The 57005-nt window shown below is 71.6% G+C and carries 55 protein-coding genes and 1 tRNA gene; 27 read left to right on the top strand and 29 right to left on the bottom strand.

Translation table 11 applies throughout. The features are described from left to right. Positions 1-78: 78 nt before the first annotated feature. Entirely contained in the window at positions 79-360 is a 282-nt protein-coding gene (locus PSU4_RS03030; protein WP_147102405.1) for an MGMT family protein, read from the bottom strand. A 31-nt stretch (positions 361-391) separates the two neighbouring features. Then, positions 392-1177, bottom strand: a complete 786-nt coding sequence (locus tag PSU4_RS03035) for an alpha/beta fold hydrolase (RefSeq protein WP_147102406.1) — start codon at positions 1175-1177, stop codon at positions 392-394. Positions 1178-1266: 89 nt separating this feature from the next. Here PSU4_RS03035 and PSU4_RS03040 point away from each other — a divergent pair, with 89 nt between their 5' ends. The 5 genes from PSU4_RS03040 (at position 1267) to PSU4_RS03060 (ending at position 10867) form a co-directional block, all read left to right on the top strand. Then, positions 1267-4563, top strand: a complete 3297-nt coding sequence (locus tag PSU4_RS03040; RefSeq protein WP_373866029.1) for an ATP-dependent helicase — start codon at positions 1267-1269, stop codon at positions 4561-4563. Next, positions 4560-7904: an ATP-dependent helicase gene (locus PSU4_RS03045; RefSeq protein WP_147102407.1), complete on the top strand. Its 3345-nt coding sequence runs from the start codon at positions 4560-4562 to the stop codon at positions 7902-7904. Before PSU4_RS03040 ends, PSU4_RS03045 begins: the two co-directional genes overlap by 4 nt. A gap of 172 nt (positions 7905-8076) precedes the next feature. After that, positions 8077-8619 carry a MarR family winged helix-turn-helix transcriptional regulator gene (locus PSU4_RS03050; RefSeq protein ID WP_307724765.1) on the top strand — a complete coding sequence of 181 codons (543 nt, stop codon included), beginning with the start codon at positions 8077-8079 and terminating at the stop codon, positions 8617-8619. Positions 8620-8638: 19 nt separating this feature from the next. Further along, positions 8639-9754, top strand: coding sequence for a saccharopine dehydrogenase family protein (locus PSU4_RS03055; protein ID WP_147102408.1), 1116 nt, complete (start codon positions 8639-8641; stop codon positions 9752-9754). Between the two features lie 51 nt (positions 9755-9805). Beyond that, positions 9806-10867, top strand: a complete 1062-nt coding sequence (locus PSU4_RS03060) for a potassium channel family protein (RefSeq protein ID WP_147102409.1) — start codon at positions 9806-9808, stop codon at positions 10865-10867. A gap of 186 nt (positions 10868-11053) precedes the next feature. On the opposite strand, the gene PSU4_RS03065 is transcribed toward PSU4_RS03060, so the two are convergent. The 3 genes from PSU4_RS03065 to xylA are packed head-to-tail and all read right to left on the bottom strand — an operon-like array spanning position 11054 to position 14878. Beyond that, a complete protein-coding gene (locus tag PSU4_RS03065; RefSeq protein WP_147102410.1) occupies positions 11054-12211 on the bottom strand; it encodes an ROK family protein in 1158 nt (385 codons plus the stop codon). 23 nt (positions 12212-12234) lie between these two features. Further along, positions 12235-13632: a xylulokinase gene (gene xylB, locus PSU4_RS03070; protein WP_147102411.1), complete on the bottom strand. Its 1398-nt coding sequence runs from the start codon at positions 13630-13632 to the stop codon at positions 12235-12237. 58 nt (positions 13633-13690) lie between these two features. After that, positions 13691-14878 (bottom strand): xylose isomerase, encoded by a 1188-nt coding sequence (xylA, locus tag PSU4_RS03075; protein WP_147102412.1) that lies wholly within the window; start codon positions 14876-14878, stop codon positions 13691-13693. 55 nt (positions 14879-14933) lie between these two features. Here xylA and PSU4_RS03080 point away from each other — a divergent pair, with 55 nt between their 5' ends. The 9 genes from PSU4_RS03080 to nudC all read left to right on the top strand — a co-directional run bounded on the left by PSU4_RS03080 (position 14934) and on the right by nudC (position 25024). Further along, positions 14934-15794, top strand: coding sequence for an exodeoxyribonuclease III (locus PSU4_RS03080; protein WP_186816714.1), 861 nt, complete (start codon positions 14934-14936; stop codon positions 15792-15794). 169 nt (positions 15795-15963) lie between these two features. Continuing rightward, entirely contained in the window at positions 15964-17313 is a 1350-nt protein-coding gene (locus PSU4_RS03085) for a calcium-binding protein (protein ID WP_147102414.1), read from the top strand. 130 nt (positions 17314-17443) lie between these two features. After that, on the top strand, positions 17444-18175 hold the full coding sequence (locus tag PSU4_RS03090) for a DUF4142 domain-containing protein (RefSeq protein WP_147102415.1): 732 nt from the start codon (positions 17444-17446) through the stop codon (positions 18173-18175). Next, positions 18175-18780 carry a class F sortase gene (locus tag PSU4_RS03095; RefSeq protein ID WP_147102416.1) on the top strand — a complete coding sequence of 202 codons (606 nt, stop codon included), beginning with the start codon at positions 18175-18177 and terminating at the stop codon, positions 18778-18780. Before PSU4_RS03090 ends, PSU4_RS03095 begins: the two co-directional genes overlap by 1 nt. A 69-nt stretch (positions 18781-18849) precedes the next feature. After that, positions 18850-20106 (top strand): aldehyde dehydrogenase family protein, encoded by a 1257-nt coding sequence (locus tag PSU4_RS03100; RefSeq protein ID WP_373866030.1) that lies wholly within the window; start codon positions 18850-18852, stop codon positions 20104-20106. 144 nt (positions 20107-20250) lie between these two features. Further along, complete coding sequence (locus tag PSU4_RS03105; RefSeq protein ID WP_222596151.1) at positions 20251-21333, top strand: S1C family serine protease; 1083 nt, start codon at positions 20251-20253, stop codon at positions 21331-21333. A gap of 36 nt (positions 21334-21369) precedes the next feature. Then, the gene (locus PSU4_RS03110; RefSeq protein WP_186816715.1) at positions 21370-22659 is read left to right on the top strand and encodes a M16 family metallopeptidase; all 1290 of its coding nucleotides are present in this window, start codon (positions 21370-21372) and stop codon (positions 22657-22659) included. Further along, positions 22656-24029, top strand: a complete 1374-nt coding sequence (locus PSU4_RS03115) for a M16 family metallopeptidase (protein WP_147102419.1) — start codon at positions 22656-22658, stop codon at positions 24027-24029. The genes PSU4_RS03110 and PSU4_RS03115 overlap by 4 nt, the downstream gene beginning before the upstream one ends. After that, positions 24026-25024: an NAD(+) diphosphatase gene (gene nudC / locus PSU4_RS03120; protein WP_147102420.1), complete on the top strand. Its 999-nt coding sequence runs from the start codon at positions 24026-24028 to the stop codon at positions 25022-25024. The genes PSU4_RS03115 and nudC overlap by 4 nt, the downstream gene beginning before the upstream one ends. 29 nt (positions 25025-25053) lie before the next feature. On the opposite strand, the gene PSU4_RS03125 is transcribed toward nudC, so the two are convergent. Further along, complete coding sequence (locus PSU4_RS03125; protein ID WP_147102421.1) at positions 25054-25302, bottom strand: mycoredoxin; 249 nt, start codon at positions 25300-25302, stop codon at positions 25054-25056. A gap of 94 nt (positions 25303-25396) precedes the next feature. Between PSU4_RS03125 and PSU4_RS03130 the strand changes: the two genes are divergently transcribed. The 3 genes from PSU4_RS03130 (at position 25397) to PSU4_RS03140 (ending at position 28284) form a co-directional block, all read left to right on the top strand. Next, positions 25397-27451 carry an ATP-dependent DNA helicase UvrD2 gene (locus PSU4_RS03130; protein ID WP_147102422.1) on the top strand — a complete coding sequence of 685 codons (2055 nt, stop codon included), beginning with the start codon at positions 25397-25399 and terminating at the stop codon, positions 27449-27451. A 118-nt stretch (positions 27452-27569) separates the two neighbouring features. Further along, on the top strand, positions 27570-27779 hold the full coding sequence (locus PSU4_RS03135) for a hypothetical protein (protein ID WP_147102423.1): 210 nt from the start codon (positions 27570-27572) through the stop codon (positions 27777-27779). A gap of 208 nt (positions 27780-27987) precedes the next feature. Further along, on the top strand, positions 27988-28284 hold the full coding sequence (locus tag PSU4_RS03140) for a WhiB family transcriptional regulator (protein ID WP_147102566.1): 297 nt from the start codon (positions 27988-27990) through the stop codon (positions 28282-28284). Positions 28285-28695: 411 nt separating this feature from the next. Here the strand turns inward: PSU4_RS03140 and PSU4_RS03145 are convergent, their stop codons facing one another. Both PSU4_RS03145 and PSU4_RS03150 read right to left on the bottom strand, forming a co-directional pair. Further along, positions 28696-30069, bottom strand: a complete 1374-nt coding sequence (locus PSU4_RS03145; RefSeq protein WP_147102424.1) for an ABC1 kinase family protein — start codon at positions 30067-30069, stop codon at positions 28696-28698. Continuing rightward, the gene (locus PSU4_RS03150; protein WP_186816716.1) at positions 30030-31073 is read right to left on the bottom strand and encodes a TOMM precursor leader peptide-binding protein; all 1044 of its coding nucleotides are present in this window, start codon (positions 31071-31073) and stop codon (positions 30030-30032) included. The genes PSU4_RS03145 and PSU4_RS03150 overlap by 40 nt, the downstream gene beginning before the upstream one ends. 229 nt (positions 31074-31302) lie before the next feature. Between PSU4_RS03150 and PSU4_RS03155 the strand changes: the two genes are divergently transcribed. Next, entirely contained in the window at positions 31303-31836 is a 534-nt protein-coding gene (locus PSU4_RS03155; RefSeq protein WP_307724766.1) for a M48 metallopeptidase family protein, read from the top strand. Between the two features lie 21 nt (positions 31837-31857). Here the strand turns inward: PSU4_RS03155 and PSU4_RS03160 are convergent, their stop codons facing one another. Beyond that, a complete protein-coding gene (locus PSU4_RS03160; RefSeq protein WP_147102427.1) occupies positions 31858-33363 on the bottom strand; it encodes a zinc-dependent metalloprotease in 1506 nt (501 codons plus the stop codon). A 329-nt stretch (positions 33364-33692) separates the two neighbouring features. On the opposite strand from PSU4_RS03160, the gene PSU4_RS03165 reads away from it, so the two are divergent. The 3 genes from PSU4_RS03165 (at position 33693) to PSU4_RS03175 (ending at position 38179) form a co-directional block, all read left to right on the top strand. Next, positions 33693-36590 carry a UPF0182 family protein gene (locus PSU4_RS03165; RefSeq protein ID WP_147102428.1) on the top strand — a complete coding sequence of 966 codons (2898 nt, stop codon included), beginning with the start codon at positions 33693-33695 and terminating at the stop codon, positions 36588-36590. 250 nt (positions 36591-36840) lie between these two features. Next, a tRNA-Met gene (locus tag PSU4_RS03170) sits at positions 36841-36914 on the top strand. A 359-nt stretch (positions 36915-37273) separates the two neighbouring features. Beyond that, positions 37274-38179 (top strand): hypothetical protein, encoded by a 906-nt coding sequence (locus tag PSU4_RS03175; RefSeq protein ID WP_147102429.1) that lies wholly within the window; start codon positions 37274-37276, stop codon positions 38177-38179. Here the strand turns inward: PSU4_RS03175 and PSU4_RS03180 are convergent. The 13 genes from PSU4_RS03180 to PSU4_RS03240 all read right to left on the bottom strand — a co-directional run bounded on the left by PSU4_RS03180 (position 38176) and on the right by PSU4_RS03240 (position 47694). Further along, complete coding sequence (locus tag PSU4_RS03180) at positions 38176-39843, bottom strand: HsdM family class I SAM-dependent methyltransferase (protein ID WP_147102430.1); 1668 nt, start codon at positions 39841-39843, stop codon at positions 38176-38178. The genes PSU4_RS03175 and PSU4_RS03180 overlap by 4 nt on opposite strands. Before the next feature lie 170 nt (positions 39844-40013). After that, positions 40014-41393, bottom strand: a complete 1380-nt coding sequence (locus PSU4_RS03185; protein WP_147102431.1) for a tyrosine-type recombinase/integrase — start codon at positions 41391-41393, stop codon at positions 40014-40016. Next, on the bottom strand, positions 41390-41590 hold the full coding sequence (locus PSU4_RS03190) for a helix-turn-helix domain-containing protein (protein WP_147102432.1): 201 nt from the start codon (positions 41588-41590) through the stop codon (positions 41390-41392). Before PSU4_RS03190 ends, PSU4_RS03185 begins: the two co-directional genes overlap by 4 nt. Next, positions 41587-42951, bottom strand: coding sequence for a replication initiator (locus tag PSU4_RS03195; RefSeq protein WP_147102433.1), 1365 nt, complete (start codon positions 42949-42951; stop codon positions 41587-41589). The genes PSU4_RS03190 and PSU4_RS03195 overlap by 4 nt, the downstream gene beginning before the upstream one ends. Beyond that, on the bottom strand, positions 42948-43523 hold the full coding sequence (locus tag PSU4_RS03200; protein ID WP_147102434.1) for a hypothetical protein: 576 nt from the start codon (positions 43521-43523) through the stop codon (positions 42948-42950). The genes PSU4_RS03195 and PSU4_RS03200 overlap by 4 nt, the downstream gene beginning before the upstream one ends. Further along, entirely contained in the window at positions 43520-43735 is a 216-nt protein-coding gene (locus PSU4_RS03205; RefSeq protein WP_147102435.1) for a hypothetical protein, read from the bottom strand. Before PSU4_RS03205 ends, PSU4_RS03200 begins: the two co-directional genes overlap by 4 nt. Next, positions 43735-45174 (bottom strand): FtsK/SpoIIIE domain-containing protein, encoded by a 1440-nt coding sequence (locus PSU4_RS03210; RefSeq protein ID WP_147102436.1) that lies wholly within the window; start codon positions 45172-45174, stop codon positions 43735-43737. The genes PSU4_RS03205 and PSU4_RS03210 overlap by 1 nt, the downstream gene beginning before the upstream one ends. Positions 45175-45188: 14 nt before the next feature. Then, the gene (locus tag PSU4_RS03215; protein WP_147102437.1) at positions 45189-45374 is read right to left on the bottom strand and encodes a hypothetical protein; all 186 of its coding nucleotides are present in this window, start codon (positions 45372-45374) and stop codon (positions 45189-45191) included. A 5-nt stretch (positions 45375-45379) separates the two neighbouring features. Continuing rightward, complete coding sequence (locus PSU4_RS03220; protein WP_147102438.1) at positions 45380-45667, bottom strand: hypothetical protein; 288 nt, start codon at positions 45665-45667, stop codon at positions 45380-45382. A gap of 3 nt (positions 45668-45670) precedes the next feature. Next, the gene (locus tag PSU4_RS03225; RefSeq protein WP_246114917.1) at positions 45671-45874 is read right to left on the bottom strand and encodes a hypothetical protein; all 204 of its coding nucleotides are present in this window, start codon (positions 45872-45874) and stop codon (positions 45671-45673) included. Positions 45875-46196: 322 nt separating this feature from the next. Next, on the bottom strand, positions 46197-46433 hold the full coding sequence (locus tag PSU4_RS03230; RefSeq protein ID WP_147102439.1) for a hypothetical protein: 237 nt from the start codon (positions 46431-46433) through the stop codon (positions 46197-46199). Next, positions 46430-46807 carry a hypothetical protein gene (locus PSU4_RS03235; protein ID WP_147102440.1) on the bottom strand — a complete coding sequence of 126 codons (378 nt, stop codon included), beginning with the start codon at positions 46805-46807 and terminating at the stop codon, positions 46430-46432. The genes PSU4_RS03230 and PSU4_RS03235 overlap by 4 nt, the downstream gene beginning before the upstream one ends. Before the next feature lie 110 nt (positions 46808-46917). Then, on the bottom strand, positions 46918-47694 hold the full coding sequence (locus PSU4_RS03240) for a GntR family transcriptional regulator (RefSeq protein WP_222596152.1): 777 nt from the start codon (positions 47692-47694) through the stop codon (positions 46918-46920). A 71-nt stretch (positions 47695-47765) separates the two neighbouring features. Between PSU4_RS03240 and PSU4_RS03245 the strand changes: the two genes are divergently transcribed. Beyond that, a complete protein-coding gene (locus PSU4_RS03245; protein ID WP_147102442.1) occupies positions 47766-48197 on the top strand; it encodes an NUDIX hydrolase in 432 nt (143 codons plus the stop codon). A 138-nt stretch (positions 48198-48335) separates the two neighbouring features. On the opposite strand, the gene PSU4_RS32945 is transcribed toward PSU4_RS03245, so the two are convergent. From PSU4_RS32945 to PSU4_RS03270, 5 genes are all read right to left on the bottom strand, one after another. Further along, positions 48336-48773, bottom strand: coding sequence for an HIT family protein (locus PSU4_RS32945; RefSeq protein WP_147102443.1), 438 nt, complete (start codon positions 48771-48773; stop codon positions 48336-48338). A gap of 1 nt (position 48774) precedes the next feature. Beyond that, positions 48775-49548 (bottom strand): macro domain-containing protein, encoded by a 774-nt coding sequence (locus PSU4_RS03255; protein WP_147102444.1) that lies wholly within the window; start codon positions 49546-49548, stop codon positions 48775-48777. An 84-nt stretch (positions 49549-49632) separates the two neighbouring features. Next, positions 49633-50145, bottom strand: a complete 513-nt coding sequence (locus tag PSU4_RS03260; RefSeq protein ID WP_147102445.1) for a TIR domain-containing protein — start codon at positions 50143-50145, stop codon at positions 49633-49635. Between the two features lie 21 nt (positions 50146-50166). Further along, positions 50167-51285 (bottom strand): DUF4062 domain-containing protein, encoded by a 1119-nt coding sequence (locus tag PSU4_RS03265; protein ID WP_186816717.1) that lies wholly within the window; start codon positions 51283-51285, stop codon positions 50167-50169. Positions 51286-51998: 713 nt separating this feature from the next. Continuing rightward, positions 51999-52661 (bottom strand): DUF6962 family protein, encoded by a 663-nt coding sequence (locus PSU4_RS03270; RefSeq protein ID WP_147102447.1) that lies wholly within the window; start codon positions 52659-52661, stop codon positions 51999-52001. Between the two features lie 181 nt (positions 52662-52842). Between PSU4_RS03270 and PSU4_RS03275 the strand changes: the two genes are divergently transcribed. Together PSU4_RS03275 and PSU4_RS03280 are read left to right on the top strand one after the other, a co-directional pair. Continuing rightward, positions 52843-53133, top strand: coding sequence for an ArsR/SmtB family transcription factor (locus PSU4_RS03275; RefSeq protein ID WP_147102448.1), 291 nt, complete (start codon positions 52843-52845; stop codon positions 53131-53133). Beyond that, complete coding sequence (locus PSU4_RS03280) at positions 53130-53519, top strand: VOC family protein (RefSeq protein WP_147102449.1); 390 nt, start codon at positions 53130-53132, stop codon at positions 53517-53519. The genes PSU4_RS03275 and PSU4_RS03280 overlap by 4 nt, the downstream gene beginning before the upstream one ends. Before the next feature lie 67 nt (positions 53520-53586). Here the strand turns inward: PSU4_RS03280 and PSU4_RS03285 are convergent, their stop codons facing one another. Further along, positions 53587-54432 (bottom strand): LysR family transcriptional regulator, encoded by an 846-nt coding sequence (locus PSU4_RS03285; RefSeq protein ID WP_147102450.1) that lies wholly within the window; start codon positions 54430-54432, stop codon positions 53587-53589. 95 nt (positions 54433-54527) lie between these two features. On the opposite strand from PSU4_RS03285, the gene PSU4_RS03290 reads away from it, so the two are divergent. From PSU4_RS03290 to PSU4_RS03300, 3 genes are all read left to right on the top strand, one after another. Beyond that, positions 54528-55250 (top strand): SDR family oxidoreductase, encoded by a 723-nt coding sequence (locus PSU4_RS03290; protein WP_147102451.1) that lies wholly within the window; start codon positions 54528-54530, stop codon positions 55248-55250. A gap of 79 nt (positions 55251-55329) precedes the next feature. Continuing rightward, positions 55330-55536 (top strand): hypothetical protein, encoded by a 207-nt coding sequence (locus tag PSU4_RS03295; protein ID WP_147102452.1) that lies wholly within the window; start codon positions 55330-55332, stop codon positions 55534-55536. Positions 55537-55669: 133 nt separating this feature from the next. Next, positions 55670-56035, top strand: a complete 366-nt coding sequence (locus PSU4_RS03300) for a cupin domain-containing protein (protein WP_147102453.1) — start codon at positions 55670-55672, stop codon at positions 56033-56035. A gap of 53 nt (positions 56036-56088) precedes the next feature. Here the strand turns inward: PSU4_RS03300 and PSU4_RS03305 are convergent, their stop codons facing one another. After that, positions 56089-56886, bottom strand: coding sequence for a hypothetical protein (locus PSU4_RS03305; RefSeq protein ID WP_147102454.1), 798 nt, complete (start codon positions 56884-56886; stop codon positions 56089-56091). Positions 56887-57005 lie beyond the last annotated feature (119 nt).

Here is a 57005-nt window from a genome sequence, read left to right on the forward strand (position 1 = left end):
GACCCCGCCCCGACCCCGACCCCGGCCCGGCCCCGGGCCCGGCTCGCCTCGGCCCCGGCCGCCCGGCCCGGGGAGGGCTCAGCGGCGGCGGAGCTCGCGGGGGAGGCGGCCGTCCACCAGCAGAACGCCTTCCGCGCGCAGCCGCGCCGCCTGCTCGACGGCGATGTGCGGGGCGGCGGAGCCGTCGGCGCGCAGGACGCGGTGCCAGGGGATGTCGTGCCCGTCGTCGGACAGGATCTTGCCGACGATCCGCGGCGAGCTCAGCCCGAGCTGTCGGGCGATCTCGCCGTAGGTCGACGTCTCACCCGGCGGGATGGCGCGGACGGCGTCGCGCACGGCCTCGACCGTCTCCTCGTCCATCCGTCGCCTCCGGCACGCTCAGTCGGTCACATCAGTCGACGCCGAGCACGAACTCGCGGATGTGCGCGGCCACCTCGTCGGTACGTTCGAGGAACAGCATGTGCCCCGCCTCGACGGGCCGGACGGTCAGGTCGGCGCCCAGGGTGGCGGCGCAGCGGTCGAGCCAGGACTGTTCGACGAAGTCGCCGCGCGTGGCGGGCAGGACGAGCGTCGGCATCCCGGCTGGTGGGACGACGGCGGGGCGGGCCATCTCGTTCCAGGCGACGAGTGCGGCCGACCGCAGGTAGCGCCATTCCCAGTGGTCCTCGAAGTGGGCGAGGTGGGCGGCGACCTCGGCGTCGACCACCGCGCTGTCGACGCCCTTCCACCGGTCGGCCCGGTCGGCGCGGGCGCTGTCGAGGTCGGGGTAGGTCTCGTCGGGGCGGGTGTCCTCGGCGGTTTCGAGCATGTCGTCGGGGTCGAGGCCCAGGGCGGGGTCGAGCAGGACGAGCCGTTCGATGCGGTCGGGGACGGCACGGGCGAGGTGCACGGCGATCGCGCCCCCGAACGAGTGGCCGACGACGGCGACGTCCTCCACCTCGAGCCGGTCGAGGACGGCGATCGCGTCGGCGACGTGCTGCTCGATGTTCCACGGCGGGGACCAGGGGGAACGGCCGTGCCCGCGCAGGTCGACGCCGATCCAGCGCAGCTCGGGGACCGCTTCGGCGAGCGGGGCCCAGCGCGCGCCGTGGCCCGTCACCCCGTGGAGTGCGAGCAGCGGCACACCGACGGGGTTGCCGAAGGTGTGCACGTGCAGGCGCCGGGCGTTCTCGGACACTCCCGTCATGCTGCCATCACGGTCGGTGGCGAACGGAGGGTGGGGGCGGCCCCGCGGAGATCGTCGGTGGGGCGTGGTCGAATCCTCGGGTGCCACGCTCCTCGTCCCCCCGCACGGCCGCCGCGCCCCGCCGCGGCCGGGTGCCGCTGCTCGTGCGCGGTGGCCTCGCGCCCGTGGGGGCGCCGACGTGGGACGACGCGGCCCGGCGGGTCCTGGCGCACCGTGAGGGCCCGCTGCGGGTGGTCGGCGGGCCGGGCACGGGCAAGACGACGGTGCTGCTCGCTGCGTTGGCCGAGCGCATCCGGGAGGGCGTTGCGCCCGAGAACATGCTGGTGCTCGTCGGGAGCCGGCGCGCGGCCGTCGACATGCGGGAGAGGTTGACGCCGCTGCTGCATCCCGACGGCGGGAACCCCGAGTCGACGACGCGTGAGCTGCTGGTGCGCACGGTGCACTCGTACGCGTTCGGGGTGTTGCGGCTGCACGCGGCCCGCCACGGTGATCCGCCGCCGCGGCTGTTGGCGGGCGCGGAGCAGGACGTCGTGGTCCGTGAGCTGCTGGCCGGGGAGGTCGAGGGCGACGCGCCCGGTTCGGGGTGGCCGGAGCGGCTTCGCCCTGCGCTGGGGCTGCCGGGGTTCGCGGCGGAGCTGCGGGAGCTGCTGCTGCGGGCGGCGGAGCGCGGGCTCGGGCCGGAGGAGCTGCACCGGATCGGGGAGCGGTTCGACGTCGACGAGTGGCGTGCCGCGGGCCGGTTCTTCCGGGTGTACGAGCAGGTCGTGCTGTTGCGCGGCGCCGCCGGGCGGGGCGCGCCGCAGGCCACGGCCCCGGCGCTCGACTCGGCGGAGCTGGTCGCCGCCGCGCTCGACACGCTGGCCGCCGATCCCGATCTGCGCGCGGCGGAGCAGCAGCGGGTGCGGCACCTGTTCGTCGACGACGCGCAGGACCTGGATCCGCAGCAGATGGAGCTGGTCGGTGCCCTGGGGTCGACGGCGACGACGACGTTGCTGGCCGGTGACGCCGACCAGGCGGTGCTGATGTTCCGCGGCGCCGATCCGCAGGGGCTACGGGCCGTCGAGGCGGAGACGGTGGTGCTCGACGTCGACCATCGCAGCGCACCTGTGGTCCGCGCGGCGGGGGAGCGGCTGGCGGCCAGGTTGCCGGGCAGCGGGGAGGGCCGGTCCCGGCGCGGCCCCGACGGTGAGGACCCGGACGGCGGGGAGGTCCTGGTCCGGGTGTTCGCGTCGGTCGCCGCGGAGGCGTCGTGGATCGCCGACCGGCTGCGCCGCGCCCATCTGGTCGACGGTGTGCCGTGGTCGGAGATGGCGGTGCTGTCGCGGTCGACGCGGCGGTCGTTGCCCGCGCTGCGCCGCGCGCTGGTGGCGTCGGGTGTGCCGATCGCGGCGCCGCCCGACGAGCTGCCGCTGGGGCGCCAGCCCGCGGTCGTGCCGTTGCTGATGGTGCTGCGTGCGGCGACGCGGCCGGAGTCGCTCGACGCCGACGCCGCCGCGGCCCTGCTGACGTCGCCGCTCGGTTCGGGCGATCCGATGCGGATGCGCCGGTTGCGGCGGGGGTTGCTGCGGCTGCACGCGGCGGCGGGGGATGAGATCATCAGTAGCGATCCGCTGCTGGTCGCAGCGTTGCGGGCGGCGGTGGAGGGCGACGTCGACCCGTTGGCGACGTTGCCGCCGTCGGAGACCGCGCCGCTGCGCCGCGTAGGCGCCCTGCTCGCCACGGCAGCGGCGGCGGCGCGGGAGGGGCACAGCGTCGAGGAGGTGCTCTGGCGGGTCTGGCAGCAGTCCGGACTGGGCGACCGGTGGGCCGAGTCGAGCGGGCGCGGCGGGCCCGTCGGCGCCGCGGCCGACCGGGATCTCGACGCCGTGCTCGCCCTGTTCGACGCGGCCGCCCGCTACAGCGACCGGCTCCCGGGCGCCGACGTCGCCGGGTTCGCCGACTACCTCGCCGACCAGCAGCTCCCGGGCGACTCGATGGCCGCCCGGGCCCCGACGGGCGACGCGGTCTCGCTGCTCACCGCGCACGGCGCCCGCGGCCGGCAGTGGCAGGTCGTCGCCGTGCCGGGGGTGCAGGAGGGGGCCTGGCCGGATCTGCGGTTGCGCGGCAGCCTGCTCGGCACCGAACGCCTCGTCGACCTGCTCGCCGGGATCGCCGAGCCCGACGCCCGCATCTCGCGGGTCGCGCCGCTGCTGGCCGAGGAGCGCAGGCTGTTCTATGTCGCGTGCACCCGTGCGGCGCACACGTTGCTGGTCAGCGCGGTGCAGGGGGAGGACGAGCAGCCGTCCCGGTTCCTCGACGAGCTCGATCCGCTGCCCGCCGGTGCCGCCGAGGCCCGCACGGTGCAGCGGCCGAGCCGCTCGTTGGTGCTCGCCGAGCTGGTGGGCGAGCTGCGCCGCGCGGTGTCGACGCCAGGGGATCCCGAGCGTCGCGAACGGGCCGCGGTCCAGCTGGCCCGGCTCGCCGCCGAGAACGTCCCCGGCGTGCATCCCGACGACTGGTACGGTCTCGCGCCCGTCTCCACCGACGCGCCGCTGCGGGTGCCCGGCGAGGTCGTGCCGGTGTCGCCGTCCGACGTCGAACGGATCATGGCCTGCCCGCTGCGGTGGGTGCTCGAACGCCACGGCGGGGGCGACGTCGGCGCGCTCGCCGCGGTCACCGGCTCGCTGGTGCACGCGCTGGTGCAGTCGGCGTCGGCCGGTGCGGAACCGGCCGAGCTGGAGCACGCGCTGCGGTCGGCCTGGGCCCGTCTCGACGTCGGCGCCCCCTGGTACGGGCGCCGCGAGCTCGACCGTGTCCGGGCGATGCTCGCGGCGTTCGACGAATGGGTCCGCACCAGCCGCGCCGACGGGCTGCGGCTCGTGGCCGTCGAGGAGGCGGTGCGGCTCGACCTGCCGGTCGAGGGGGACGTCCCCGGTCAGCAGCCGGAGGTCGGCCGTGCGCAGGGGCCGTGGTTGCAGCTGCGCGGCCGGGTCGACCGCCTGGAGGTCGACGCCGAGGGCCGCCCGGTGGTCGTCGACGTCAAGACGGGCAAGACCGCGGTCAGCGCGCGCGTCGCGGCCGAGCACCCCCAGCTCGCCGTCTACCAGCTCGCGGCCGCGCTCGGCGCGTTCGGCCGGCTGCTGGAGAAGGGCGTCACCCCGGGCGGGGCGCGGCTGGTCTACCTGGCCGACCGCAAGGCGAGTGGCCAGGCCAAGGAGCCCTCGCAGCCACCGCTCGACGCCGCCGAACTGGCCCGGTGGCGTGGCGTCGTCGCCACCTGCGCGCAGGACACGTCCGGCTCGGCGTTCGTGGCCCGGGTCAGCGCCGACTGCGACCGCTGCCCCGTCCGCACCAGCTGCCCCGCACGAGAGGCCGGACGGCCGGTGACCGCGCCGTGACCCTCACCCCCGCGTCGCTGGCGGTGGCGCTCGGCCTGCACCCGCCCACCGACGAGCAGGCCGCCGTCATCGCAGCGCCGGCCCGGCCCGCGCTCGTCGTCGCCGGGGCCGGGGCGGGCAAGACCGAGACGATGGCCGCGCGCGTCGTGTGGCTGGTCGCGACCGGGCAGGTGCTGCCCGAACAGGTCCTCGGTCTCACCTTCACCCGCAAGGCCGCGCAGCAGTTGGGCCAGCGTGTCCGGGCCCGGTTGCGGCGGCTCGCCGGGTCGCCGCTGCTCGACGAGCTCGACCCCTCCGGTGTCCGCCGCACCGCGGTCCTCGCCGGGGAGCCGACGGTCTCGACCTACCACGCCTACGCGGGCCGGCTCGTCGCCGAACACGCGCTGCGGCTGCCCGCCGAGCCCGCCGCGCGGCTGCTCACCGAGACGGCGTCGTGGCAGCTCGCGCACCGCGTCGTCTCCACCTGGGCGGACGACCTGGAGATCGACCGCGTCCCCGCCACCGTCACCGGCTACCTGCTCGCGCTGGCCGGGGAGATCGGTGAGCACCTGGCCGATCCCGCCGACGTGCGCCGCCTCGCCGGGGAGATGGCCGACGCGTTGGAGAACGCGCCGCGGGCCAAGGGGCAGCGTGCCGAGCCGTCGCAGACCTACAAGCGCTGGATCGCGGCCCAACGGATGCGCGTGGAGCTGTTGCCGCTGGTCGAGGCGTTCGCCGCCCGCAAACGGGCCGAGCGCACCATCGACTTTGCCGACCAGATGGCCATCGCCGCTCGCGTCGCGGATGAGCACCCCGAGGTCGGTGCCACCGAACGCGCCACCTACAAGGCCGTGCTGCTCGACGAGTACCAGGACACCGGTCACGCCCAGCGCGTCCTGCTCCGCGCCCTGTTCGGGCGCATCCCCGGCGCCCCCGCGCGCGACGACGACCTGTCGGTCACCGCCGTCGGCGACCCCTGCCAGTCGATCTACGGCTGGCGCGGCGCCAGCGCCGGAAACCTCGCCCGGTTCCGCACCGACTTCCCCGCGGGCGAGGAGCCCGCCGACGAGTACGGCCTGCTCACCAGCTTCCGCAACCCACCCGAGGTCCTTGCGCTGGCCAACGCCGTCTCCGAACCGCTGCGCACCGGGCCCGGCGCCGTCGAGGTCGGGGAGCTGCGGGCCGGCCCGACCGCCGCCGCGGGCGACGTCCGCGCCGCGCTGCTGCCCGACGTCGACACCGAGGTCGCGTGGATGGCCGACGCCGTCGCCGCCCAGTGGCGGGCCGCTCTCGATGCGGATCGGCCCGCGCCGACGTCGGCCGTTCTCGTCCGCCGGCGCGCCGACATGGATCCGATCGCCGCCGCGTTGCGCGCCCGGGGGCTGCCGGTCGAGGTCGTCGGCCTCGGTGGGCTCCTCGACACCCCCGAGGTGCGCGACCTCGTCAGCGCCCTGCGGCTCGTCGCCGACCCGCTGGCCGGGCCGGCCGCGATGCGGCTGCTCACCGGCGCCCGGTTCCGCCTCGGCGTCGCCGACCTCGCCGCGCTGTGGGCCCGCGCCCGCGAGCTGGCCCCACCCACGTCGGGCAACGGTCCCGGCCCGCTCAGCCCCGCCGAGCTCGCCCTCGGCGCGCTGCCGGGGGAGCAGGCCGAACAGGCCGGCATCGTCGACGCCCTCGACGACCCCGGCCCGCCCGAGCAGTACTCGCCGGCCGGGTTCGACCGCATCCGCCGGCTCGGGCGCGACCTGCTGTGGCTGCGCTCCCGGCTGTCCGCGCCGCTCACCGACCTCGTCGCCGACGCCGAACGCCTCCTCCTGCTCGACACCGAGGCGGCGTCGCGGCCCGGTCCCGTCGGGCGCGCCCACCTCGACGCGTTCGCCGACGTCGTCGCCGAGTTCTCCGCCGGTGCCGAGGTCTCCTCCCTCACCGCCCTGCTCGACTACCTGGAGACCGCCGAACAGGCCGAGGACGGGCTCACCCCCGGCGAGATCGAGGTCGTCCCCGACCGCGTCCAGGTCCTGACCGTGCACGCCGCCAAGGGACTCGAATGGGAGGTCGTCGCCGTCCCGCACCTGGTCGCGCAGGTCTTCCCCGGCCGCAAGATCGGCGGCGACTGGCTCACCTCACCCGCCGACCTCCCGGTCCCGCTCCGCGGCGACGCGGCCGACCTCCCGCCGTTCGCGCTCCCCGCGAACGTCGACCGCAAGGAGGCGGAGCTGGCGGTCAAGTCCCACCAGGACGCGCTCGACGCACGCCGGCTCGTCGAGGAACGCCGCCTGTTCTACGTCGCGCTCACCCGCGCCGAACGCGTCCTGCTGCTGTCCGGGCACCGCTGGGGCACCCTCGGCGACCGGCCCCGCGAACCGTCGGAGTTCCTGCTGCAGGTCGCGGGGGAGATACCCGCCGCCGGTGGGCGCATCGAGGCCTGGGCCGAGGAACCCGCCGAGGGCGAGACCAACCCCGCCAACGACCGCGTCGTCACCGCCGAATGGCCCGCCGACCCGCTCGGCGCCCGCTCATCCGACGTCCACAGCGGGGCCGACATGGTCCGCTCAGCGCTCCGCGGTCTCGCCGAGGCCCGGGAGCACCATGCCGAGACCCTCGCCGCCGCCGCGGATCCCGGCGCACAGCTCGACCTGATGGCCCCCAGCCCCCCCGAGGACCCCGACGACGACCTGGACGACCCCGAGGGCTGGGCCGCCGACGTCGACGTCCTGCTCGCCGAACGCGCCGCCGCCCGCGCCCGGCCCACCGTCGAGCTGCCCGCACACTTCTCGGTCAGCCAGCTCGTCGAGTTGGCCGCCGACCCCGACGCCCTCGCCGCCCGGCTGCGCCGCCCGCTCCCGTTGCCGCCCAACCCGCACGCCCGCCGCGGCACCGCCTTCCACGCCTGGCTGGAACAGCGCTTCGGCGCCGCCGGCCTCCTCGATCTCGACGACCTCCCCGGCGCCGCCGACGACGGCGCCGCCTCCGACGACGCCCTCGAGGACCTGCAGGCTGCGTTCCTGCGCTCGGAGTGGGCCGACCGGCGACCGGTCGAGGTCGAGGTGCCGTTCGAGACCGTGATCGCCGGTATCGCGGTGCGGGGCCGGATGGACGCGGTGTTCCCCGACCCCGACGGTGGGTTCACCGTCGTCGACTGGAAGACGGGCCCGCCCCCCGACGAGTCCCGCCTCGGCCCGCTGGCCGTGCAGCTGGCTGCCTACCGGCTGGCCTGGGCCGCGTTGGCCGGGGTGGAGCCGGAGCAGGTGCGGGCGGTGTTCCACTACGTCCGTGCGGGCCGCACCCTGCGCCCGGCCGACCTCCTCGACGCCGACGGCCTGCGCGCCCTCCTCGACAGTGTCCCGGCCCCCACCCCTTGAGCCGGGCCCGGCGGAACAACCGCGCGCAACCTCACGGTCGCGATCCGGCCCGTCGACAGCCGTGAGGTTGCGCGCGAACAGCTGGCCGCAAACCCACGTTGTCGGGGGCGCCCGGCATGTCGACCCGGTATTGAACCTTCAAGTTGAAGTGCACCTCGGTTACGGTGATCGGGTGGGCACGACCCCTGACCTCGATCCGGCCGACGAGGCCGACACCCGCTGGCTCGACGACGGCGAGCTGCGGAGCTGGCTCGCGTTCAGCGGGATGCTGCTGACCCTGCCGGGCTTCCTCGACGCCCAGCTCCAACGCGACGAGGACCTGTCGCTGTTCGGCTACCTCGTGATGGCCGGCCTGTCCGACGCACCGGAGCGCACCCTGCGGATGAGCGAGCTGGCCGTCCTCACCCAGGGGTCATTGTCGCGGCTGTCGCACGCCGTCGCGAAGCTGGAGCGCAACGGCTGGGTCGAGCGCCGACCCTGCCCGGGCAACGGCCGGGTCACGATCGCGACGCTCACCGACGACGGCGTGGCGAAACTGGTCGCGGCCGCACCGGGACACGTGGCGGCGGTGCGGCGGCTGGTCACCGACCCGTTGGGGCCGGAGCTGTTCGCGCGGCTCGGGGAGGCGTCGCGACGGATTCTCGACGCGACCGCCGGCCCCGGCTACCCGGCGATCCCGCGCCGGGCCGACGACAGGGCCGACGACGGGGCCTGAGACCCCTTAGGTTGCTGCCATGACCGGCAGGATCGTGCTCCTCGGCGCCACCGGGTACACCGGCGGGCGCACCGCGCAGGCGATGGTCGACCGCGGCCTCAGCCCCGTCCTGGCGGGCCGCGACCCCGACCGGCTGGCCGGGATCGCGCACGGTCTCGGCGGCCTGCAGACGGCCCGCGCCGACGTCACCGACCCGGCGTCGATCCGGGCACTCGTCGAGAAGGGCGACGTGCTGGTGTCGACGGTCGGGCCGTTCATGCGCCTCGGCGGCCCCGCGGTCGCGGCGGCGATCGACGCGGGCGCGGTCTACGTCGACTCGACGGGCGAGCCGCCGTTCATCCGCGAGGTCCACGAGACCCACGGCCCCGACGCCGCGCGGACCGGCGCGGCCCTGCTCCCCGCGTTCGGCAACGACTACATCCCCGGTGTCCTCGCGGGCGCGCTGGCGCTGCGGGACGCCGGGAACGCGGCGCGACGGGTCGACGTCGGCTACTTCCTCAGCGGCGGCGGCCGCGGCCGCGCGTTCTCCCGCGGCACGCTCGACTCGGTCGCGGGCGTCATGACGCGCCCCGCGTACGCGTTCCGCGACGGCGGCGTGCGCGAGGAACCGGCGGCGTCGCGGATGCGGACGTTCCACGTCGCCGGAAAGCCGCGACCGGGCGTGACGATCGGGGCGTCCGAACAGTTCGCGCTGCCCCGACTGGCACCGGGGCTACGGACCGTCGACGTCTACCTCGGCTGGTTCGGCGCTGCGAATGCAGCCCTGCACGCGTCGAGCCGCGTCACCCCGCTGCTGGGCCGGATTCCGTTGCTGGCCGGCGGCGCGACGACGCTGCTGCAGAAGGTGATCTCCCGGATCCCGGCCGCCCCCGACGCGGCGACGCTGGAGCGGACCACGTCGCACTTCGTCGCCGAGGCCTTCGACGGGACCGGCACCCTGCTGGCCCGCACACACCTGACCTCGCCCGACGGGTACGCGATCACGGCGGGGCTGCTGGCGTGGGGTGCGGGGCGCGCGGCGGAGCACGGTGTCGACGGTACGGGCGCGCTCGACGCGGTCGGCGCGTTCGGGCTCGACAGGCTCGTCGCCGGGGCCGCCGAGGCCGGCATCGTCGCTGATCGGTCGGCCGAGTGATCGTCGACGTCACACACTGACGGTGACGGCAGCGCGCTACCCTCCGCGGCGATGAACGAGCGGTTGCGGCGCAGGGTCCTCGACAGGGAGACCGCGGGCGCCCTGCGCATGCCGGACCCGACCCTCGGCCCGGTCGTGTCCCTGGTGCGCCGGCTGGCGATCGCGTTGGGCGCGCTGTTCGCCACCGCACTGATCGTCTGGTTGTCCCGCGAGGGCTACGTCGACAACAACGACGACGGCAGCGGCATCTCGTTCCTCGACGCCCTCTACTACGCGACCGTGTCGCTCTCGACCACCGGGTACGGCGACATCGTGCCGGTCACGAGCGCGACCCGGCTGGTCACGACGGTGGTCATCACGCCGTTGCGGCTGCTCTTCCTCATCGTCCTGGTCGGTACCACCGTGGAACTGCTCACGGAACGTTCGCGCCAGGCGTATCGCATCTCCCGCTGGAGGTCACGCGTGCGCGACCACACGATCGTCGTCGGCTACGGCACCAAGGGCCGGGCCGCGGTCGACACGCTGCTCGGCGACGGGGCGGACCCGTCGGAGATCGTCGTCGTCGACACCGACCGCACACAGCTCGACGCGGCGTCCGCGCTGGGACTGATCACGGTGAACGGCAACGCGACCCGGTCGAGCGTGCTGCGCGTCGCGGGCGTGCCCTACGCGTCGGCGATCGTGATCGCGACGAACCGCGACGACACCGCGGTGCTGGTCACGCTGACCGCCCGCGAGCTGGCGCCGAAGGTCACGATCGTCGTGGCGGTCCGGGAGTCGGAGAACGTGCACCTGCTGCGGCAGTCGGGTGCGAACTCGGTGATCGTGTCGGCGGAGACGGCGGGCCGGCTGCTCGGTGTGGCGACGACGACCCCGAGCGTCGTCGAGGTCATCGAGGATCTGCTGACCCCGGACGCGGGGTTCGCGATCAGCGAGCGGCCCGTCGAGGAGATCGAGGTGGGTGGCTCGCCGCGGCACCTGCCCGACATCGTGCTGGGGGTCGTCCGCAACAACGAGCTGGTCCGCGTCGACCACGCGTCGGTCGACGCCCTGGAGCGCGGCGACCGCCTCCTCTACGTGCGCCGGGCCTCCCCGCCGGACGAGGACGACTGACCCCTGTGAGCGGCGATAGTCGCTATAGCGACTATCGCCGCTCACGACGGCTCACGCCCGGACAGGCTCGCGCCCGGACAGGCTCGCGCCCGGACAGGCTCACGCCCGGACAGGCTCACGCCCGGACAGGCTCACGCCCGGACAGGCTCCAGGCCCCGACGAGCTCACGACAGGCTCACGACGAGCTCACACCCCGACGAGGTCCCTGACGACGCCCAGCGCCGCCCCGTGCAGCGCGGCGTCCCGCGTGACGGCCGCACGCAGCACCCGCACCGGCGGCCGGGCGACCACCCGTGACCGCAGGGCGTCGCGGACCCGCGTGCGCAGCGCGTCGCCGAGCCGACCGTAGATCCCGCCGAGGACGACGACGGGGACGTCGAGCAGGTTGACCGCGCCCGCGAGCGCGATGCCCAGCGCCGCCCCGGCGACGTCGAGCGCCGGACCCGGGTCGCGGACCAGGGCGTCGACATCGGGGACGTCGGCCGCGCGCAGCAGCGCCGCGGTGCTGGCGACCGTCTCCAGACAGCCCGTGCCCCCACACGTACAGGCGCGCCCGGCCGGGTCGACGACGACGTGCCCCAGCTCTCCGGCCCGGCCGCCGGCGCCGCGGAAGAGCCGGCCGTCGAGCACGATCCCGGCGCCGACGCCCACGCCGCCGGAGACGAAGAGCATGTCGCGCAGGCCCTGCCCGGTCCACAGCTCGGCGAGCGCGGCGAGGTCGGCCTCGTTCGCGGCCGTGACCGGGACGCCGACGCCGAGGGCGTCGACGAGCCCGTCGACGTTCTCCCACCGCGGCAGGTTGGGTGCGCGCTGGAGCACGCCGTCAGGGGTGACGACGCCCGGCAGCGCCACCCGGACCCCGGCGACCGGGAGCCCGGCTTCGGCGACGACCTCGCGGGCGAGCGCGGCGGCGCGCCGCAGACCGTCGGCGGGCGGGTGGTGGCGGTGTGCGGACGGCACGCGACGGGTGACGCGGACCGTCCCGGTGAGGTCGGCGACGCAGGCGGCGATGTCGTCGACATCGATCTCGACGCCGACGCCGCAGGGCCCTGACGGGTTGAGCTGCAACGGGTTCGCGGGTCGGCCGCGGCCGCCGCGGGGGGCTTCGAGCTCGACGAGCATGCCGTCGGCGAGCAGGTCGTCGACGAGTGAGGAGACGGTGCCGCGGGTGAGGCCGGTCGATGCGGCGACGGCGGCCCGTGACGCCGGCGCGGAGGCGACCGCGGCGAGTACGAGGCCCCGGTTGTGGCGTCGGACCGTCGGCGGTCCCGCCGGTTCCACCCGCGCAGCCGGCCCGACGGGGGACGGGCCGGCTGCGCCGAGGTCACCGGGGAGCGGTGTCATGGGGTCGAAACGGGCCGCTTTTTTCACAGCCGGTTCGCGGTCATCTCGCGGACCGCCGCGTACCGGTCGCGCACGGCGGGCGTCGGGTCGGCCTCGTGGACGACGGTGCCTGCGGCCTCCCAGTCCGGCAGCGCACCGGAGAGTGCCCACGCGGCCTGGCGGGCGGCGCCGTCGGCCACGTAGTCGCCGGGTGTCGGGACGACGACGGGTCTGCCGAAGACCGCCGGCGCGATCCGGGCGACGGCCTCCGACCGGGCCGCTCCGCCGACGAGCAGGATCCGTTCGACGGGCACGCCCGCCTCGACCAGCGCGTCGAGGGCGTCGGCGAGCCCGCAGAGCAGCCCCTCGACCGCGGCGCGGGCGAGATGGGAGGGGTCGGCGGTGCCGAGGGTCAGGCCGTGCAGCGAGCCCGTCGCCTCAGGACGGTTCGGCGTCCGCTCGCCCTCGAGATAGGGGACGAGAACGAGCCCGCCCGCCCCGGGCGGACAGGACAGCGCGAGCCGGGACAACGACTCGTGGTTCACACGCAGCAGGGTCGCGGCGGCGTCGAGGACACGCGCGGCGTTGAGGGTGCACACCAGCGGCAGCTGCTGGCCGGTGGCAGACGCGAACCCGGCGATGACGCCCGTCGGGTCGGCGGTCGCGACGGGGCTCACCGCACTCACGACGCCTGAGGTCCCCAGCGACACGACGACGTCGCCGGGTTGCGCGCCGAGCCCGAGCGCGGCGGAGGCGTTGTCCCCGGCGCCCGGCCCGAGCGCGATCCCGCCGGGCGTGTGGCCGACGACCTCCGAGGGCGCGGCCACCCGCGGCACCAGCACCCCGGGGCGGCCCAGGGCGCGTTCGAGCAGGTCGAAGCGGTACTGGTTCGTCGTCGACGAGAAGTAGCCGGTGCCGGAGGCGTCGCTGCGGTCGGTGGTGAGCTCGGCGATGTCGCTTGTCCCGCGTAGCCGCCACGTGAGCCAGTCGTGGGGGAGCGCGACGGCGGCGGTGGCGGCGGCGTGCTCCGGCTCGTGGGAGGCGAGCCACCGCAGCTTGGTGACGGTGAACGAGGCCACCGGCACGCTGCCGACCGCGTCGGCCCAGGCCTGCGCGCCGAGCTCGGCCACGAGCGACTCGGCCGCCGCCGCGGAACGGGTGTCGTTCCACAGCAGCGCGTCGCGGACCACCGCTCCGGCGGCGTCGAGGCACACCATGCCGTGCTGCTGGGCGCCGACGGAGATCGCGGCGACGTCGCCGATCCCACCAGCGTTCTCGAAGGCGGCCTGGAGGGCGGACCACCAGGCGTCGGGCGCGACCGAGGTCCCGGCCGGGTGGGGTGCCATCCCGCGCCGGACGAGCGCCCCGGTCGCAGCGTCCCGGATGACTACGGTGCACGACTGCGTGGACGAGTCGACCCCGGCGACGAGCACCCGCGTCACCCCGCGACCCCGAACAACGGTCGTGAGTGGCGATAGTCGCTATAGCGACTATCGCCACTCACAGGGCACCCAGGAGGTGTTCGAGGGCCAGCTGGGCCAGCTTCGCGTAGCCGTAGCCGCGCTCGGCCTCCTTGTCGGCGTCGTAGTCCTCGAACGCGGTCCGGTCCGAGAGGAGGTCGCGCACCGTTTCCCCGGGAGAGAGGGTCGGGCGGGACAGGTCCGCGACACCCGACGTCTCCAGCGCAGCCTGGACGGCCGGGTCGGCCCGGAACGCGGCGGCGCGCTCGCGCAGCAGCAGGTAGGTGCGCATGTTCGCGGCGGCCGAGTCCCAGACACCGTCGACGTCCTCGGTGCGCAGCGGCTTGTAGTCGAAGTGGCGCGGGCCGTCGTACACGGGACCCCCACCAGGGGCGCCGTTCTCCAGCAGGTCGACCAGCGAGAACGCGTTGAGCAGGTCGCCGTGGCCGAAGATCAGGTCCTGGTCGTACTTGACGCCGCGCTGGCCGTTGAGGTCGAGGTGGAAGAGCTTGCCCGCCCACAGCGCCTGCGCGATCCCGGCGGTGTAGTTGAGCCCGGCCATCTGCTCGTGCCCGACCTCGGGGTTCACGCCGACGATGTCGCCGTGCTCCAGCTCGTTGATGAACGCGAGCGCGTGGCCGAGGGTGGGCAGCAGGATGTCGCCGCGGGGCTCGTTGGGCTTGGGCTCGATGGCGAACCTGATGCCGTAGCCCTGTTCCTTGACGTATTCCGCGAGCAGGTCGATGCCCTCGCGGTAGCGGTCGAGGGCGGCGCGGATGTCCTTGGCCTGGTCGACCTCGGCGCCCTCGCGGCCGCCCCAGAACACGTAGGTCGAGGCGCCGAGCTCGGCGGCGAGGTCGAGGTGGCGTAGCACCTTGCGCAGCGCGAACCGGCGGACGCCGCGGTCGTTGCTGGTGAAGGCGCCGTCCTTGAAGACGGGGTGGGTGAACAGGTTCGTCGTCATCATCGGGACGACGAGGCCGGTCTGGTCCAGGGCGCCGCGGAAGCGGGCGATGATCCGGTCACGTTCGGCATGCCCGGTGCCGAAGGGGACGAGGTCGTCGTCGTGGAAGGTGACGCCCCATGCGCCCAGGTCGGAGAGCCGATGGACGGACTCGACGGGGTCGAGGGCGGGGCGGGTGGCGTCGCCGAAGGGGTCGCGGGCGGGCCAACCCACGGTCCACAGGCCGAAGCTGAACCGGTCGTCGCGCGTCGGCTGCGTGGCCATCATCGCCCCTTTTGTTCGATGTCCGAACTAATAGGGAAACGGTAGCGTGCCGCTCGTGCGTCTGGCCACCTGGAACGTGAACTCGGCGAAGATCCGGCTCCCACGGCTGCTGCCCTGGCTCGACCAGCGCGCGCCCGACGTCGTGTGCCTGCAGGAGACCAAGGCGTCCGACGCCGAGTGGTCCGAGACCTACGACGCCGAGCTGCGCGAGCGCGGCTACGAGGTCGCCCACTACGGGCAGGGCCGGTGGAACGGCGTCGCGCTGCTCTCCCGCGTCGGCCTCGACGACGTCGAGCGCGGACTGCCCGGCGAGCCCCGCTTCCCCGCCGACGACTCCGCCCCCGAGGCCCGCGCCCTCTCCGCGACCTGCGGCGGGCTGCGGGTGACGTCGGTCTACGTGCCCAACGGCCGCACCCCCGACGACCCGCACTACGCCTACAAGCTCCGCTGGCTCGACGCGTTGCACGCCATGGTGTCCGACGGCCCGACCAGCAGTTCCGTGGTCGCCGGGGACATGAACATCGCCCCCACGGACGCCGACGTCTGGGACCCGTCGCTGTTCGTCGACTCCACCCACGTGACCCCGGCCGAACGCAAGGCACTGGAGAGCCTCACTGGCCTCGGCCTGCACGACGTCGTCCGCGACCGCTGGCCCGGTGAGCGCGTCTTCTCCTACTGGGACTACCGCGCCGGACGGTTCCACCAGGACCAGGGCATGCGCATCGACCTCGTCCTCGTCGGCGACGACGCCGTCGGCAGGGTGCGGGCCGCGTGGATCGACCGTCAGGCGCGCAAGGGATCCGGGCCCAGCGACCACGCGCCGGTGATGGTCGACCTCGACGAGGCCCCCGACGGCGACATCGGCCCCGTCGTCCCGCCGCCCACGACCCCGGCAAAGCTCCCCCACCTCGGTTGACCGTGGGCGCGACCGGCTCGGTCGGTCGCATCGCCGGTCCGCACCCTCCGGCGGTTCGTCCGAAACGGCCGTTGTCAAGATCTGGTGGAGACTCGCGGGGTAGGAGAGGATTCGACCATGCCTCGGGGGGACACCGTGGTCCTCCTGTGCAGCACCGAGGGGGACGACGATGGTCGGAGCGCACCGCGAGTCCAGGGCGAGGCGACGCAGCGGGCGGGTCGCGTTCGCGAACATGGGGGTGGCGGCCGCCGCTGCGGTCCTCCTCGCACCTTTCGTCGGACCCGCGACGCCGGCCATCGCCGCGCCCTCCGCCGCGCCCACGAGCCAGCAGTTCCCCTGCAACACGACCGACGGACAGCCCTACGCCTTCACCGTTCCCGCGGGTGTGACCTCCCTGTCGGTGTCGGCCGTCGGCGGTGCGGGACAGGGCCGTAGCGGCGCACGCGGGGGCGGGTCCGGGGGCACGGTGACCGCCACCGTGCCGGTGACGCCCGCGGAGGGCCTGACGGTCTACGTGGGATGTCAGGGCGACGTGTACCACAGCACCGGCTTCGGTCACGGCGGCGACCACGGCAGCGCGGACTCCGCCGACGCGCAGGACGGCGGGTACGGCGGCGGCGGGAGCGCGGTCGTCCGTTCGGCCGGCGCCGAGCAGCTGGTCGTCGCCGGCGGCGGTGGTGGTGGCGGCGGCAACAGCGCCGGTGGCGGTGTCGCGGGCCAGGGTGGACTCGGCGGCAACGGCGGGATCGCCCCACAGGCCGGTGGCCGGGGCGGGGTCGGAACCTTCGGGGGCGGGACAGGGCCCGAGGGGGGCTGTGCCGCGTGCTCACACAGCTACACCTCCATCGACGGGGCTTCCGGTGAGGGTTCTTCCACCGCGGCGGGCGGTGGCGGTGGCGGTGGTGGCGGCGGCGGACACATCGGCGGCGGCGGCGGCCACGCCGGCAGCGCTTTCGCATCGCTCCAAGGTGGTGGCGGCGGAGGTGGTGGGTCGTCGTACGTGACCTCGGGTGCGACCGACGTCCGCTACGGCACGAACAGCGCGGGTGGCAACGGCAGCGTCGTGCTCAGCTGGACGTCCCCTCCCGCCTGCACGATCACCGGCACCGAGGGTGATGACGTCCTGACCGGTACGAACGGCTCCGACGTCATCTGCGGCCTGGGCGGAAACGACACGATCTCCGGCGGCAACGGCGACGACACGCTCATCGGGGGAGACGGCAACGACACGCTGTCCGGCGGCAACGGCGACGACACACTCATCGGCGGCGACGGCAAGGACACGCTCCGGGGTGGCAACGGCGACGACCAGCTTCGCGGGGGCGACGGGGACGACGTGCTCCACGGCGACAACGGGGACGACACGGTGCTCGCCGGTCCGGGGCGCGACACCGTCCACGGGGGCAACGGTGACGACCTGCTCGATGCCCAGGACGGGGCGAGCGGGGACGTCCTGGACGGCGGGAACGGACGCGACGACTGCCGCCACGGGCCCGGTGACACGGCGCGAGGCTGTTGACGACGGGCCGCGGGTCGACCCGATCGGGCTGATCAGGGCGGATTCGGACGGTTCCGGCGTGCGCGGGCGTTACGCCGGATGGAGTATTGCCGCGACGAACCATCCGCCGACCCGAACATGGAGCCCGCTCATGAGCCACCGCAGCGGCCGCATCGCCGCCGGAACCCTGATCGCAGGCCTCGCCCTCGTGAGCGCCGCGGCCTGTTCCTCGGGCACCGACGCCGACGCGCCTGCCCCCGGCGCCACGCCGCCGCCGGCCGCGTCGGCCCAGCCTGGGGCGGGCGGCCAGGCCACCGAGGCGCAGCGCGCCGCGTTCGGCCAGGCCCACCAGGGCGCGCTGGCCCTCATCGCGCTCGGCGGCCTCGGCACCAGCCAGGGCGACGGCGACCAGGTCAAGGGCCTCGCGCCCGACGTGACCTCCAACGGCCAGGCCCTCGACCAGGCGATCCGCGATCAGGCCAGCGCCCAGGGCGTTGCCCTGACCGACGGCCTCACCTCGGCGCAGCAGCAGGTCATCGACGACCTGCAGGCCCGCAACGGCCAGCCGTTCGACCAGGCCTGGCTGCGCGCCGCGCTCGACATGGAGCAGCAGGCCCGGGACGCGGCGAACGCGATCCTGAACGACCCCGACGCCTCCCCGGAGGCCAAGCAGGCCGCGCAGGACGCGCTCGCGAAGCTCGACGCGCTGAAGACCAAGCTGACCTCGGCGTCGACGTCCGCCGGCTCGGCCGTCCCCCGCTCGGTGAACGCGGGCACCGGCGGCCAGGCCGAGTCGTCCGACGACGTCCTGCCGGTCGCGCTCATCGGCGGCGGCGCGGTCCTCCTCGCGGGCGCCGGCCTGTGGCGTCGTCGCCAGGTCTGATGACGTCCCCCTCCGCCGGGCCCGTCGCGGGGCGGGTCCGGCGGTGGGTCGCGATCCTGGGGGCGGTCTGCCTCGTGGCGGGCGTACTGGTGCTCGCGCTGCGACCACCCCACGACATCGGGACGGTCCCGGTCGCCGGTCCCGCGCACGGGTCGCCGGTCGCCCCGGGCCTCGCCCCGGCGACGGTGACGATCCGCGGCGTCGACGTTCCCGTCGTCCCCGTCTCGACGGCCCTCGACGGGTCGCTCACCCTTCCCGACGAGCCGTCGACGGTCGGCTGGTGGTCACCCGGCGCGCTGCCCGGCTCGGGTTCGGGATCGGTCGTGCTGGCGGGGCACGTCGACTCCCGGCTGCTGGGCCTGGGCGCCTTCGCCGTGCTGCGCGAGCTGGGCGTCGGCGAGCGGATCACCCTGCGCGGCGACGACGGCCGGGACGTCGCCTACGACGTCGTCGCCCGCCGCGAGTACCGCAAGGCCGAGCTCCCGCCCGACCTGTTCGCCCGCGACGGCGCTGCCCGCCTCGTCCTGATCACCTGCGGTGGCCGCTTCGACTCCACGACCCGCAGCTACGACGACAACGTGGTGGTGTTCGCCGAACCCCTGTGAGTGGCAATAGTCGCTATAGCGACTATTGCCACTCACGAGCCCCGCGCAGGCAGCCGGGTACCGTTCCGGATCGTGAGCACGACTCCTACCGCCCCCGAGTTCGCCGCCGTCCGCGCCGCCGCCGAGCGTGCCGCCGCGGCCGCACCGGGAGTCCGCTCGGCCGGCGGCCCGGCCATCGACGCCGCCCTGCGCGAGGGCGCCGCCCTGCTGCGCGACCGCTCCGGGGTCCTGTTGGCCGCCAACGGCGCCGACGTCGACGCCGCACGCCGGGGCGGGATGGCCGCGGGCCTGCTCGACCGGCTCACCCTCACCCCGGAACGCCTGGCCGACATGGCCGTCCAGCTCGAGGTCCTCGCCGACACCCCCGAGCCGCCCACCGAGCGCGAGGTCCGCACCCTGCCGACCGGTGAGCGCGTGTTCGAGCGGCGCATCCCCGTCGGCGTCATCGGCGCGGTGTTCGAGGCCCGCCCCAACGTGACCGTCGACGTCGCGTCCCAGGTCCTCAAGGCGCGCAGCGCCGCCGTCCTGCGCACCGGGGCCGCGGCCCTCGGCAGCGCGACCGCGCTCGTCGAGCAGGTCATCGCCCCCGCGCTGGAGGCCAACGGCGTCCCGCCCGCCGCCGTCCAGCTCGTCCCGACGCCCGGCCACGCCGGCGCCGACGCCCTCGTCGGGCTCCCCGACCTCGTGCCCCTGGTCGTCGTGCGCGGCAGCGGCGAGGTCACCCGGCGGCTGTCCGCGCTCGGCGCGACCGCCGGCACCCGCATCCTGGCCCACGCCGACGGCGGCGGGGTGCTCTACCTCGACGCCACCGCCGACCCGGAGCAGGTCACCCGGCTCGTGGCGGCGAGCACCGACCGGCTCGGCGTCTGCAACCGGCTCAACCTCCTGCTCATCGACCGCCCGGTCTACGACGCGCTCCTCCCCGTCGCGGAGAAGGTCCTGTCGGACAAGGGGATCGAGCTGAGCCGGCCCCCGCACGAGCACCAGCTCGGCCACGAGTGGGCGCTCGACTCGGGCAACGAGTCGCACGTGACGGTCCAGCCCGTCGACGGCGCGGTCGACGCCGCGCACACCGCCGCCCGCGAGACCAGCGGCCTGGCCGCCACGGTGTGCGCGCGCGACGAGGACGCGGCGACCGCGTTCATCGACGCCTACACCGGCACCGGCGTCTTCTGGAACACGACGACCCGGCTGCTCGACGGTTACAAGCTGCTCGGCCTGCCGGAGACGGGGATCAACGTCGACCGCACCCCGGGCCCCCGCGGCCCGGTCACCTACCCGGACCTGGCGCTGCGCCAGTTCGTGGTCCTCCCGCCGCGCTCCTAGAAACGCCCGGCCGGTCGCCGTCGGAGGCGGCGAACGACGGCGAGTGCGGAGATCCTCTACCCGTATCGGCCGACGACGGATGGCCGCGGATCGGCCAGAGTCTGCAGTGGACACCCGTCGCCCGGCCGAGAGTGGAGCGCACCCATGACGAACGAGCCCGCACCCGTGCGGCGTCCGCCGCTGCAACGCCCGCTCGTCCTCACGCTGGCGCTGCTGCTCGCCGCGGTCGCGGGCGGGGTCGTCGGGGGCTTCGTCGTTCGGGCGACGTCCGGTCCCGCGACCGCCTGCGACGCGCGCCGGGTGTCCGACGTGGGGATGCCGTCGGTCGTGACGCTCGTGGTGACGATGCCTTCGGGCGCTCCGGGCGGGTCGGGCTCGGGGGAGATCGTGCGCACGGGGGGCTACGTGCTGACCAACGACCATGTCGTGTCGGCCGGGGCGGGCGGCGGCTCGGTGCAGATCCTCTACAGCAACGGGGCATCCGCGCCGGCGCGGATCGTGGGCCGTGACCCGCTCACCGACCTGGCGGTGGTGCAGGCGAACGGCGACTCCGGGCTGCCGGTGATCCAGGTCGGGCGCTCGCAGGACCTCGTCGTCGGCCAGCCGGTCGTCGCCCTCGGCGCGCCGCTGGGCCTGGCGGGGACGGTGACGGCGGGCATCGTCAGCGCGCTCGACCGGCAGATGCAGCTTCCCGCGGACGCGGGCGGCACGGCCCACCTCTTCAACGCCGTGCAGACCGACGCGGCGATCAACCCCGGCAACAGCGGCGGCGCGCTGGTGGACTGTGAGGCCCGGCTCGTCGGGATCAACACCGCGATCGCCACCGTGCCGAACGAGGCGGGCCAGGCCGGCGGCGGAAGTGTGGGTCTGGGCTTCGCGATCGGTGCCGACGTCGCGATGCCGATCGCCGACGAGCTGATCGAGACGGGCACCGTCACCCACTACACGGTCGGGCTGACCTTGCGTGCGGTGCCGCCGGGGCTCGCCGAGCGGATCGGGCTGCCGGCGGGGCTCGCCGTCGTCTCGGTCGCCGCGGGGAGCCCCGCGGCGCAGGCGGGTATTGCGGTGGGCGACATCGTCACGGGCATCGCGGGCAGCCCCGCCGTCAGCGCCGACCAGTTGACCGTCGCCGAGTTGCAGGTCCGCGCGGGGCAGCCCGACGTCAGCCTCACGTACCGGTCGGGGGGGACGGAGCGGACGGTCGCACTGACCGCCACCCGGGAGTGACGGCGCGTGTCGGGGTCGAGGGTTAGGGTCAGCCTCGTGTCGATCGAACTCCACCGCGCGACGCTGCCCAACGGGCTGCGTGTGCTGCTCGTCCCCGATCCCGCGACGCCGGTCGTCGGGGTTGCCGTGCACGTCGACGTCGGGTTCCGCTCGGAACCGGAGGGGCGCACCGGGTTCGCGCACCTGTTCGAGCACCTGATGTTCCAGGGCAGCGAGAGCCTGGAGAAGCTGGCGCACTTCCGCCACGTCCAGGGCTCCGGCGGTGTGTTCAACGGCTCGACCCACCAGGACTACACCGACTACTTCGAGGTCCTCCCGGCGGCGGCGCTCGAGCGGGCGTTGTTCCTCGAGGCCGACCGGTTGCGCGCGCCCAAGCTCACCGAGGAGAACCTGCGCAACCAGGTCGACGTCGTCAAGGAGGAGATCCGGCTCAACGTGCTCAACCGGCCCTACGGCGGGTTCCCCTGGATCCTGCTGCCGCCGGTCCTCTACGACACGTTCCCCAACGCGCACAACGGTTACGGCGACTTCTCCGAGCTGGAGCAAGCGAGCCTCGACGACGCGGCGGGCTTCTTCGACACCTTCTACGCGCCGGGCAACGCCCAGCTGACGGTGGCCGGCCCGATCGACGTCGACACCACGATGGCATTGGTGGACAAGCACTTCGGCGACATCCCGGCCCGTCCGACGCCGGTGCGGCCGAGCTTCGCCGAGCCGCTGCCGGGTGCGGAGCGCCGCCAGGCGGTGCCGGACGCGCACGCGCCGCTGCCCGCGCTGGCGATGGGCTTCCGGATGCCCGACCCGGCAACGGATCTCGACGGCTATCTCGCGCACGTCCTGCTGGCGTCGGTGCTGGGCGACGGCGAGGCGGCCCGGCTGGAGCGCCGGCTCGTGCACGCCGACGGGCTGGTCACCGACGTGTCGGCGAGCGCCGGGCTGATGGGCTCGCTCGACGCGCGTGACCCCGACACCTTCACCGTCACCGCGGTGCACCCGGCGGCGGTCGAGCCCGACCGGGTCGTCGGGGCGGTCGACGAGGAGCTGGAGAAGCTGGCGGCGACGCCGCCGAGCCCCGACGAGCTGGCACGGCAGGTGGCGCGCTGGTCGGCCGCGCTGCACCAGGAGAACGACCGCGTGATGTACCGGATGCTCGGCCTGGGCGCGCGTGAGCTGCTCTACGGCCGCGCCGAGATCACCCTGGAGCTGACCGACCGGCTCGCCGCGCTGACCCCTGCCCAGGTCGCGGGGGCCGCGGGCGCGCTGCGGGGCGCCGGCCGCGGCGTGCTGCTGGTCGAGCCCGCAACCCAGCAGGAGGACGACGCGTGACCGCCGTGACGACGCACCGCACCGCCGAGGAGATCGGCCGCACCGCCGCCGGGCCGCGGGCACTGCCCGCTCTCGGTGAGACGCGCGAGGTGCCGCTGCCCGACGTCGTCGAGCGGACGCTGCCGAACGGGCTGCGGGTGCTGGCCGCGCACCGGCCAGGTGTGCCGATGGTCGAGGTGCGCATGCGTGTGCCGTTCGCGGGGCGCACGCCGGACCACCCGGCGGTGGGGGAGCTGTTGTCGTCGACGCTGCTCACCGGCACCGCGAGCCGCGACCGCGTCGAGATCGACGACGAACTGGCCGCCGTGGGCGCCGACCTGGGCGTGAGCGTCGACCCCGAGCGGTTGTCCGTCGGCGGGTCGGGCCTGGCCGACGGGCTGCCGCGGGTGCTGGGCGTCCTCGCCGACGTCCTCACCTCGGCCACGCACCCCGACGGTGAGGTGGCGCGCGAGCGGGAGCGGCTGGCCGAGCGGATCGCGGTGGCCCGCGCGCAGCCGCGGACGATCGCGCGGGAGGCGTTGCAGCGCAAGCGGTTCGGCGACCACCCGATCACCAGGGAGATGCCGGGGGCCGAGGAGGTCGCCGCCGTCACCGCCGAGCAGGTCCGCGCGCTGCAGGCCGCGTCGCTGGTCCCGGGCGGGGCGATCCTGACCCTCGTCGGCGACATCGACCCGGAGACGGCGATCGCGCAGGTCGGCGAGGCGCTGGCCGGCTGGACGGCCGACCACGACGCCTACGAGCTCGACGCGCCGCCGCTGCCCGCCCCGGGCGACCTGCTGCTGGTGCACCGGCCGGGGTCGGTGCAGTCGCAGCTGCGCCTGTCGGGCCGGGCGCTGCGCCGCGACGACGACGGCTACGCCGCGCTGCAGCTGGCCAACCTCGTGTTCGGCGGCTACTTCTCGTCGCGCTGGATGGAGAACATCCGCGAGGACAAGGGCTACACCTACGGCGCCCACTCGGGGATGGAGTTCGTGCCGGGCGGGTCGCTGCTGGGGGTGGAGACCGACGTCGCCAGCGACGTCACGGCCGCCGCGCTGCTGGAGACCCGCTACGAGCTGGGCCGGATGGTCGCGGTGCCGCCGACGCCCGAGGAGGTCGAGGCGGCCCGCGCGTACGCGATCGGCTCGCTGCTGATCTCGCTCGACAGCCAGGGCGGACTCGCCGGGACGCTCACCTCGCTGGCCGCCGACGGTCTCGACGTCGACTGGCTGCGGGCCCATCCCGGGAGGCTCACGGCGGTGACCGCCGACGAGGTGGCCGCGGCGGCGCTGGCGTTCTTCGCGCCGTCGACGTTCACCGGGGTGGTGGTGGGCGACGCCGACGTCATCGGCGACAGCGTCCGCGCGCTCGGCGGGATCACCGGCCCGTGAGCACCGGTTTCGAGCTTCCGCACCCGCCGGTCCTGTCCCGGGCCGCCGCGCTGCGCGACGAGCCGCTGCGCACCGACACGGCGCGCCAGCTGGCGGGCTGGTCGTCGGCGCGGATCGTGGTCGTCGACGACAAGGGCCGCACCCCGGTCAGCTGGGACTCTGCACCCGAGGCCGTGTTCCGCGAGGGCGACGCGGCGGCGTGGGACGCCGCCGCGGGCTCGGGGGTGACGCTGCGGACGCGACCGTCCGCGGGTGACGCCCCGCCGGAGGGCGCGGTCCTGCTGGGCGAGGCCGAGGGCGTCGCCTACTGGGCGGTGCGCGGCCGGCCCGACCTCGTGGCGGGCGACGACCCGGCCGAGTGGGCCGACCTGCGGGCCGTGGGCGCGGAGCTCGACGCGCTCGGCGCCGGCCTGCTCACCACGGCGGTGGCGTCGCTGAGCTGGCACGACAACGCCCGCTTCTGCGCGCGCGACGGGTCGCCGACCCACACCCACAACGGCGGCTGGGTCCGGCGCTGCGAGGCCAACGGCCACGAGGAGTACCCGCGCACCGACCCGGCGGTGATCTGCCTGGTGCACGACGGCGCCGACCGCGTGCTGCTGGCACGCCAGCCGGTGTGGCCGCCCGGCCGGTTCTCGGTGTTGGCGGGTTTCGTCGAGGCGGGGGAGTCGCTGGAGGCGTGCGTCGCCCGGGAGATCGCCGAGGAGGTGGGTGTCGTCGTCACCGACATCGGCTACCTGGGCAGCCAGGCGTGGCCGTTCCCACGGTCGCTGATGGTGGGGTTCCAGGCGGTCGCCGATCCGGCGCAGCCGCTGGTGCCCGCGGACGGCGAGATCGAGGACGCGGTGTGGGTCACCCGCGAGGAGCTGCGCGAGGGCCTGTCACGGGGCGACTGGGCGGGCAGCCCCGACGTCGGGGACCGCAGGGTCGTGCTGCTGCCGGGCCGGGTGTCGATCGCGCGCTCGATGCTGGAGGCGTGGGCGGCGCGGGACTGAGCACGCGCCGCCGCGCCGCGGCGTGCCGGTCAGGCGGCCGGCACGTCCAACTTGGCCTTGACCTGCGCCAGCGACGGGTTGGTCGCGGTGGTCTCGTCCGGGAACAGGATCGTGGGGACGGTACGGTTGCCGCCGTTGACACCTTCGACGAAGCGCGCGGCGTCGGCGTTGCGCTCGATGTCGATCTCCTTGTACTCGATGCCCGACTCGTCGAGCTGCAGCTTGAGGCGGCGGCAGTAACCGCACCACTGGGTGGAGTACATCGTCAGCTGGGCCATGCCCTGGTCAACAGCGCGTCCGCGACATTGCTTCCGTCCGTCCCCTGTGCCCCGCCTCACCGCCCCGCCGGAGCTGTCGGGGCTCTTTGCGAGGATGGCCGACGTGACCGCTGATCCGTTGCACGCACTCGACGAGGAGCAGCTGGCGGCGGTCACCGCTCCGCGCGGTCCGGTCTGTGTGCTCGCGGGCGCGGGCACGGGCAAGACGCGGACGATCACGCGGCGGATCGCGCACCTCGTCGGCACCGGGCACGTGGCGCCGGGGCAGGTCCTCGCGGTCACGTTCACCGCGCGGGCGGCGGGGGAGCTGCGCACCCGGCTGCGGGCGCTGGGCGCGGGTGGGGTGCAGGCGCGCACGTTCCACGCGGCGGCGTTGCGGCAGCTGCGCTACTTCTGGCCGCGGGTCGTCGGCGACCGGCAGTGGCAGCTGATCGAGCACAAGCTGCGCGCCGTCGGGCAGGCCGCGGTGCGGGCGAAGGCGGGCACCGACCAGGACTCGGTGCGCGATTTGACGACCGAGATCGAGTGGGCCAAGTCGAGCCTGATCACCCCGGCCGAGTACCCGGCGGCGGTGGCCCGGCTGCGCCGCGACACCCCCGGTCCGGCCGAGCAGGTCGCCGCGGTCTACGCGCAGTACGAGGAGCTGAAGAACCGGGCCGAGATGCTCGACTTCGACGACCTGCTGCTGCACACGGCGGCCGCGTTGGAGGAGCACGCGGTCGTCGCCGAGGAGTTCCGCGACCGGTACCGCTGCTTCGTCGTCGACGAGTACCAGGACGTCACGGCCCTGCAGCAGCGGGTGCTCGACGCGTGGCTGGGCGACCGGGACGACCTGACCGTCGTCGGCGACGCCAACCAGACGATCTACACGTTCGCGGGGGCGACGCCGAGGCACCTGCTGGAGTTCCCGCGGCGGTTCCCCGAGGCCGTCGTGGTCCGGTTGCAGCGCGACTACCGGTCGACGCCGCAGGTCGTCGCCGCGGCGAACACGCTGATCTCGGCGACCCGCGGGCGCGTCGCCGGCTCGCGGCTGCGGCTGGAGGGGCAGCTGCCGCCCGGCCCGGACCCCGACTTCACCGAGCACGACGACGAGCCCGCCGAGGCCGCCGCCGTCGCCCGCCGCATCCGCAGGCTGATCGCCGACGGCACGCCCGCGGCCGAGGTCGCCGTCCTGTTCCGGATCAACGCCCAGTCGGAGGCCTACGAGCAGGCGCTGGCCGACGCGGGCATCCCGTTTCAGGTCCGCGGCGGCGAGCGGTTCTTCAGCCGGCCCGAGATCCGCCGCGCGGTGAGCGTGCTGCGGATGGCGGGGAACCGGGGTGGCGACGACCTGGTCGCGGCCGTCCGCACCCTGCTCGCCCCGGTCGGGCTGACCGACGAGCCGCCCGCGGGCGCGAGCGCCCGCACCCAGTGGGAGTCGCTGCTCGCGCTGGTGGGGCTGGCCGAGGAGCTCGTCGCGGTCCGCGAGGGCATCGACCTGCCGGCGTTCGTCGCCGAGCTCGAGACCCGCGCCGACGCCGCGCACCCGCCGACGGTCCAGGGCGTCACCCTCGCCTCGTTGCACGCGGCCAAGGGCCTGGAGTGGGACGTCGTGTTCCTCGTCGGGCTCGTCGACGGCACGCTGCCGATCCAGCACGCCGAGGGCGACGACGACGCGATCGAGGAGGAGCGCCGGCTGCTGTACGTCGGGATCACGCGGGCGCGGCGGGTGCTGGCGCTGTCGTGGGCGCTGACCCGGGCGCCGGGGAAGGGCCGTCAGCGCCGCCGCAGCCGGTTCCTGCACGGGCTCATCCCGGACCACCACCCGGCGTCGCGAATCGCGGCCGACCGGTCGAGCGGCCACAAGCCGCGCTGCCGCGTGTGCGGCTCCCCGCTGCTGGGCGCCGAGGCGATGAAGATGCGCCGCTGCGGCGACTGTCCGTCCGATGTGGACATGGAGCTGCTCGACAGGCTGCGCGCCTGGAGGGCTGCAGCGGCGAAGGAACAGCAGGTCCCGGCCTATGTCGTGTTCACCGACGCGACGCTCGCGGCCATCGCCGAGCACCGCCCGTCCGACGTCGCCGCGCTCGTCGGCATCCCCGGGATCGGGGCGCGCAAGCTCGACCGCTACGGCCCGGACGTCCTGGCCCTGGTCGCCGACCGGCGATGATTCTTCACGCAACCATTTAAATAGGTTGTGCGCCCCGCGGGGGCGCTTCTACAGTCGACGACACCGGCCGGGAGAACTCCCGCCGTCGGACCGCCTGGACGCGAGAAGGAGGTGCCCCGTGAACACGATCATGACGATCGGCGGCTTCGGCACCTCCGCCTGCACCGGCACCCGCATCAGTGGTGCCCGTCTGCGTGTCGCGGAGCAGGGCGTCGTCGCGCGAGCGTACCCGCAGCACCAGCTGCGCGTCGTGGATCGCGTCGTGCTGCCGGAGCTCGTCGACAACAGCACAGGTGTGTCCGCATCCGGGCGTCGCTTCCGAACGTAGGTATCGACTCCCTCAGGCCGAGTCTCGTCGACAAGGGCCGCGGAACCCACACACCTGGGCTCCGCGGCCCTTTTCGTTGTGTCACAAAGAAATTCGAACCGATCACATCTCTCACCAGGAGGTAGTGGTGCTAGTGAGATCAGCTCCGTCGGACACCGGAGCGGTCACCTCCGACCTGGCAGGCGGCGACACCGCCTCCGGCGTCGGGATGCTGTTGGACGCGGCCCCGGCCGCGGGTCTGGACCTGCCCTGCCGTTCCGGCGACGCGGACCTCTGGTTCGCCGAGTCGCCGCTGCAGCTGGAGCAGGCCAAGACGTTGTGCGGCGGGTGTCCGATCCAGGCCGAGTGCCTGGCCGGTGCGAAGAGCCGTGAGGAGCCCTGGGGGGTCTGGGGCGGGGAGATCTTCGAGCGTGGCGCGGTCATCCCGCGCAAGCGCCCGAGGGGCCGCCCCCGCAAGACCGACCTGGAGCGCGACCGCACGTTCTACGCGGCCGTCGGCGCCTGACCGAACACCTCGTACGACCCCCGCACCCCCCGATCACAGAGGAGAAGCCGAGATGAACGACCTCCAGCCGGCAGCCGCCGTGTCCCCACAGCCCGTGACCGACCCCCGGCGACCGGCCGGAACCACAGAGGGAACCACGATGCTGATCCACGAAGCCCTGGCTCGATCGCGAAGGCAGGAGGCAGAGGAGCAAGCCCGCCGTCACCGGCTGGTACGTTCCGTCGCCGCGGGCCGACGCTGGGCGAAGCTGGCTCGATACGCCGAGCAGCGCGCCCGGCGCAGCGCAGAACGCGCCCGCGCCGCCGCCTGCTGACCCGCGGGCCCACCGCGCTCCTGCTACCGGCGCGGTGATGCGACGACGCCCGCCCTCACGACCATCCGGTCGGGGGCGGGCGTCGACACGTCCTGGGGTCAGCTCCCCGCGGCCGGGGTGTCGTCGTCGGCGAACAGCTCGGGCTGCCAGTGCGACACGATCCCGCGCAGCGGCACCTCGGCGCCCAGCTGACAGAGAATCCCCAGCGTGCCGAGCGTGACCCGGTGCACCAGCAGGTACTGCGGCGGCAGGTTCAGCAGCCGGCCGGTGTCGAACTCGGGGCTGCGCAGGTCGCCGACCCGTTCGGCCTGGCTGCGCAGCCACTCCCGGCTGAACCGGAACGTCGGCGTGCCCAGCGGGTCGGTGAACGGCGACAGGTAGGCCATCGCCTCCTCGGCGGTCACGGCCGTGTCCGCCCGGACGAACCCCTCCTCGACCATCAGCTCCATGAGGTCGGCGGGCCGCCGCTGCAGCGCGTAGCGCGTCATGATCGTCAGGGGCCGGGGCAGCCCCTCGGGCAGCCGCGCGACGGCACCGAAGTCGAGGACGAGCAGCCGGCCGTCGTCGACGACCTGGAAGTTGCCCGGGTGCGGGTCGGCGTGCAGCAGCCCCAGCCGCGCGGGCGCCGAGTAGTGGAACTCCGCCAGCAGGACGCCCGCCTCGTCGCGGCGCTCCTGCGTGCCGCCGCGGATGATCGACGACATCGGGGTCCCGGTGACCCATTCGGTCACCATCGCCCGCGGTGCCGACGCGACGACCTTGGGCACCCGCACCTTGTCGTCGCCGTCGAACTCGGCGGCGAACCTGCGCTGGTTGTCGGCCTCGTCGCGGTAGTCGAGCTCCTCGACCATCCGCTCGCGCATCTCCTCGATGAGCGGCTTGATCTCCATGCCCGGCGCGAGGGGCTGCAGCAGCCGGCTCATCCGCGACAGCTGCCGCAGGTCCGACAGCACCGCCTCCTCGGCCCCCGGGTACTGGACCTTGACGGCGACGTCGCGCCCGTCGTGCCACACCGCCCGGTGCACCTGGCCGATGCTCGCCGCGGCGGCGGGGGTCTCGTCGAAGTCCTGGAAGCGGCTGGGCCAGTTGCGCCCGAACTGTTCGGACAGCATCCGCTGCACCTCGCCGAACGGCATCGGAGGTGCCGCCGACTGCAGCTTCGTCAGCGCCTCGCGGTAGGGCTCGGCGAACTCCTCGGGGACGGCCGCCTCGAACACGCTCAGTGCCTGACCGAACTTCATCGCGCCGCCCTTGAGCTCGCCGAGGACGGCGAACAACTGCTCGGCACTCTTGGCCATGAGCTGCGCGGAGATCTGGTCGGCGTCGCCGCCCACGAGCCGGCGGCCCCAGCCCGCTGCGGCCCGCCCGGCGACGCCGAGCGGGAGCCCGGCGAGCTTCGCGGTCCGGGACACGGTCCGGCGGGGGATGTCGGTCACTCCTCGATTGTCCCCCGCGAAGCGCCCGGCGTGCATTCCACGATCCGGCGCGCCAGGTGCTCGGGCCCCGAGGCGAGACGGGCACCCCCTCCGGAGCAGGGGCAGCCGGGATGCCGTGACCAGCGACGACGTGCGGTGACGGCGGCCGCGACGTCGATCTCGACGGTCGCGCCGAGGGCCGCCGGAGGGGCGACGGTGCCGTCGGTCACTGCGAGCGCCTGCGCGGTCGCCATGCCGATCGTGGCGACGACCGTCGGGGCGTCGGCGGCCGCGCGCAGCCGGGCGAGGCGCGGCGCGAGCCGTCCCCACTCCGGGTCACGGTCGGCGCGGTGGCGGTCGAGGCACTCCAGGCACGCGCTGCGCCCGGGTAGCACCAGCGGCCCGACGACGCCGTTCCCGTCCCGGGTCCGGGCCTGCAGGTGCGCGACACCCGTCGCCACCAGGCCACGGACCGTGACGGGGTCGGAGGCGGCCGCGTCGGCGAGCACCACCAGATCCGGGGTGAAACGGGCGGGCAGCCGCGTCCGCACACCGGGCGCCACCCGGCGCATCGCGTCCGCCGCGGCGGCCGCGCGGGACCGGCCCCGGTCCTCGTCGAGGTAGCCGGTGCCGACGTCCTCACGTTCGACGACGCCCGCCGCCGCGACCTCGACCGTCCCCACCCCGGCGGCCGCCAGCCCGCACCCCACGCCGACCGCGATCGCGCCGTCGCCCTGGACCCGCACGACCGCCCCCGCACGCCGGCGTGCCGTCCGTTCGGTCCCGTCGGCGTCGACGACGGCCCCGCACGCCAGCAGGTCGACGACCATCGCGACGGCCTCGCCCGGATCAGCGCCCGCCGCGACCGCGCGGGCCAGCACCCGGTCGCGGCGGGCGGGAAGCGTCAGCTCGTCGAGCAGCGCCGCCAGGGGAGGGGTCAGCTCGTCGACGACGACCGCGGTCCCCGGCGCGAGCCCGACGACGCGGGTGCCGGGCCCGCGTTCCAGCAACGGCCTGTGGGGGTCGACGACGAGAACGGCGGGCAGCTCGTGTGAGGTCACGAGCCTGATGGTGACGCCACGACCCCTCCGCGGGGGCCGGATCCGCGCTGCTCGTTGCGGGTGCGACCCGCGCGGGTACCGCCGACGTGCGGCCGACCGGTCGCGTCGGGCATAGACTTCCGGCATGGCGGGACCCTCAGCCGTCGAGGTCCGGAGGAGCGACCGGCGTCGGCGGATGGTGAGCGCTCGGCGAGAAGGCGACACAGTCATCGTCTTCATCCCGGGTTGGATGAGCGAGTCCGAGGAACGACGCTGGGTGGACGAGATGGTCCGCCGCCTCGAACGCAGCGAGGCCAGACGTCGCTCACCGGCGCGCACGGGCAACGACGCGTTGCTGCGGCGCAGTCTCGAGCTGTCCCGGCGCTACCTCGGCCCCGACGCGGTGCCGACGTCGGTGCGCTGGGTCGCGCCGATGCGCACCCGGTGGGCGTCGTGCACCCCTGTCGACGGCACGATCCGCGTCAGCGAGCGGCTGCGCGACGTGCCGGGCTGGGTCGTCGACTACGTGCTGGTCCACGAGCTGGCGCACCTGCTGGTGCCCGGGCACGACGACCAGTTCTGGGAGCTGGTGCGCCGCTACCCGCGCACCGAACGCGCCATCGGCTACCTGGAGGGGCTTTCCGCGGCGGCGGGACTCGGGTTCGTCGGCACCGACGGCGACGACGCGACCGACACCGAGCCCGACGGCGAACTCGACGGGGACGTCGGCGGGCTCGAGGGCATCGCGGCGATCGACGACGCGGGGGAGCCCGCGGCGGGCTGACGCGCCGCCGCGGGACCCGGGTCAGTCCTCGGTGGGCTTCTCGTCGTCCGTGCCGGCGTCCTTCTCGCCCGGCGCCGCGTCCTGCTCCCGCTGGGCCGCCTCGCGACGCTCCGCGGCCTCCTTGGCCGCATCCATCGCCGCGTCGTTCTCGCGGTCGCGCTGGAACTGACGCTCGATCTCCGCGATCGGGTCCGAGTCGTCGGCACCGGCGACGAAACCGGCCGGGTCGTCGAGGTCGTCGGCGGTGGGGACGAGGTCGGGGTGGGCCCACAGCGCGTCGCGACCCTCGGTCCCGCGCTGCTCACCCAGCAGCTTCCACAGCTCGGCGGCCGCCCGCAGCCGCCGGGGCCGCAGCTCCAGCCCCACGACCGTCGCGAACGCCTGCTCCGCGGGCCCACCCGACGCGCGCCGGCGCCGCAGCGTCTCCCGCAGCGCCTCCGCACCCGGCAGCCGATCACCCACGGCCTGCGCGACGACCGCGTCGACCCAGCCCTCGACGAGCGCCAGCAGCGTCTCCAGCCGCGCGAGCGCGGCCTTCTGCTCCGGCGTCGTCTGCGGCTCGAACATGCCGCCCTGCATGGCTTCCTGGATCGACTCCGGGTTGGACGGGTCGATCGACGAGGCCAGCTCCTCGATCCGCGACGTGTCGACGGAGATGCCCTGCGCGTACTGCTCCACCGCGCCGAGCAGCCGCTCCCGGAGCCACGGCACGTGCGTGAACAGCCGCTGGTGCGCGGCCTCACGGGCGGCCAGGAAGATCATGACCTCGTTGGCCGGCCGGTCGAGGCCCTCGGTGAACTTCTCGATCGCCTCGGGCAGCAGCGCCGCCGCGCCCGACGAGCCGACCGGGAAGCCGATGTCGGTGGAGGTGAGCACCTCGGCGGCGAGCTCGCCCAGGCCGTTGCCCAGCTGGCTGCCGAACGCGAGCCCGCCCATCTGCCCGACCATCGCGAGCATCGGTCCGGCCGCCTGCTTGGCCTGCTCCGGCAGACCCTCCACCCAGGCGCTCGACACCCGCCGCGCGACGGGATCGCACATGCGCTTCCACGTCGGCATGCTCGACTTCACCCAGTCGGTGGGCGTCCACGCGACGGCCTCCGACGACGCCGCCGGGAACTCGGTCGCCTCGTCGAGCCACAGCTGGGCCAGCGCCACCGCGTCGCGGACGGCGCTGCGCTGCCCGTCGGTGAGCGACGACGTCTTCTGCGCCAACGCCTGCGTCGCGATCTGGGCCGCGAGGTCGTAGTTGACCGGGCCGTCGCCGGGCGCGCCGCTCTGGGCGTGGCTGAGCATCTGCCCGAGCTGGGTGAGCATCTGGCCGAGCTGGCTCATGTCGAAGCCGCCGGGGCCACCCGCGCCGGGCATCCCCGGGAACCCGCCGGGCATGCCACCGGGCGGCATGCCCGGGAGGTTGCCGAAACCGAACGGGTCCTGGGGCCCCTTGGGCTCGGAGCCCTCGCCGTCGCCCGGCCGGTCGCGGTCCTTGTCGCGGTCTTGCGGTCCGAAGCCGAAGGGGACGTCACTCATGTCACCACGGTACGCGGGCCCGCCACCCCCGGGGATGTGGATCGTCGCTGTTCGCGCACAGCGTCGCCACGGACGTCGCCACCGACGTCGCCACCGACGGGCACCCGTGGCCCGGCCGGAGGGGGTGAACGCCGCCGTCGGGGCGCAGATCCGAATTGTCACGATTTGCCAACGTGGCCCGCGCAACGGGAACCACACGCCCCTTCCGTAGAGTTGGCACGTCAGGGCGCGCCGTCCGTGCGGCTGCCGGCGACTCTCGCGTTGTCGCGGCCTATGGTGGCCGGCGCGCGCCCGCGGCAGTTCGCCTTACGACGTCAGGAGCGTGACCCGTGGCCACACGGCCCCCAGCGGCGGTGCCATCGATACCTCGCCGCCCCCGGATCCTGCTCATCATCGCGGCGATCGTGGTCGTGCTGTTCCTGGGCGGCTCCCGACTGATCGACTTCTACGTCAACTGGCTGTGGTACGGGGAGGTCGGCTTCCGGTCGGTCTTCTCGACGGTGCTGTTCACCCGCACCGTCCAGTTCGTGCTCGGAGGCCTGCTGATCGGCGGGCTCGTCTGGCTGTCGATGTGGCTCGCGTACCGGTTCCGGCCGGTGTTCGTGCCCGTGTCCGGCCCCGAGGACCCGATCGCCCGCTACCGCACGGTGATCATCCAGCGGCTGCGGCTCTTCGCCATCGCCATCCCGGTCGTCGTCGGCCTCATCGCGGGGCTGGCCGCGCAGGGCGACTGGCAGACCGTGCAGATGTTCCTGCACGGCACGTCGTTCGGGATCACCGACCCGCAGTTCGGCAAGGACGTCAGCTTCTACACGTTCGACCTGCCGTTCTACCGGCTCCTGCTCGACTGGGTCATGGTCGGCGTCGCCCTCTCCTTCGTCGCCGCGCTGATCACCCACTACCTCTTCGGCGGCATCCGCCTCGCCGGCCGCTCCGGCCAGATCTCCTCGGCCGCGCGCGCCCACCTCGCGTCGCTCGCCGGGGTGTTCGTGCTGCTCAAGGCGCTCGCCTACTTCTTCGACCGCTACGAGCTGCTGTTCTCCGACCGCAACCCGAACTTCAACGGCGCCACCTACACCGACCTCAACGCGGTGATGCCGGCCAAGCTCATCCTGCTGTTCATCTCGCTGATCTGCGCCATCGCGTTCTTCGTGTCGATCTTCCGGCGCAACCTGCAGCTCCCCGCCATCGCGCTGGTGCTGCTCGTGCTGTCCAGCGTCCTCGTCGGCGCCGCGTGGCCCGCGATCCTGCAGCAGTTCGTCGTCGGCCCCAACGCCAACGAGCGCGAGGCACTCTCGATCTCCCGCAACATCGAGGCCACCCAACAAGCGTTCGGGCTCACCGACGACAAGGTGACCATCGAGCCCTACTCCGGAACGTCGACGGCGACCCCGGCCGCGGTGCGCGCCGACACGTCGACCATCCCGAACATCCGGCTGCTCGACCCGGCGAAGCTGACCAAGACCTTCACCCAGCTCCAGCAGCGCAGGAACTTCTACGGCTTCCCGGACAAGCTCGACATCGACCGCTACACCGTCAACAACCAGACCCAGGACTACGTCGTCGCGGCCCGCGAGCTCGACAGCAGCGGCCTCGTCGGCAACCAGACCGACTGGATCAACCGCCACCTCGTCTACACCCACGGCAACGGGTTCGTCGCCGCACCGGCCAACAAGGTCAACGCCGCGCTCGAGGACACCGGTGGCCGCGGTGGCCTGCCCGAGTTCACCGTCAGCGACACCTCGACCAAGGGCGCCATCGACGTCACCCAGCCGCGCATCTACTACGGCGAGCTGATCAAGGACTACTCGATCGTCGGCGCCGAGCCCGGTGCCGCTGCCCGCGAGTACGACTCCGACAGCCACCAGTACACCTACACCGGCAAGGGCGGCGTCTCCCTCGGGAACTTCTTCAACCGGCTCGTCTTCGCCGTCGACAACGGTGAGATCCGGATCCTGTTCAACGACTCGATCAACGACGAGTCGAAGATCATCTTCAATCGGGACCCGCTGGAGCGCGTCAAGAACGTCGCACCCTGGCTGACCGTCGACGGTGACCCGTACCCCGCCGTCGTCGACGGCAAGATCCAATGGATCGTCGACGGCTACACGACGCTCAAGCAGTACCCCTACGCCCAGCAGGTCCCCCTCGGCGACGCCACGCGCGACAGCCTGCAGGGCGGCGTCCAGCGCCTGCCCGACACCGACGTCAGCTACCTGCGCAACTCGGTGAAGGCCACCGTCGACGCCTACGACGGCACCGTCACGCTCTACGAGTTCGACGACAAGGACCCCGTCCTCAAGACGTGGGAGAAGGTCTTCCCCGGCACCGTGCAGCCCAGCTCGGCGATCAGCCCGGAGCTGCGCGAGCACTTCCGGTACCCCGAGGACCAGTTCAAGGTCCAGCGCCAGCTGCTGACCCGCTACCACGTCACCGACCCGGGCGAGTTCTTCTCGACCGTGTCGTTCTGGGACGTCCCCTCCGACCCGACGGTGCAGGGCAACACCGGCTCCGGCCAGGAGCCGCAGCCGCCGTACTACCTGCTCGCGGGCCTGCCCAACCAGGAGGGCGCGTCGTTCCAGCTCACCAGCGCACTGGTGAGCCTGCAGAGACAGTTCCTCGCCGCCTACATGACGGCCGACTCCGATCCGGAGAACTACGGCAAGATCACGATCCTGCAGCTACCCGCCGACACGCAGACGCTCGGCCCGCAACAGGTGCAGGCGCAGTTCCTCGGCTCACCGACCGTGTCGCAGGAGCTCAACCTGCTGAGACAGAACCAGACCACGATCGACTACGGCAACCTGCTGACGTTGCCCGTCGCCGGCGGCCTGCTCTACGTCGAACCGGTCTACATCGAGAGAGCCGGGCAGGACTCCTCCTACCCGCAGCTGGCCAGAGTCCTCGTGAGCTACGGCGGCAGGGTCGGCTACGACGCCAACCTCGCCACCGCGCTCGACCAGGTCTTCGGTGCCGGCGCCGGTGGCGGCGTGACCCAGGGCGGCGGAGGCAACCCGCCGCCGACCGACACGGGCACCAACCCGCCGCCCAACCCGGGCGCGGGTGGCGGCTCCAACCCGGCGGCCACGGCCGCGGCCGCCGAGATCTCCCAGGCGCTGAACCAGCTCAAGTCGGCTCAGCAGTCCGGGGACTTCCAGGGGCAGGGTCAGGCGCTCGCCGCGCTCGACGCCGCCGTCAAGAAGTTCCAGGCCGCCCAGGGCGGCTGACGCAGCACCGACCGACGCCCCGTCCGGCATCCCGCCGGACGGGGCGTCCGTCGTTCCGGCGGAAGATCAACAGGTGTGACCGGAGACACCGGAAGTCGTCGACGGGGCGTTCGGCCCGGTAGGCGGGTCCCCGCGCGGTGTCGTCGCAGGTCGGAGCGGGTTGCACCCCGGGTGCGGGACTGCTTTCGGCGGGTGTACTGTTCTACCTACAACAGCAACACAGCACTGCACGAGAACGACGCAGTGACGGCGCGGGGTGGAGCAGCTCGGTAGCTCGCTGGGCTCATAACCCAGAGGTCGTAGGTTCGAATCCTACCCCCGCTACAAAGGTCAGAAGGCCCCCGGACATTGTCCGGGGGCCTTCTGCGTTGGGGCTTGTGACCAGATCTGTGACCATGAGGCGGCACGTGGCGGCCCGCGCGCCTGTGAGGTTGCTGGCCGAGTGACGTGGCGCCTCATGCCGCGTGGACCGACAAGACGTTCGGCCGGTGCGTAGTCGTGCGCGTGGGCGCCCTGTCTCAGGCTGTGTGGCTTCGATCTTGGCCTCGACGAGTCCGTTGAACGCACCACCGGACGCTGAGGCGTGCTGAGAGCGTGCGCAGGCGGACCGTGAATCGCCCCTGTGCGAAGCTACGAGAGCTCGCGAACGTTGATCGTCGGGGTTGCTCGGAAGGCAGGCGGCATTGGCTAAGAAGATCGGGCAGTCCTTGCGGGACGGCGTCGCAAGTGAGTCCCTGCGTGAGCACCTTGAGGCGGTCCGTGCCGCTCAGCCCAAACCTTCCTCATGGGCAGCGGTAGAAGACGGCTTCCTGCGGGCAATGGAGGTGTTCGACTCTCACGTCATCGCAGGCGAAGCGGGGGAAGGGGAGCGGCAGAACGGCAAGGGCGACTATTTCAACGATCTCATTGCCGCGCTGCTTGAGCACTCCTCGGGTGCCGACCTGACGAAGCGTACCGGTGTGCCGGGGTTGATTTTCGATCGTCACAGCCTCGACGTGACTTACCCACCTCAGGGCTCGATCGTCGAAGTCCTCATCGAGGCGAAGATGCTCGGCACGCCGAAGCACCCCGGGAGTGTGAAAGCTAAAGCGTTCGGGCGGCCTGGCGCAGCAGACCTTCTGAAGCGGTTCAAAGAGGCAGGCTTCAAGACGATTGACCTGAAGGGCGGCTATGGATACAAGCAAAGCCAAGCCAACCTTGCAGTGCAAGCTGGACCGTCAGGCGACCTGACGTCGTGGCTCAGGCAAGCCAAGCCGAAGAGCTTCATTTTGGCCGCCGTCCGGGTCGTCAGTGAAAGCGACTTTGCTGCCGTAGTTCGAGTTGCTGATTCGATGCAGCAGGCGATGGACGCCGTCGGACTTGCCTGTTATCGGCCAAAGGGGTTCGACGTAGATAGCTTGAATCCGCCTGCTTACGAGATGGTGCGGGTTCCGCGGAGTGTTGATATTAACCATGTCCTCCATCGCATATCTCAGGACCTGAGGGATGCTGTCAGGAATGTCGCCGAGCGATCTGCGGACGAAGATCGGGTCGCTGGAATCGAAACTCCGGCAGAAGCGGCTCGAAAGCTGACTCAGGGCGAAGACTAGGCTAGCCCAAAGTCGCCGGTCTTCAAGCCGTACGCCGCCATTGACGCCCGAGTTGCGGCGATGGTATCGCGGGAGCGAAACGCATTGCGAAGTTCTTCGCGTACCTGGTCGTTGATTTGGGTGAAGTTTGGTACACGGACATTTCGTAGGTACTGAGCTTGAAACCGTAGCGTGTCTCCTCGCATTCGGACGGAGTACGCTTCGATAAAGCTCTGTGCGATTTGAGAGATGAGGATGCCACCCAGTACTTCCAGGTCCCACGTTCCTGAAATTATGTAGTACAGGTTGTGGTGAGGGTAGAGCTTCCCTGGGTCGAGTACCGGGTTGATGGAGCTTCGCATGTCCTGAATTAGCAACTTTGACTGGCTGCTTAGGCCGTGGTTCACCTTGTCGATCGTTTGATACCAGCATCGTCCGTTTCTGGCGATGAACCTGTTTCGTAGTGCCGCTTCGTTCTTCAAGAAATAGTGCTTGAGCTTCGGGTGATCATCTAATTCGACCAGGGTTCCATCGGAATCCCAAGGATTCACAAGATACCTCCCTGACCACTCGAGCTGGCCCGTCTTGAGGTCTTTGACGGTAGCAAGTGGCAGCATTCGATCAGGCTCTGCGACGCTGTGGTTTTCTGTGACGAATACCTTGTCTGCGCCAGAGGCGACTCCGATCCCTACCCGGGTACCGGTGGTGGCGTCGTTGAGCGGAGCGAAGTTGTCGCTAAGGTACTCGATCATGGCAAGTCGTTCTGGTGAACCCGTCGGCCAAAGATCGTCACCCGAAAACCAGTGCGGAAGCCTGAATGCGTGGAACCGACCTTCGTCCAACTTCGACTGATCGCCTTGAGTGGTCCACCGTGTCAATATCTCGGCATCACAGCTGTTGAAGTCTTTCATGGCTTCGGCGACCACGACTGACCCCTGGTGGCGTCGACTGATCACCGTAATAGCAGGATACGCTGAAACGGTCGATTCGAAGGCGTCAACATCGTGTAGCTCCCAGGTCGCGTCCACGCTATACGACTCGGTGATCATCTTCCTTAGGGAAGCGCCATACTGATTGCGCATCCAACGGTCAGCGCAGATAAAGGCGAGTGTCCCGTTTGGACGTAAAGCGGTCAGGCCTCTCTCGAAAAACCCGACATAAATGTCGGCGCGACCTGTCATCGTCTTCCAGCGGGAGCGGTACTGCTTTTGTACCTGAGGGGCGACGTCTTCCAGTCTAAGGTATGGCGGATTTCCAATTACTACGTCAGATGTTTCTGTGTCAGCATGTTCTGCAAGGAGGTAGTCGCCAGTGTTGAGCCACGATTCTAGAATGGATTCGATGGCTACTTCAGGGATTGGTAGCGCAGCTAAAATGGGGCGAAGAGCGGAGCGACATGATTCGATACTGCTAGCCTGAATGTCCCACGCAGAAATTGACGAATGCAGTTGCACTACAACTTCTTCTGACAACTCTTGATCGCGAAGGCTTGCGACTAGACGCTCGACTGCTGGCACAAGAAACGCTCCGGTGCCGCACGCAGGTTCAGTTAAGCGGAGCTGAACCAAGTCTCGATTGCACTTGTAGTTGGCGGCGTCCAATAGAGCGTCAACAACCCAGCGACGAGTGAAGACCTCGCCAAAATCCCGCGGTGTCAGGGGCGGAAGCTGTAGATCGCTGGCCACAGATAGATCGTAGGCGACGGGTCTGTCAAAGACGCGGCCGCTCGGGTCGTTCGGTGCAACCGTAAACGTCGCGGCGCTCGCCCCGGCATGAGTTGACCAAGCCGAGGTGCGCTGTGCGCGGCTGGACCGAGCATCCCTGGCTGCGATGGCGCGGTACTGCCTTTGATCATTCACTGCTGGGCACCCCGGTGAGCGCGCAGGGTCGATGATCCGAGCCGATCAGCCAGTATGGCTGCGATCTGATCCGCTACCTCCCGGTCATGCCCGGTAGACCGGTGCCCGTAGACCTGTTGGGTGACACTCTCGTTCGAGTGGCCGACTCGGTCGCTGATGACTTTGGTGCTGGTCCCGATGTCCATCGCCAAAGTGACATACGTGTGTCGGACGTCGTGAAGCCTGATCCGGCGGACTTCGGCTTGGTCGACGAGGCGGTTGAACCGCCGGGTGATCGTGTCCGCGTGCAGCATCCGGCCGTCCTCGTAGCGAAGGAGCTTGTTGTGCGACGAGTCGTAGCCGGAGCCGAACGCCTCGGTCTCCACATCCAGCATCGCCAGGTAGCCGCGCAGGAGTTCGATCGTGAACGCGTCCAGCGAGATGACCCGGACTCCGCTGGCCGACTTCCCGTCGGACTCGACCGTCTGGCCAGCAACGACGACGCGCGTGTCCTCGATTGTGAGCGTGCCCGCGTCGAGGTCGAGCAGGTCGCGATCCACCCCGGCCAGTTCGGATCGGCGCATGCCAGTCGTGGCGGCGAGAAGCCACACGGCGGCGAAGCGGTCGGAGAGCGCCAGCCGTAGCCACGCCGTCAGCTCGTCGACGGTCCACGGCGTCGGCCGGGTGCGCGTCGTCCGGTTCTGCCGGGGGAGGCGGGCATGTGCTGCGGGGTTCGACACCAGATAGTCCCAGGCCACAGCATCGGAGAACGCCCGGTGCAGCATCCGGTGGACGTTCTTCACGGTCTTGGGAGAAAGGCCTGCGGTCGAGTCGGCAGGGACGCGGCCACGACGGAACCGCAGGACGGCGGCGCGTGCGGCGTGGATCGTGACCCCACATGCCTCGACGAGCTGCGCGGGTGCAGGGCCGAGGCCGTCGCGTTCCTCCCGATGCTCGGCCCAGTAGACGTACATCGCAGTGTTGTTGTCGACCTTGACCCGCCCCTCGGCCAGCAGACGTCGATAGAGCAGGTTGAGCATCGGGACGGTTACGTCCTGCAGGCGACGGTCCCCGATGATCGGGTCGACGTACGCCCGGATGTAGTCCGCGTAGTTCTGCCGCGTGGTGGGCTTGATCGACTCGGTGATGGCGTCGAGCCACTCCGCCATGAAGACGCGCACGTTGCGGCGGGCCGGGGTCACAGCGCGGCCGGTCCCATGGCGCTGCTTCGAGTCGACGGCGGCCTGCCATGCCGCGTCCTCGGTCTCGAACCCACCGCGGTTCTCACGGCGCCGCTTGCCGGTTAGCGGGTCGGGTTCGAGATCGAGGCGGTAGTACCAACGCGAGCCACGCTGGCTGACCGTGATCCCGGCGACCGGTGCGGCCCGACGGTTCATGCTGCCGCTCCGTCGACCATTGCGAGCAGCCGCGCCGTGATGACGTAGACCCGGCCACCGAGGCGCCGGATCGGCAGCTCGCCGGACGCGGCGTAGCGGTAGGCGGATGCCCGGCTGATCCCGAGCAGTTCAGCGGCACGGGGGACCGACAGCAGGGCCGGAAGCGTGCTGCGGACGGACGTCGTTGTGCTGGTCATGGCGTGGTCCTCTCCTGGGCGGGCTGCGGGGTACTGCGCCGTTGGTCGCGGCGTCGTCCTGCGATGGCGAGGGCAAGCTCTCGGTCGGTTTCGTTGCGGTGACCGATTCCGACGAGGTGCCAGTTGTTGACGACGATCACTGGGTCAGCGGCGGCGTCGTGGCCGAGCTCGTCGAGCTGCTCAGCGAGACGCCACGTTCGCTGGTCGCGGTGGATAGCACGGAACGTCGTGGAGTAGCGGCGGCTCTTGGTGAGGAAGTGGCCGCGGAAGCCGAGCATGTGCGCCCATTTCCGCAGGTTGAGCGGCTCGTAGTCGTCAAGGCCGCCGAGGTACCAGGCCGTTTCGATGATGCGGCGGTGATGTGGGTGCAGCCGGAGGTGGTCGAGGTGGGCCAGGGATCGGATCGGGCGGTCGGGATGCTGATCGGTCTTGCCGGTGCCCTTGGTGGCGTACTTGGCGATGTAGCCGGCCAATCGGGCGTCAGTGATCTCCCCGCGATCGTCGGTGACCTCGGCAGCCGCGGTCGCTGAGATACGGCGGGCATCGACCTGCGCACCCCACACCAGTTCGAGCGGTTGGCCGTCGGGTCGGGCGACCTCGAGCAGCACCGACCGGGCGGCATCGCGGACCGCATCAACGAGCAGGACGTGAGTGGCCCCCGAAGGTGGCGGGTCCGTGGGTCCCTCGGGACCGTCGAGGCGGATCGCGGCGTGGAAGTGGACCAGCCCGCGACGCTGGTACTCCGCGACCTTGGCGTAGGACAGCCGGGCGCGGGTGGCGAACTCGCGGGCAGAGAGCCCGAGCCGGGCGGCCAGGGCACGGCGCAGGGCGATGGTGAAGCGGTGCCAGAGCTTGCCCGCGTGGGCCTGCCAGAGCACGGACCCGACGTAGTCGTAGGTGTCGGGGTCGAGGGGGGTTCCAACGTTGGGGTCGCCGTCGCGGTGATGGGTTCCGCACGGGCAGGGGATGACCCGCCCCCGGGCCGAGAGCCGTCTGGAGTGCACCGGCCCGAACGAGGGCGCGGTGAGGGTGAGGAACAGTCGGGGCCGGTCGGTGACGGTGGTGGGGACGCCTTTGTCGCCGCCTGCGAGCCCGGCGCGGATGAGGTGGAAGGCGTTGACGGCGTAGCGGTCCGAGCAGGCGGGGCAGACGGTTTCGCGGCGGTTCCCACATGGTGCCCAGACCTCGCCGGTGCGTTCGGCGAGGACGCGGCCGGATGCCGTGGAGATCGTGGAGAAGCCGCGCAGCCGGACGGGGTGGGCGCATCCGCCGGTGGCTTCGACGCGGCCCCGCCAGGTCAGGTAGTCGAACGAGCGCAGCCGCGCGGACAGGGCAGCGTCGGTGTCGTGGGTGGTGGTCATCCGTAGACCTCGCGTTCGTGCTCGATCTCGACCGGGCCGGGGCGGCGGCCGTGGTGGCGGGCCAGGCGGGCGGCTCCGACGCGGTAGGAGGAGGCGCGGCCGATGACGTCGCCATGTTCGGTCTCGACGAGGTAGGAGCCGTCCTGGCGGACGATGGAGCCGGAGAACGTCCCGTCGGCGGCGGTGACGAGGCCGAGGCCGGGCCGGACAACGTCGACGAGCAGCCGCACCGGGTCGTCCGGGGTGGGCGCTGTGGCCGCCGTGGCGGGGACGTCTACGACGATCGCGGACTCGGGTTCGCGACGGCTGTCGATGAGTACCGAGACGCGGGCGCCGTGGTGGAGCCGTCCGGCGGCGAGCAGGTGCGCGACGGTCACAGCCTCATCGGGTCGGGCCGGGATCGCCATCTCGGCGGCGCGGGTGCCGATCGCGCGTGTGTGGACCTTCTCGGCGATCCCGACGAGCACGTACCCGGGGTCGCGGGCCTCGCGTAGGACGCGGTGGGTCAGGTCGTCGTCGAACAGCAGGGCTTGGCCGGCGGATTCCGTGCTGCGGGAACCGTGGCGGGTCATCGGTGCCACCACCAGGAGCTACGGGCCTCAGATGCCCACTCAGCGGCCAGCGCGCGGACCGACCACAGCTCGACGACGGCGGCAGTGATGAGGATCAGCGGAAACCACCCGGAGCCGGTGGCCAGCAGCCACCACGCGGCGCCGACCGCAACGGCCAGGAGCAGGGTGAGCTTGAGCCAGACGGCGACTGCCCAGCCGGTGACGGTCCACATCAGGCAGCCCTTCCCGAGCCGTCGGCGTCATCCGGGCCGTCGGCGGGGTCGATGGCGGATAGGCGGGGGCGTGGGGTGCAGCGGTCGACGAGCTCGTCGATCTCGGTATCGGTCACGTAGGCGGCGCGGAACCGGACCGGCAGCCGTGAGCCTTGGTCGATGACGAACCCGATCCCGGCATGGCGGGGGTCGCCGGGAATCTCATCGGCCAGCGCGCCCCGCTCCCGGGCGCCTTCGCCGAGCACCATGTCGACGTGGGAGGCTGCGGTGACGCCCAGGCACACCCGGGTGGGGAACAGCTCGCGGACGTCCACTACGTCCTTGGAGGGCTCCTGCACGTAGCCCATCACCGAGATCAGGCAGGCCCGGCCCTGGGTGAGCAGCTCGGCCAGGAGCCGGAGGGCGTCGCGGACGTCGGAGCGTTCGCCGTAGGCGGTGAGCATGGCCATCTCGTCGATCACCACGACGTCGAGCGGCCAGTCGGTTGAGACGTCGAGGCGGCGGAGGTTGTTGGCGCGCATGTGTTCCTGGCGGTCCTTGAGGACGTCGCGGACGTCGTGGAGCAGGCGCAGGGCGTCGGTCATGGTGGTGGCGTGGCGGTGGAACAGCGGGCCACCCCGTGAGGTCTCGGCGCCGCCCTTGAGGTCGATGACCCACAGCCGGACGAGGCCGTCGCGGATGGCGGGTCCCATGGCGCGCATCGGGGCCCACAGCAGCGATCCCTTGCCCGACCCGGATGCCCCGGCGACGAGGACGTGGGTGCCGAGGACGCGCAGGGTGAACGGCTGGCCGTGCTCGTTGTCGCCGACGTCGAGCGCGGACAGGTCGACGTCGGTGGTGTCGGTGGGGATGTCGGGGGCGGGAATGACGTGGTCGAACGGCATCTCGCGCTCGACCACGATCGCCAGGACCCCGGGGCGGGTGCGGGTGATCGCGACCCGGTGCGCGGTCAGGGCGTCAGCGAGCGCCTCGGAACGGTCGGTCCACGTGCGCAGGTCCTGACCCCTGGCTGGACGCACGTACAGGGTGTCGATCGAGGGTGAGGAGGAGCGGACCCGCAGCAGGCGAGGGACGACGAGGCGGCCGGTGCGGCGGTTCTCTCGGGCGAGTTCGCAGTCGGCGAGGACGGCGGCCCAGCGGCGGCCGCCGTAGGCGGTCCAGCGTCGCCACAGCGGCCGCAGGATCGGGGCGGCCCACCGGTCGAACGTCGCGGGGTGGGAACGCCCCCACAGCACCATCGTGAGGACGAGGCCGCCGAGGACGCAGCCGGTGATGAGCGGACCGGTCACGACCAGTGCGCCGATCAGGGCGGCGAAGGTGACCAGGAACAGGGGATGGCGGGCCAGCCAGGCGAGCGCGCGCCACTCGGCGCCAGCGGTGCGCGAGGACGGGCGGCGGGTGTGGCCGCCGGGGTAGACCCGGGTCAGGGACGTGGTCATCGCAGAGGCTCCTGTCAGCGGTTGTGGAAGGTGGCGCGGGCGGCGTCGAGCAGGACGACGAGGTGGGCGACCTCGCGGGCGAGCTGGTCGTGGGTGGTCTTGAAGCCACCGGAGCGGAACGGGATGCCGCGCAACGAGGCCCGCAGTTCGCGCATGGCGCGGTCGAGGCCCTCGACGGAACGGTCGACGGTGCGAGACATCGCGGTCACCGCCGCCACTCGCGGGAGACCAGTTCGGCCTCCCACTTCTTCGCCGCCGACGACATGGTGTGCAGAGCGCGGCCGGCCTTCTTGGCCGCCGAGCGCAGCTCCTCCGGGGTCGGGGCGGACCAGTGCGCCGTCTGCTTCTCGCCCGCGGTGGTCTGGGCGTCGGAGGCTTTGGCGGCGAGCTGCTCGGCCTCGGCCAGCGCGTTCCCGACCAGCGCGAGGGCCCGCCAGAACTCGCCGTAGCGGCGCAGCGCGCGCCGGTTGATCGGCTTGAGGTTCGGGGCCATCGCTCAGAACCCCTTGCGGACCGCGACCGCGGCCAGCCGCAGGCCCTCGGCGATTCCGGCGCGCCATGCCTGTTCGGTGGGCAGCTCTGGGCCGTCCGGGACGATCCAGTTGCGCCGCTCGCGCTCCAACCGGCGGACGAGACGACCGACGCCGAACGTCGTGGGCCGGGTCCGACCGCCGGGGCGGCTGCTGGTGATCACATGCATGACAGGACCTCCTGTGGTGCGGCGGACGGGGTCGTGCAGGGGCGGGTGGTGCCGTGGCAGGACGGGCAAGCGCCCGTGGTGTCGCAGGCCGGGCAGTCGGTGCCGTCGTCGGCGCCGGGGTAGGTGTCGGGGGTGGTGCCGTAGCCCTGGCAGCAGTCGCAGGCACCGCTCCCGGAGCAACCGGTGCAGGTCATCGCTGATCTCCTTCCGGATTTGGGCATGGGGGTAGCCACAGTCGAATTGCTCGGCATTCACGGAATGGGTGCGCCGGAATTGCGCGAAGTGGGATTCGGGGGTGGCTACCCCGCAGGCCGGGAGACGGTCAGGCGGCTCGGTTGTGGCGGGCGGCGTCGAGCTGGGCCACGACGTCGGCCAGGACGTCGCGCAGGCGGGCGAGGCCGTCGCGCTCGGCGTAGAGGGTCGTCGTGCCGCCCGTGCCCTCCACCCGGACAGTGGCGCGCTGCTCGTCGGGGTAGAGGTACGGGCGCAGTGTCGAGATCTCGAACAGGTGCACGTTCACGTCCACCGACGAGGTCGGCAGCCAGTCCGGGCGGCTCACTTGTCGCCACCACCACGCGGGGCCGGGGCGTGCTTGATGCCCATCGCCTTGAACGACAGCCCCGACGTGACCCGGCCCGCGCCGTTGTCGATCTGGTACTGACTCACCCGGGCATCGACCAGCTCCACTCGCACGTCCTCCCCGAACCCGTCGCCGGGGTCGGTCGCGAGGGTCACCTTGATCTCCTCGCCCTTCTGCGTCCGCTCACCGGGGTTGGTCCGCAGCTTCGCGAACAGCGCGACGACGAACTGGGTGACGCCTGCCTTGTCGGTCACGGGGACCTGGGCGCCGTTGGCGTCCTCGCGCATCTTCGGGGCCGGGGGCTCGACGATCACGAGCTTGTAGCCGCCGAGGTTGACCGGGATGTCACGCATGCTGTCCTCCATCGCTTGCCCTTGACTGGACGTCTAGGGGAGTAATGACAAGCTAGCAGGACGTCTAGACAAGCCGCAACAAGCGGCGGCGGATTTCCTGTCGACGCAGGTCAGCGGGCCGGAACCTCGTACTCCAAGACGTACGCGGGTGCGGCTTTCACGGTGTCGCAGACCTCGACGGGGCGGCCGGTGGTGTCGAACGCGGTACGAACGACCACGAGGACGGGCACGCCGTCGGGCAGCTCAAGGCGGCGGCGCTCGTCGCCGGTGGGCATCCGTGCGGTGACCTCCTCAACGAAGTGGTCGAGGGTGTGCCCAGCGTCCTCCAGGCGGGCGTAGATGCCGCCAGGGCCGGGGTTGGCCTCCGCGATCGGGGTGCCCTCGGCGATCTCGGCGGGCAAGTAGGAGACGGCGACCTCGATCGGCCGGTCATCGGCGAGGTATCGGCGCGAGCGGACCAGTACCGAGTCGCCGTCGTCGAGGCGGAGGCGTTCGCGGACGTCCGGGGCAGGGGGAGCGGTCGAGACCTCGATCTGGTCGACCTGGGCGCGGACGCCGGCCTTCTCTGCCTCGGCGAGGAACGCGGCTTGCCCGGCCTCGCGGTGCTTGCGCGCGAACCGGTCCGAGGCCAGCCGACGTACCGGGGCCGGGAGTCGCACGAACACCCCGCGGCCGTGCTCGGCGACGACCAGGCCCTCGGTGCGGAGTTCCTGGATGGCCTGACGTGCGGTCATGCGGGCGACGCTGTAATGGCGGGTCAGCTCCGCCTCGGACGGGAGCCGATCACCGGCGCGCAGCTCGCCGCGGTCGATCGCGTCACGGAGCTGCGCAGCGATCTGTCGGTACGGCGGTCGGTCGTCGCCGCGGTCGATGGTCCCGAGCTGCACTTCGAACTCCTCCAGTCGTCCAGACGACTGTTACCGTAGTTGTACGAAGTCAACCGGCGAAAGCAGGGACAATGGCCGACACGCCTAAGCATTCCGTGAGCGTGGCCGGAATTGTCGTGCGCGACGACGGCCGCATTCTCGCCGTGCAGCGGCGGGACAATGCGCACTGGGAGCCGCCCGGCGGCGTGCTCGAACTCGGCGAGACGTTCGAGGAAGGTGTGCGGCGCGAGGTCGCCGAGGAGACCGGCGTCGACGTCCGGGTCGAGCGGCTCACCGGCGCCTACAAGAACATCCCGCGCGGGATCGTCGCCCTGGTGTTCCGCTGCAGCCCTACCGGCGGCGACGCGGGAGAGTCGGACGAGGCGCAACGCGTCCGATGGCTGACGCCCACCGAGGTCGAACAGCTTATGGACCCCGCATACGCGGTCCGGGTTCTCGACGCTATCGGCGACGGTACGGCCTCGCGAGCGCATGACGGCGTCCAGCTGATCCCCGGCGGGTAGGCAGCCACCCTGCGCAGCGTCAGCGCAGCGTCAGCGCGCTGTGTTCAGACTTTCTCTTCCTGTTCAAGGCGCCTTCGGCGCCGGGTGAGCGGGGCTGCGGCCTCCGGCCGGTCCCCGCTCCCCGCGCGAGCTCCTTGATCAAAACCAAGGATCGAGTCGATCTGCTATTGCCTCTGTCTCGGCAAGTGAAAGCTCAGGAACCGGGCCTCGATCGGTCCCTCGATCCGGGTAAGTCCCCGCCACATGAAAATGCGTGTGCGGGATTGTCTGGTCTGAAGGCACGCCGTTGTTCTGCCAGACGGAGATGCCTCCGGGCTGCATTGCTCGATCTATGGCCTTCGCGGACGATATGAGCAGGCGCATGACGTCGTTAGACTCTGCCGCCCCCAAATCGATGAGCGTGGGTCGATGGGCGATCGGAATGACTAGCACGTGTCCGAGTCCCCGTTGTTCACGAGTGACTAGGACGGCTGCCAATCCGGTTCGGCGAAGGATTGTATACGGCCGGTCTCCGTCGAGATACGCACAAAACGCACAGTCGCCGGCATCGGGGACATAGAGTTGGCTATCGCTCATGTCACGAAGGCTTTAACGACGTTAGGAAGGCCTGCAATTCAGGCATGTCGACTCGCTCGGCATCCTCCGGTCTGACGATAATATCGAGACTCTCGCACACCCTCGACCTACGAGAGGCGAAGATAAACGAAAGAATGATAAATCGTATTGAGTCCTGAGCGGGGAGTATATGAGACATGCGTGACTGTCCGCCACCGATGACGGGTATGGAGAGCGCATCACCGTTTGCGTGGAGCTGAACCGAGTCCCAGAGGGAAAGAAGGCTCTTCCAGAGGCGATCAGGCGTGCCTTCAGCCTGATTGTGCTCGTTCATCACGGTGTACGCGACGCAAAAATAGTGCGTGCGATGATCTCGGATAGCCGCAACGGTGCCTATTGGGTACCGGAGGGTTTTCCCAGGCTTAGAAAGCACCTCGATAGGGGCCACGTTAGCTAGCGCCTGCGCGATGTCATCGTCCAGCTTCACGTGGTCGTTCTGGTACACCTTTTCCAGGAGCTGACCCTGGACGCTATTTTTCTGAATTATGTGAGGAGTTGCTGTGTCGAATGTGTCACACGCTCCAACTACGAGATTTGTCCCGCGCGCGAACAGGTCGCCGACTACTACGCGGATAGTTGTATTTGGCGCAGTGTAATGTTCCTCGACCGGCCGGGGCCACGCTCGAATTAATCCGTAGATAAATGCAGCGATGAGGACGATGAGAGAGAGCGGGAGGTGGATCTTAGAGATTGCATTCGGTTCTATTACATCATAGAGTCCCGCGAGTACCGCCATGAAGCCGACGCCGGCGAATGACTGCGTGGCTACCCGACGCCAGAATCGCCGCGTTTGCATATCCTTGCGTACACCGGAGGTCATCTAGAGTCCGATCTTCCTGTAGACCTCTGGTTTGTAGTAGTGAGGGCCCAGATTCTGATTTTGACGGAACGTGGACACATAGCCATCCAGCGCATGTTTAATTATGGCGGCTTCGAACGACACGCTCACGGTGTAGTAGCTTGCATCAAGCAGGGGTTTAGGAATGACGTTCTCTTCGATTCTGCGAGAGCCATCCAGGTTGGCGACAACAACAGGGAGGTTCAACTCAAGGATGAGATCGACTTCGTGCGCGAGAAACGAGTAGCCATCTCCTCCCTTTCGCTTACCGGTCCTGGTGCCAAGTAGCACAACTTGCTTTGCCGTATTGACGAGTCGCTCGCGCAGTCGTCGCTTGATTGTTTCGCGTTGACTTGTGTCGAGCGCTTTGAACATCTCGTGTGCGTCAAAGAAGTTGAAATCAATCTTCTTGTTTGCCCGCCATGCCTTCATCAAGTAATAATGGGTAATGTCTTCGCTGGCGAACGCGACGTACGTCTTATTGCGATAACTCATGCCGTCAAATGACCTCGTGTTCTAGTGGAAGCGTGATAGAATTTCAAGTATCCGCTGTGCAAGTTCGTCAGCGATTTCATCAGCTGCTGAAGCAAGTAGTGCGGTTTTGAGGCAGTCGTCTGCTTTGGTCTCCAAGACTCGACCTTGCTGGAGTGACAGCTGACCGCTTGACCTTTGTCCGAGCGTGCCCGGCGAACCTTGCCTGACTCCGTCAGCAGGGGCAATGCTGACGTAGGGCGTAACAAGGTCGCTGGGGATGGCCTCAAGCTGGCCAATCAGCCTAAGTAGTTTGCTAATTGTCTCGCGAAGAAAGTCATGGTCGACCAGTGATCCTGCGAAGTCGCGAGGCAGGAGTTGCCACGCTGCGACTTGACCGCTTGGACTTGCGGAGACACCACCAAAGCCTCCGGGAGTGAATCCGGTTACCCCGCCCGTGGAGCGTGGTAGTTGCTCGCTGGAGCGGACAACTACCGACCCATCGTCGACAATCGTGCTTTCTAATCCTGAACTCTGCGGAACCGAACCAATTTCTCGGAGTACCCGTTCTGCGCGCTGTGCAATACCGCGGAGCTGCATGGTGGATAGCCTTGCGCGTGGCACCGGGGCCAAGGTCAGAACGAGTAGTGGCCGGTACTCGTTGGGAGTCCGGACGAGAACTGGTGGGAGGGGTGTGATGTCATCCCGGGGGAACCACTCCAGCTTCTGGTGGTTCTGCTCGACGTGCTCAAGGGCCGACCCGACCTTAATGCGCAGATCATTTGCATCTAGGAATTCGCCTCGAAATGATCCATGTGCGTACTTCTCGACCGTGTCGGCGAATTCCACTTGTCGCGGCTCGAGGGATACCCCCATCTTGTGAAACACGAGTATGGGCAGGCCTTTAGTGCGTGCAGCGATGAACTCTTCTTCAGTCGGCGATAGGCCGGTATCCGGCATCACGTCGCCGTACAAAGGGCCAATGAGGAGAACGTAGGCATCGGATTGGGCGACGGCTTCGAGGCAGACTTGCCTGGAAGGTATTGGCTGCGCAGTAAAATCCTCGAATACTACGGGCGTGTGGCCTACAGAGCGGATATAACCTGGAAGTGAGTCGCGCTCGACTTCAAGGCCTCGTCGAACCGATGAGACAAAGACTTTCACTGCACTCCTCAACGGGCATCGATCAAATCGCGCACTATCGAGTGAACTCTGTGTAAAGGTGGTCGTCCACGTGCGTGCGATCGCTGGGCGTCTCAATGCGGTGAGAGGTCCTTCCGGGTGGGGCTCCCGGCAGCAGAGCGGCAATCGGCCTTGATGGCACGGCAGGTGGCATTTGGCGCGCTGGGTCTTGCCCATCGGCCGTTCGGCTACGGGTTTCAACCGCGTAGCGGTCACGCCGAGCGACAGGCTGAAGCCTCAGACGCCCTCGCCGGGCGGGCAGGCCTCCGGGATGGCGGGTCGTGCCATCCCGACGACCTCCCGGAGGGCTACCACGCGGCCGATCGTGGGCGGAGCTTGTCGAGGTCGGCCGGCAGCTCCGTCGAGGGCCGCCCACGAGCGTCCGCGCGGTCGGGCTGCGCCAGGTCGACGGGATGGCACTGGCAGGGGAGCGGGCGCCGGAACTGCCCGGGGCGTGACCAGATGTGTGACCACGACGCGGCGGGACGGCCGGCATCGGGTGCGATCAGCTGAGACGTCACGGTGCTGTCCGTCGAGTTCAGGGCCGACGCGACCTCACTCGCGAGACGGTCGGAGACGATCTACGCCCGACTCATAACCCAGAGGTCGTAGGTTCGAATCCTACCCCCGCTACTAGGTCGAGCGGCCCCCGGAGACATCTCCGGGGGCCGCTCGCATTTCTGCCGATGCAGCGGTCAGCTCCGGCGGAACCTGGGCGACGTCTCCGGGCCGGACGCGGCGTCCTCGACGGCCCCGCCGTGTGCGACGGCCCGGAACAGCAGCACGATCCCGACGATCTGGCCGAGGTGATACGCGGAGTCGGGGTCCGTCCACAACAGCTCCGCCGCACCCGGCACCAGTCGGAACATCGCGGCCGCGATGCTCGCTCCGATGGCCACCAGCATCGCCCGGGCCGCTGGGTGCCGGCGTCGCCAGGCCCACACCCACAGTCCGATGATGCAGGCCATCGTGATGCTCTCGCACAGCATGATCGCGGTGATGCTGGGACTGCCCGTGGCGGCGATGACCACGTAGGCCGCGACCCCCAGCAGGCGCAGCGGCCAGAACCAGACGGCACGGGCCGGGCCGAGCACCTGCACCACGGTCGCGGCCAGCATGAACGACATGACGACGACGACCATGGTGCTCATGACCGCCCACGTGATCCCGCCGATCCGGGGGACGTCGACGAGGACCCCGTGGTAGACCGCGCCGGCGAGCGCCGTCGCGGCCGCCCAGGCGAAGGCGGCGCGCCAGTACCGCGCCCACACGATGTCCCGCGGCAACCGGGGGACGAGCAGGAGCGTGACCAGACCCAGCGCGAGGTCGGTCAGCGACGCCATCGGCTGGACGAGCACACTGCACGATAAGTCCGGTTGCGCTCGCGCGGCAGGGTCGAGAGGCCCCGGGCCGGGTTCGGCGCCTGCCGCCGAGGTGCACCTGAGCGCGGTCCGCGGCGGATATCGCGACGCTGGTGTGCATCTCGCCGGGGGCGGCCGGCGTTGACAGGCAAGTATCGGCTTGCGTATAACTCCTCGCGTGGACGCCGACCTGTTCAAGGCGCTCGGCGACGCGACGCGCAGGACGATTCTCGACGAGCTGGTCGAGCGGGACGGGCAGACGCTGTTCGAACTCTGCGGCCGGCTGACCATGAAGCACGGGCTGACGTCGTCACGTCAGGCCATCTCGCAGCACCTCGCGGTGCTGGAGGAGGCCGGGCTGGTGCACACCCGTCGCGAGGGTCGCTACAAGTTCCACCACGTCGACACGAGCCCGTTGCGGGCGATCGTCGAGCGGTGGCCGGTCGAGAGGGAGGACGCCGACCAATGATCCGGATCAACGTCGCCAGCGTGTGGGTCGACGACCAGGCCAGGGCCCTGGACTTCTACACCGAGAAGCTGGGTTTCGTGAAGAAGACCGACGTCCCGGCGGGTGACGCACGGTGGCTGACCGTCGTGTCGCCCGCGGTCCCCGACGGGGTCGAGCTGCTGCTGGAGCCCGACGGCCACCCGGCGTCGAAGCAGCTCAAGGAGGCCCTGGTGGCCGACGGCATCCCGTTCACGCAGTTCGCGGTGGACGACGTGTACGCCGAGCACGAGCGGCTGACCGCGCTGGGGGTCGTGTTCACCCAGCAGCCCACGGACTTCGGGCCCGTCGTCACCGCGGTGCTCGACGACACGTGCGGCAACCTCATCCAGCTGGCGACGATGAAATAGCCGCAGCAGCTGGTCGCGGCCCGACCCCGGGTCTCCGGTCGAACCCGGCGGATCGTCGGGCGGGTCGTCAGAGGCGGGTCGCCGTCCGGATCAGCTGCGCCAACGGCAACGACCGGCTGTGCGGGGGCCAGGCGATCACCGTCGTGACGGACGGCGCGTCGATCACCGGGACGGCGACCATGTCGTCGTGCAGGTGCGTGCGCACCGACTCGGGCAGGATCGCCGTCGCCCGCCCGAGCGCGACGAGCTGCAGCAGCTGCGTGTTGTCGTGGACCTCCGGCCCCGGGCCGTCGGGGTAGCTGCCGTCGTCGCGGCGTCGGCGCGGCATCGGGAGGCCGGGGATCGCGGCGAGGTCGTCGACACGCAGGTGGGGCCGGGCGGTCATCGGGTGCCCGGCGGGCAGGAGCGCGACCTGGTCCTCGGTGTGCAGCTCCTCGGTGTCGAGCCCGGTCGTCGAGTCGAAGGGCCGGTGCAGCAACGCGACGTCGGCGCGGCCGTCGCGCAGGTGGCGTTCCTGCTCGCCGATCCCGCACAGGACGACGTCGACGTCGACGGCACCGGGTTCGGCGGCGTAGGCGTCGAGCAGCTTGGCGAGCAGCTCGGTGGACGCACCCGCCTTGGTGACGAGCACGAGCCCGGGGGAGCCGGCGGGGGCGGCGGCGCGCCGGGTCCGGCGCTCGGCGGCCGCCACGGCGTCGAGGGCGGCGCGGCCCTCGCGCAGCAGCACCGCACCGGCGTCGGTCAACGCGACGCCGCGGCTGGTGCGCTCCAGCAGCGTCGCCCCGAGCCGGCGTTCGAGCTGCTGCACCGCGCGCGAGAGCGGCGGCTGCGCGATGCCCAGGCGCCGCGCGGCGCGGCCGAAGTGCAGCTCCTCCGCGACGGCGACGAAGTACCGCAGCTCGCGCGTCTCCATGTATCCACGGTACCCAGCCGCGATACCCGCCGGGTATCGACGGCGACCGGATCGGTGTTGGAAGCGTGCCGGGGTCCGGACGCACGCTCGACGGCATGAGCGAACGGACGGTTGCGCTGGTCACCGGCGCGAACAAGGGGATCGGTTTCGAGATCGCGGCAGGCCTGGGGGCCTTGGGATGGCGGGTCGGCGTCGGTGCCCGCGACGACACACGCCGGGGGACGGCCGTCGAGAAGCTGCGCGCCGCAGGTGTCGACGCGTTCGGGGTGCCGCTGGACGTCACCGACGACGCGAGCGTCGCCGCCGCGGCCCGGCTCGTCGGGGCGCAGGAGGGCGGCCTCGACGTGCTGGTCAACAACGCCGCCATCACCGGCGGGGCGCCGCAGGAGCCGTCGCTGGTCGATCCGGAGGTGGTGCGCGCGGTCGTCGACACCAACGTGGTCGGGGTCCTGCGTGTCACCAACGCGATGCTGCCGTTGCTGCGGCGTTCGGCGTCGCCGCGGATCGTGAACATGTCGAGCTCGGTGGGGTCGCTGACGCTGCAGTCGGGCGGCGGCGACACGGGTCCGATCTCGGGTGCCTACGCGCCGTCGAAGAGCTTCCTGACCGCGCTGACCGTGCAGTACGCGAAGGAGCTGCGCGGCACCGGGATCCTGGTCAACGCCGGCTGCCCCGGCTTCGTCGCGACGGACCTGAACGGTCACCGCGGCACGCGCACGCCGGAGCAGGGCGCCGCGATCGCGATCAGGCTCGCGACGCTGCCCGCCGACGGCCCGAGCGGCGGCATCTTCTCCGACTCGGGCGTCGTCCCCTGGTGATCGTCACTACCGGCGGACGGCCACCACTCCCGCATCGAGGTCCAGGTGCGCTGCGGGCGGGGCACTGTCGGACGAGTCGTTGCGCATCGTCGAGATCGAGCCGGACGTGGTGCGGCGCAACACCGTTCTCCTCACCCGGTTCGTGACGGACCTGCGCGAGCTGTGCGCCTACTACGACACGGCCGAGCTCGCCGTGGTCGACCGCTTCATGACCGAGGCCGCAGCTCTCCAGCAGGAGGCGACGGCCGAACTGGCAGGGGACCCGGTGGCCTCACCGCGGTCGTGAGTGGCGATAGTCGCCATAGCGACTATCGCCACTCACAGGGCACTGGCCGACGCGGGATGCGCTGGGCCGATCACGCGGTGCGAAGCTGTACGCCGGATGCGGCGACCCCCGCCGAACCTGCGAGGAGGACCATGTGAGCGAGTACAACCCGGCGATGCAGAAGGCGCACCTGGCCGACGTCGAGAGCGACGTCCACGGCCTGATCTCCAAGCGCACGGCCGAGCTCGACGGCGTCGCCGTCACCGAGGTGACCTTCGGCGTCGGCGCCAAGTGGTCGAACGACCTGAAGGACTACGCGGGCACCGACCTGTGCGAGCTGCCGCACGTCGCGCTCGTCCTCGCGGGCACGCTCGCGGTCCGGATGACCGACGGTTCGGAGGAGCGCTTCTCGGCCGGCGACGTCATGCTCCTGCCGCCGGGCCACGACGCCTGGTCCGAGGGCGACGAGGCGTGCACGTTCGTCGAGTTCTCGCGGGGCAACGACTACTACGGCTCCTGACACGACTGCGGCGCCGCTCCCCAGCAGGGAGGGACCGGCGCCGCGGCGGCGGGTCAGCTGGTGGCGGCCTGCGAGGCGTGCGCGCCGCGGCGGCCCGGCGTCGGGCTGTCGCCGTCACGCGGTGCGGGCGCGGTCTGGCCCAGCTCCTTGCCCAGCACACCGGCCAGGCGGCTCAGCTCGCCGCGCACGTCGTCCTGCAACGAGGTCAGGCGGGTGACCTCCTGCGTCGCCTTCTCCTCGCGACGCTGCGCCACCTGCTCGGCCCGCTTACGGGTCTCCTCGGCCTGGGCCTCGGACTCCTGGCGTAGCCGCTCGGCGGCGCGGGTCGCGTTGGCGTGCAGCTCGTCGGCCTGCTCGCGGGCGGCGGCCAGCTGGTCGGCGATCTGCTGCTCCCGGTCCTGCAGCTCGGTCGCGCGCTGCGCGGCCTGCTGCTCCATCAGCGACGCCCGGCTGATCAGGCTCTGCTCCACCTCGTGACGGTGGTGCTCGGCCTCGGTGCGCGCCTTCTCGACGATCGCCGACGCCTCCCGCGACGCGTTGGCGCGCAGCTCCGTGGCCTCCTGCTCGGCCAGGCGGAGCAGCTTCTCGGCGCGGAACCCGAAGCCCTCCTCGGCGGGCGGCGCGGCCTCGGGAGTGGGTCGGTTGCGGGCCTCGCGCAGCTCACGCTCGGTGGCCTCGGCGTGCTCGGTCGCGAGCCGGAGCTTGCGCTGACCCTCCGCGACCTCGGTGCGCATGCGGTTCACCTTCTCGACGAGGTCGGCGACGTACTCGTCGACCTGCCTGCGCTCGTACCCGCGCATCGCCACCGGGAAGTCGGGCACGGTCTCGGTCGTGGGGATCGGTCCGGTCACGAAGTGGTTCCTCCTCGAAGGCGGGGTGCCCGGCACCTCGCGCGGTCGGACGTGCGGCACTGTGGTCGGCATGGAGCGCTGACGACGGGCCTGACCTGCCTGTCGTCGGGTTCGTCGCC

The sequence above is a fragment of the Pseudonocardia sulfidoxydans NBRC 16205 genome, from assembly GCF_007989085.1.
Taxonomy (GTDB): domain Bacteria; phylum Actinomycetota; class Actinomycetes; order Mycobacteriales; family Pseudonocardiaceae; genus Pseudonocardia; species Pseudonocardia sulfidoxydans.

Coding starts and splice junctions, on each gene's coding strand:
- PSU4_RS03030 (WP_147102405.1), bottom strand. CDS start 360: ATGGACGAGGAGACGGTCGAGGCCGTGCGCGACGCCGTCCGCGCCATC.
- PSU4_RS03055 (WP_147102408.1), top strand. CDS start 8,639: ATGACCGGCAGGATCGTGCTCCTCGGCGCCACCGGGTACACCGGCGGG.
- PSU4_RS03060 (WP_147102409.1), top strand. CDS start 9,806: ATGAACGAGCGGTTGCGGCGCAGGGTCCTCGACAGGGAGACCGCGGGC.
- PSU4_RS03065 (WP_147102410.1), bottom strand. CDS start 12,211: ATGACACCGCTCCCCGGTGACCTCGGCGCAGCCGGCCCGTCCCCCGTC.
- xylA (WP_147102412.1), bottom strand. CDS start 14,878: ATGGCCACGCAGCCGACGCGCGACGACCGGTTCAGCTTCGGCCTGTGG.
- PSU4_RS03085 (WP_147102414.1), top strand. CDS start 15,964: ATGGTCGGAGCGCACCGCGAGTCCAGGGCGAGGCGACGCAGCGGGCGG.
- PSU4_RS03090 (WP_147102415.1), top strand. CDS start 17,444: ATGAGCCACCGCAGCGGCCGCATCGCCGCCGGAACCCTGATCGCAGGC.
- PSU4_RS03095 (WP_147102416.1), top strand. CDS start 18,175: ATGACGTCCCCCTCCGCCGGGCCCGTCGCGGGGCGGGTCCGGCGGTGG.
- PSU4_RS03105 (WP_222596151.1), top strand. CDS start 20,251: ATGACGAACGAGCCCGCACCCGTGCGGCGTCCGCCGCTGCAACGCCCG.
- PSU4_RS03125 (WP_147102421.1), bottom strand. CDS start 25,302: ATGGCCCAGCTGACGATGTACTCCACCCAGTGGTGCGGTTACTGCCGC.
- PSU4_RS03130 (WP_147102422.1), top strand. CDS start 25,397: ATGGCCGACGTGACCGCTGATCCGTTGCACGCACTCGACGAGGAGCAG.
- PSU4_RS03140 (WP_147102566.1), top strand. CDS start 27,988: ATGCTGTTGGACGCGGCCCCGGCCGCGGGTCTGGACCTGCCCTGCCGT.
- PSU4_RS03145 (WP_147102424.1), bottom strand. CDS start 30,069: ATGCACGCCGGGCGCTTCGCGGGGGACAATCGAGGAGTGACCGACATC.
- PSU4_RS03155 (WP_307724766.1), top strand. CDS start 31,303: ATGAGCGAGTCCGAGGAACGACGCTGGGTGGACGAGATGGTCCGCCGC.
- PSU4_RS03160 (WP_147102427.1), bottom strand. CDS start 33,363: ATGAGTGACGTCCCCTTCGGCTTCGGACCGCAAGACCGCGACAAGGAC.
- PSU4_RS03185 (WP_147102431.1), bottom strand. CDS start 41,393: ATGAACCGTCGGGCCGCACCGGTCGCCGGGATCACGGTCAGCCAGCGT.
- PSU4_RS03190 (WP_147102432.1), bottom strand. CDS start 41,590: ATGACCAGCACAACGACGTCCGTCCGCAGCACGCTTCCGGCCCTGCTG.
- PSU4_RS03195 (WP_147102433.1), bottom strand. CDS start 42,951: ATGACCACCACCCACGACACCGACGCTGCCCTGTCCGCGCGGCTGCGC.
- PSU4_RS03200 (WP_147102434.1), bottom strand. CDS start 43,523: ATGACCCGCCACGGTTCCCGCAGCACGGAATCCGCCGGCCAAGCCCTG.
- PSU4_RS03205 (WP_147102435.1), bottom strand. CDS start 43,735: ATGTGGACCGTCACCGGCTGGGCAGTCGCCGTCTGGCTCAAGCTCACC.
- PSU4_RS03210 (WP_147102436.1), bottom strand. CDS start 45,174: ATGACCACGTCCCTGACCCGGGTCTACCCCGGCGGCCACACCCGCCGC.
- PSU4_RS03215 (WP_147102437.1), bottom strand. CDS start 45,374: ATGTCTCGCACCGTCGACCGTTCCGTCGAGGGCCTCGACCGCGCCATG.
- PSU4_RS03220 (WP_147102438.1), bottom strand. CDS start 45,667: ATGGCCCCGAACCTCAAGCCGATCAACCGGCGCGCGCTGCGCCGCTAC.
- PSU4_RS03225 (WP_246114917.1), bottom strand. CDS start 45,874: ATGCATGTGATCACCAGCAGCCGCCCCGGCGGTCGGACCCGGCCCACG.
- PSU4_RS03235 (WP_147102440.1), bottom strand. CDS start 46,807: ATGCGTGACATCCCGGTCAACCTCGGCGGCTACAAGCTCGTGATCGTC.
- PSU4_RS03245 (WP_147102442.1), top strand. CDS start 47,766: ATGGCCGACACGCCTAAGCATTCCGTGAGCGTGGCCGGAATTGTCGTG.
- PSU4_RS32945 (WP_147102443.1), bottom strand. CDS start 48,773: ATGAGCGATAGCCAACTCTATGTCCCCGATGCCGGCGACTGTGCGTTT.
- PSU4_RS03255 (WP_147102444.1), bottom strand. CDS start 49,548: ATGGCGGTACTCGCGGGACTCTATGATGTAATAGAACCGAATGCAATC.
- PSU4_RS03260 (WP_147102445.1), bottom strand. CDS start 50,145: ATGAGTTATCGCAATAAGACGTACGTCGCGTTCGCCAGCGAAGACATT.
- PSU4_RS03280 (WP_147102449.1), top strand. CDS start 53,130: ATGATCCGGATCAACGTCGCCAGCGTGTGGGTCGACGACCAGGCCAGG.
- PSU4_RS03285 (WP_147102450.1), bottom strand. CDS start 54,432: ATGGAGACGCGCGAGCTGCGGTACTTCGTCGCCGTCGCGGAGGAGCTG.
- PSU4_RS03290 (WP_147102451.1), top strand. CDS start 54,528: ATGAGCGAACGGACGGTTGCGCTGGTCACCGGCGCGAACAAGGGGATC.